44 protein-coding genes and 1 pseudogene (1 of these 45 running past the window's edge) are annotated in these 57671 nt (G+C 70.6%); 21 read left to right on the plus strand and 24 right to left on the minus strand.

What is annotated here, in order from left to right:
* Both VFQ84_RS06290 and VFQ84_RS06295 read right to left on the minus strand, forming a co-directional pair.
* The coding region (locus tag VFQ84_RS06290; RefSeq protein ID WP_325130347.1) for an NAD-glutamate dehydrogenase domain-containing protein at positions 1-2898 on the minus strand (2898 nt) is incomplete at its 3' end.
* 134 nt (positions 2899-3032) lie between these two features.
* On the minus strand, positions 3033-4193 hold the full coding sequence (locus tag VFQ84_RS06295; protein WP_325130348.1) for an acyl-CoA dehydrogenase family protein: 1161 nt from the start codon (positions 4191-4193) through the stop codon (positions 3033-3035).
* Positions 4194-4354: 161 nt separating this feature from the next.
* On the opposite strand from VFQ84_RS06295, the pseudogene VFQ84_RS06300 reads away from it, so the two are divergent.
* Both VFQ84_RS06300 and metH read left to right on the plus strand, forming a co-directional pair.
* Positions 4355-5281: pseudogene (locus VFQ84_RS06300) on the plus strand (ArsR/SmtB family transcription factor); the annotation flags it as partial.
* Positions 5281-9039, plus strand: coding sequence for a methionine synthase (metH, locus tag VFQ84_RS06305; RefSeq protein ID WP_325130350.1), 3759 nt, complete (start codon positions 5281-5283; stop codon positions 9037-9039). The pseudogene VFQ84_RS06300 and the gene metH, both read left to right, overlap by 1 nt.
* 124 nt (positions 9040-9163) lie before the next feature.
* Here the strand turns inward: metH and VFQ84_RS06310 are convergent, their stop codons facing one another.
* From VFQ84_RS06310 to VFQ84_RS06330, 5 genes are all read right to left on the minus strand, one after another.
* A complete protein-coding gene (locus VFQ84_RS06310) occupies positions 9164-9964 on the minus strand; it encodes a DUF2058 domain-containing protein (RefSeq protein ID WP_325130352.1) in 801 nt (266 codons plus the stop codon).
* Positions 9965-9977: 13 nt separating this feature from the next.
* A complete protein-coding gene (locus VFQ84_RS06315) occupies positions 9978-10211 on the minus strand; it encodes a SlyX family protein (RefSeq protein ID WP_325130354.1) in 234 nt (77 codons plus the stop codon).
* Between the two features lie 10 nt (positions 10212-10221).
* Entirely contained in the window at positions 10222-11562 is a 1341-nt protein-coding gene (locus VFQ84_RS06320; protein ID WP_325130356.1) for a UDP-glucose/GDP-mannose dehydrogenase family protein, read from the minus strand.
* An 83-nt stretch (positions 11563-11645) separates the two neighbouring features.
* Positions 11646-12413 (minus strand): FKBP-type peptidyl-prolyl cis-trans isomerase, encoded by a 768-nt coding sequence (locus tag VFQ84_RS06325; protein WP_325130358.1) that lies wholly within the window; start codon positions 12411-12413, stop codon positions 11646-11648.
* Positions 12414-12509: 96 nt separating this feature from the next.
* The gene (locus VFQ84_RS06330; RefSeq protein ID WP_325130361.1) at positions 12510-12935 is read right to left on the minus strand and encodes a DUF3429 domain-containing protein; all 426 of its coding nucleotides are present in this window, start codon (positions 12933-12935) and stop codon (positions 12510-12512) included.
* Positions 12936-13000: 65 nt separating this feature from the next.
* Between VFQ84_RS06330 and VFQ84_RS06335 the strand changes: the two genes are divergently transcribed.
* Positions 13001-13501 (plus strand): nuclear transport factor 2 family protein, encoded by a 501-nt coding sequence (locus VFQ84_RS06335; RefSeq protein ID WP_325130363.1) that lies wholly within the window; start codon positions 13001-13003, stop codon positions 13499-13501.
* A gap of 18 nt (positions 13502-13519) precedes the next feature.
* On the opposite strand, the gene VFQ84_RS06340 is transcribed toward VFQ84_RS06335, so the two are convergent.
* Positions 13520-14092 (minus strand): glutathione peroxidase, encoded by a 573-nt coding sequence (locus VFQ84_RS06340; RefSeq protein ID WP_414637006.1) that lies wholly within the window; start codon positions 14090-14092, stop codon positions 13520-13522.
* 140 nt (positions 14093-14232) lie between these two features.
* On the opposite strand from VFQ84_RS06340, the gene VFQ84_RS06345 reads away from it, so the two are divergent.
* From VFQ84_RS06345 to VFQ84_RS06365, 5 genes are all read left to right on the plus strand, one after another.
* Complete coding sequence (locus VFQ84_RS06345) at positions 14233-14469, plus strand: hypothetical protein (RefSeq protein WP_325130365.1); 237 nt, start codon at positions 14233-14235, stop codon at positions 14467-14469.
* A 1-nt stretch (position 14470) separates the two neighbouring features.
* Positions 14471-14836: a GntR family transcriptional regulator gene (locus VFQ84_RS06350; protein WP_325130367.1), complete on the plus strand. Its 366-nt coding sequence runs from the start codon at positions 14471-14473 to the stop codon at positions 14834-14836.
* Positions 14836-15693: an ABC transporter ATP-binding protein gene (locus VFQ84_RS06355; RefSeq protein ID WP_325130369.1), complete on the plus strand. Its 858-nt coding sequence runs from the start codon at positions 14836-14838 to the stop codon at positions 15691-15693. The genes VFQ84_RS06350 and VFQ84_RS06355 overlap by 1 nt, the downstream gene beginning before the upstream one ends.
* A complete protein-coding gene (locus tag VFQ84_RS06360) occupies positions 15690-16682 on the plus strand; it encodes a hypothetical protein (protein WP_325130371.1) in 993 nt (330 codons plus the stop codon). The genes VFQ84_RS06355 and VFQ84_RS06360 overlap by 4 nt, the downstream gene beginning before the upstream one ends.
* A 63-nt stretch (positions 16683-16745) precedes the next feature.
* The gene (locus tag VFQ84_RS06365) at positions 16746-17336 is read left to right on the plus strand and encodes a hypothetical protein (RefSeq protein WP_325130373.1); all 591 of its coding nucleotides are present in this window, start codon (positions 16746-16748) and stop codon (positions 17334-17336) included.
* A 16-nt stretch (positions 17337-17352) separates the two neighbouring features.
* On the opposite strand, the gene VFQ84_RS06370 is transcribed toward VFQ84_RS06365, so the two are convergent.
* Complete coding sequence (locus VFQ84_RS06370; RefSeq protein WP_325130375.1) at positions 17353-18759, minus strand: class II fumarate hydratase; 1407 nt, start codon at positions 18757-18759, stop codon at positions 17353-17355.
* Positions 18760-18912: 153 nt separating this feature from the next.
* On the opposite strand from VFQ84_RS06370, the gene purB reads away from it, so the two are divergent.
* From purB to VFQ84_RS06410, 8 genes are all read left to right on the plus strand, one after another.
* Positions 18913-20280, plus strand: a complete 1368-nt coding sequence (purB, locus tag VFQ84_RS06375) for an adenylosuccinate lyase (RefSeq protein ID WP_325130377.1) — start codon at positions 18913-18915, stop codon at positions 20278-20280.
* 113 nt (positions 20281-20393) lie between these two features.
* Positions 20394-21599, plus strand: coding sequence for a cupin domain-containing protein (locus VFQ84_RS06380; protein ID WP_325130379.1), 1206 nt, complete (start codon positions 20394-20396; stop codon positions 21597-21599).
* Positions 21600-21603: 4 nt separating this feature from the next.
* Positions 21604-22563 (plus strand): GNAT family N-acetyltransferase, encoded by a 960-nt coding sequence (locus VFQ84_RS06385; RefSeq protein ID WP_325130381.1) that lies wholly within the window; start codon positions 21604-21606, stop codon positions 22561-22563.
* 184 nt (positions 22564-22747) lie between these two features.
* Positions 22748-25576, plus strand: a complete 2829-nt coding sequence (locus VFQ84_RS06390; RefSeq protein ID WP_325130383.1) for a 2-oxoglutarate dehydrogenase E1 component — start codon at positions 22748-22750, stop codon at positions 25574-25576.
* Positions 25577-25603: 27 nt separating this feature from the next.
* The gene (gene odhB / locus VFQ84_RS06395) at positions 25604-26776 is read left to right on the plus strand and encodes a dihydrolipoyllysine-residue succinyltransferase (protein WP_325130385.1); all 1173 of its coding nucleotides are present in this window, start codon (positions 25604-25606) and stop codon (positions 26774-26776) included.
* 14 nt (positions 26777-26790) lie between these two features.
* Positions 26791-28215 carry a dihydrolipoyl dehydrogenase gene (lpdA, locus tag VFQ84_RS06400; RefSeq protein ID WP_325130387.1) on the plus strand — a complete coding sequence of 475 codons (1425 nt, stop codon included), beginning with the start codon at positions 26791-26793 and terminating at the stop codon, positions 28213-28215.
* 61 nt (positions 28216-28276) lie between these two features.
* Positions 28277-29269, plus strand: a complete 993-nt coding sequence (locus tag VFQ84_RS06405; RefSeq protein WP_325130389.1) for an oxidoreductase — start codon at positions 28277-28279, stop codon at positions 29267-29269.
* A gap of 61 nt (positions 29270-29330) precedes the next feature.
* Positions 29331-29699 carry a response regulator gene (locus VFQ84_RS06410; RefSeq protein WP_325130391.1) on the plus strand — a complete coding sequence of 123 codons (369 nt, stop codon included), beginning with the start codon at positions 29331-29333 and terminating at the stop codon, positions 29697-29699.
* A gap of 182 nt (positions 29700-29881) precedes the next feature.
* Here the strand turns inward: VFQ84_RS06410 and VFQ84_RS06415 are convergent, their stop codons facing one another.
* On the minus strand, positions 29882-30769 hold the full coding sequence (locus VFQ84_RS06415) for a DnaJ C-terminal domain-containing protein (RefSeq protein WP_325130393.1): 888 nt from the start codon (positions 30767-30769) through the stop codon (positions 29882-29884).
* 86 nt (positions 30770-30855) lie between these two features.
* Complete coding sequence (locus VFQ84_RS06420; RefSeq protein WP_325130395.1) at positions 30856-31296, minus strand: Hsp20/alpha crystallin family protein; 441 nt, start codon at positions 31294-31296, stop codon at positions 30856-30858.
* A 145-nt stretch (positions 31297-31441) separates the two neighbouring features.
* Here VFQ84_RS06420 and VFQ84_RS06425 point away from each other — a divergent pair, with 145 nt between their 5' ends.
* Positions 31442-31921, plus strand: a complete 480-nt coding sequence (locus tag VFQ84_RS06425; RefSeq protein ID WP_325130397.1) for a peroxiredoxin — start codon at positions 31442-31444, stop codon at positions 31919-31921.
* A gap of 63 nt (positions 31922-31984) precedes the next feature.
* Here VFQ84_RS06425 and pbpC read toward each other — a convergent pair whose 3' ends face one another.
* From pbpC to mtnA, 6 genes are all read right to left on the minus strand, one after another.
* Positions 31985-34390 carry a penicillin-binding protein 1C gene (gene pbpC, locus VFQ84_RS06430; RefSeq protein ID WP_325130399.1) on the minus strand — a complete coding sequence of 802 codons (2406 nt, stop codon included), beginning with the start codon at positions 34388-34390 and terminating at the stop codon, positions 31985-31987.
* Between the two features lies 1 nt (position 34391).
* Entirely contained in the window at positions 34392-39302 is a 4911-nt protein-coding gene (locus VFQ84_RS06435) for an alpha-2-macroglobulin (RefSeq protein ID WP_325130401.1), read from the minus strand.
* Between the two features lie 81 nt (positions 39303-39383).
* A complete protein-coding gene (locus VFQ84_RS06440; protein ID WP_325130403.1) occupies positions 39384-40172 on the minus strand; it encodes a hypothetical protein in 789 nt (262 codons plus the stop codon).
* Positions 40169-42244 carry a PDZ domain-containing protein gene (locus VFQ84_RS06445; RefSeq protein ID WP_325130404.1) on the minus strand — a complete coding sequence of 692 codons (2076 nt, stop codon included), beginning with the start codon at positions 42242-42244 and terminating at the stop codon, positions 40169-40171. Before VFQ84_RS06445 ends, VFQ84_RS06440 begins: the two co-directional genes overlap by 4 nt.
* Positions 42245-42314: 70 nt before the next feature.
* Positions 42315-44933, minus strand: a complete 2619-nt coding sequence (gyrA, locus tag VFQ84_RS06450) for a DNA gyrase subunit A (RefSeq protein WP_325130406.1) — start codon at positions 44931-44933, stop codon at positions 42315-42317.
* 136 nt (positions 44934-45069) lie between these two features.
* Positions 45070-46119 carry an S-methyl-5-thioribose-1-phosphate isomerase gene (gene mtnA, locus VFQ84_RS06455; protein ID WP_325130408.1) on the minus strand — a complete coding sequence of 350 codons (1050 nt, stop codon included), beginning with the start codon at positions 46117-46119 and terminating at the stop codon, positions 45070-45072.
* Positions 46120-46181: 62 nt separating this feature from the next.
* Between mtnA and VFQ84_RS06460 the strand changes: the two genes are divergently transcribed.
* Entirely contained in the window at positions 46182-46934 is a 753-nt protein-coding gene (locus VFQ84_RS06460) for a hypothetical protein (protein WP_325130411.1), read from the plus strand.
* A 9-nt stretch (positions 46935-46943) separates the two neighbouring features.
* Here VFQ84_RS06460 and VFQ84_RS06465 read toward each other — a convergent pair whose 3' ends face one another.
* From VFQ84_RS06465 to VFQ84_RS06495, 7 genes are all read right to left on the minus strand, one after another.
* The gene (locus tag VFQ84_RS06465; protein ID WP_325130413.1) at positions 46944-47489 is read right to left on the minus strand and encodes a DUF3011 domain-containing protein; all 546 of its coding nucleotides are present in this window, start codon (positions 47487-47489) and stop codon (positions 46944-46946) included.
* Between the two features lie 112 nt (positions 47490-47601).
* A complete protein-coding gene (epmA, locus tag VFQ84_RS06470; protein WP_325130415.1) occupies positions 47602-48570 on the minus strand; it encodes an EF-P lysine aminoacylase EpmA in 969 nt (322 codons plus the stop codon).
* Positions 48571-48616: 46 nt separating this feature from the next.
* Complete coding sequence (gene ligA, locus VFQ84_RS06475; RefSeq protein WP_325130417.1) at positions 48617-50743, minus strand: NAD-dependent DNA ligase LigA; 2127 nt, start codon at positions 50741-50743, stop codon at positions 48617-48619.
* A gap of 9 nt (positions 50744-50752) precedes the next feature.
* A complete protein-coding gene (gene zipA, locus VFQ84_RS06480) occupies positions 50753-51526 on the minus strand; it encodes a cell division protein ZipA (RefSeq protein ID WP_325130419.1) in 774 nt (257 codons plus the stop codon).
* A 74-nt stretch (positions 51527-51600) separates the two neighbouring features.
* Positions 51601-55098, minus strand: a complete 3498-nt coding sequence (gene smc / locus VFQ84_RS06485) for a chromosome segregation protein SMC (RefSeq protein WP_325130422.1) — start codon at positions 55096-55098, stop codon at positions 51601-51603.
* A 201-nt stretch (positions 55099-55299) separates the two neighbouring features.
* Entirely contained in the window at positions 55300-55575 is a 276-nt protein-coding gene (locus tag VFQ84_RS06490; protein ID WP_325130433.1) for a BolA family protein, read from the minus strand.
* A gap of 2 nt (positions 55576-55577) precedes the next feature.
* Positions 55578-55877: a YciI family protein gene (locus VFQ84_RS06495; RefSeq protein WP_325130425.1), complete on the minus strand. Its 300-nt coding sequence runs from the start codon at positions 55875-55877 to the stop codon at positions 55578-55580.
* A gap of 40 nt (positions 55878-55917) precedes the next feature.
* Here VFQ84_RS06495 and VFQ84_RS06500 point away from each other — a divergent pair, with 40 nt between their 5' ends.
* The 3 genes from VFQ84_RS06500 to scpB form a co-directional block, all read left to right on the plus strand.
* The gene (locus VFQ84_RS06500) at positions 55918-56544 is read left to right on the plus strand and encodes an L-threonylcarbamoyladenylate synthase (RefSeq protein WP_325130427.1); all 627 of its coding nucleotides are present in this window, start codon (positions 55918-55920) and stop codon (positions 56542-56544) included.
* A 111-nt stretch (positions 56545-56655) separates the two neighbouring features.
* Positions 56656-57594 carry a ScpA family protein gene (locus VFQ84_RS06505; RefSeq protein ID WP_325130429.1) on the plus strand — a complete coding sequence of 313 codons (939 nt, stop codon included), beginning with the start codon at positions 56656-56658 and terminating at the stop codon, positions 57592-57594.
* Positions 57581-57671: the start of an SMC-Scp complex subunit ScpB gene (scpB, locus tag VFQ84_RS13930; RefSeq protein ID WP_414637007.1), read on the plus strand. 758 nt of this gene lie beyond the right edge of the window; the window shows 91 of its 849 coding nt (coding positions 1-91); the start codon lies at positions 57581-57583; its stop codon lies off the right edge, out of view. Before VFQ84_RS06505 ends, scpB begins: the two co-directional genes overlap by 14 nt.

Here is a 57671-nt window from a genome sequence, read left to right on the forward strand (position 1 = left end):
TACAGAGCCGCCCGAGGCGAACGCGTCACCGAGCCAGAATCCGTGTTCGGCGGAAATCGCGTTGGCGATGTCGGAGAACGTCGCCGTGCCCTTGTCCGCCGCGACCACCAGGTACGGGTCGTCGCCATCGTGGCGGACCACGTTCGCCGGATGCACGACCTTGCCGTCGACCAGGTTGTCGGTGATGTCGAGCAGGCCGTTGATGAAGCGCTTGTAGCAGGCGATGCCCTCGGCCAGCTGGGCGTCGCGGTCGCCGCCCACCGGCGGGCGCTTGACCACGAAGCCGCCCTTCGAGCCCACGGGCACGATGACGGTGTTCTTCACCATCTGCGCCTTCACCAGGCCCAGCACCTCGGTGCGGAAGTCCTCGCGGCGGTCGGACCAGCGCAGGCCGCCGCGGGCCACCGGACCAAAGCGCAGGTGGACGCCCTCCACGAACGGCGAGTACACGAAGATCTCGCGATAAGGCCGCGGCTTCGGCAGGTCGGGGACCAAGGCCGGGTCGAACTTGAAGCTGATGTAGTCGCGGTGCGCGCCGTCCTTCTTCTGGTAGAAATTGGTGCGCAGCGTGGCGTTGATCAGGGTCATGTAGCCGCGCAGGATGCGGTCGTCGTCGATGCTCGAGACCGCGGTGTCGAGCAGGATCTCGAGCGCGTCGGTGCAGGCGTCGATCTGGGCGTTGCGGTCGAGCGCGCGCGCCGCGGCGATTTCCTGCGGGATGGTGTCGAGCGCCTGGCGGCGCTCCTTGGGCAGCAGCCAGGCGATCTGGTCGTGCAGCGCCTTCTGGCCGGCGGCGTCGAGCGGCTGCTCGCGGCCGGGCTCGAAGCGGGCGGCGAACAGTTCGTACAGCAGGCGCGCGATCACCGGGTAGCGCTGCAGCGTCTCTTCCATGTACGGCTGCGAGAACGGCACGCCGGTCTGCAGCGCGTACTTGGTGTAGCCGCGCAGCATGGCGATGTCGCGCCATTCCAACCGGGCGCTGGGCAGCAGGCGATTGAAGCCGTCGTTCTCGGCGGCGCCGCGCCAGACTTCGGCGAAGGCCTCCTCGAAGGGCTTGCGGGCGGCGTCGACGTCGATCTCGCCGTTCAGCGGCTGGACCTCGAAGTCCTGGATCGACAGGCGCTCGCCGTCCACGTCGATGACGTAGGGATGTTCGGTGAGGATGCGCAGGCCCAGGTTTTCCATCACCGGCAGCACGTCCGACAGCGCGATGTCGCTGCTGCGGCGGATGAGCTTGAAGCCGAGCTGGTCGCCCGCGCGGTAGAAGGACACGCGCTGGTCGTCCGGGCCGGTGAGCTCGGCGGCCTGCACGACGTCGGCGGCGGCGATCTGCGGGCTGACCTTCTCGACGTAGCCCGCCGGCAGGCTGCGGCCGTAGCGCTGGAACAGGCGCAGGCCCTGCTCTTCGCCGAGGTCGCGGACCAGGGTCTCGCGCAGCTCGTCGTGCCAGTCGCGGACGATGCGGGCCAGCTCGGCCTCGAGCTTTTCCTGGTCGAAGGCGACCTTGCAGCCCGCCTTCGGGCGGATCACCAGGTGCAGCTGGGCCAGCGGCGACTCGCCGATCTGGACGCTGTGGTCCAGGCGCTCGCCCTGCAGCTCGGCCATCAGCAGCGCTTCGATGCGGTGGCGGATGCCGGTGTTGAAGCGGTCGCGCGGGATGTACACCAGCGCCGAGAAGAAGCGGCCGTAGCGGTCGCGGCGCAGGAACAGGCGGGTGCGGGCACGTTCCTGGAGACCCAGGATGCCCATCGCGGTGCGCTGCAGCTCTTCGGCGCTGGACTGGAACAGCTCGTCGCGCGGCAGGGTCTCGAGGATGTGGCGCAGCGCCTTGCCGCTGTGGCTGTTGGGCGCCAGGTCGGACGAGGCCATCACGAACTCGTGGCGCTGGCGCACCAGCGGGATTTCCCACGGGCGGCGGTTGTACGCGCTGGAGGTGTACAGGCCGAGGAAGCGGTGCTCGCGCACGGCGCGGCCGGCCTCGTCGAACACCAGCACGCCGATGTAGTCCATGTAGCCCGGGCGATGCACGGTGGCGCGGGCATTGGTCTTGGTCAGGATCAGCGCATCCAGGCGCTGGCCCGGGGCGAGGTCGCCGGCGGCCAGGCCTTCGACCGGGCGCGGCTGCACCAGGTGGTCCTTGCCGCGCAGCATGCCCAGGCCGCTGCCCTGCACCGCGCCGAGCTTGCGGTCGGTGACCTGGTATTCGCGGTAGCCCAGGAAGGTGAAGTGGTTGTCGGCGGCCCAGCGCAGGAAGGCCTGCGCCTCGGCGCGGCCGGCGGCGTCGACCGGCAGCGGGCTGGTCTCGAGCTCGTCGGCGATGCGCACCATCTTGTCGCGCATGGCCTGCCAGTCGCCGACCGCTTCGCGCACGTCCGACAGCGCCGCCAGCAGGGCCTTCTCGATCGCCTGCATCACGTCGGCGTCGGCCTGGCGGTCGATCTCGAGGTACATCATCGACTCGGGCAGGCCCTGGCCGACGTCGAGCAGCTGGCCGGCCGCGTCGCGGTGGATGGCGAACACCGGGTGCGCGATCTGGTGCAGCGAGGTGCCGAACTGCGACAGCGCCATGCGCACCGAGTCGACCAGGAAGGGCATGTCGTCGTTGACGATGCGCACCACGGTGTGGGTGCTGTCGAAGCCGTCGCTGGCCAGCACCGGGTTGAACACCGACAGCTTGGGCGCGCCGGGGCGGCGGTCGCGGCAGAAGCCTAGGAACGACTGCGCCACCAGGGCCCAGTCGCGGGCCGGGCGGCTGGCCAGTTCATCCTCGGGCAGCCGGGCAAAGAAGCCGCGGGTGAAGCGCTCCAGCAGGGTCCGTTCGGCGGCCGGCAGGCCGGCCGGCAGGGCCGCGATGACGGCGTCGAGGGTGTCGGCGGAAGCCAGGGCGTGGGCGTTCATTGACCGCGTTCTCGCAGGGCGTGATTAAAGTGCGAAATTGTAGCCCTGCCCCACCGTTCCGGCCAGCCAAGAAACAGGCAAAAAGAAGCCCCGCTTCAGCGGGGCTTCGGGTACGCCGGCGTACGGATCGCGGCTCAGCGCAGGCCGGTCTCGTTGCGGGCGATGACCAGGCGCTGGATCTCGCTGGTGCCCTCGTAGATCTCGGTGATCTTGGCGTCGCGGAAATAGCGCTCCAGCGGCATTTCCTTCGAATAGCCCATGCCGCCGTGGATCTGCAGCGCCTGGTGGGTGATGTACATCGCGGCCTCGGACGCGGTGAGCTTGGCCACCGAGGCCTCGGTGCTGAAGCGGCCGCCGACCTTGTCGGCCTCGGCCTTGGCCCAGGCGGCGCGCAGGGTCAGGATCTCGGCCGCGTCCAGGCGGCACTTCATGTCGGCGATCTTGGCCTGGATCATCTGGAACGAGCCGATCGGCTGGCCGAAGCTCTTGCGCTCCTTCACGTAGGCCACCGACGCCTTGTAGGCGGCCTTGGCCAGTCCCACGGCCTGCGAGGCGATGCCGATGCGGCCGGCGTCGAGCACGCCCATGGCGATCTTGAAGCCCTCGCCGTCCTGGCCGACCACTTCATCGGCGCTGGCGACGTAGTCCTGGAACTCGATCTCGCAGGTGGCCGAGGCGCGGATGCCCAACTTGGGCTCGGTCTTGCCGCGGTGGAAGCCCGGCTTGGCGGTGTCGATCATGAAGGCGGTGATGCCCTTGGCGCCCTTGGACGGATCGGTGATCGCGAACAGGATGATGTACTTGGCCACCGGGCCCGAGGTGATCCAGCTCTTCTTGCCGTTGATGACGTAGCTGCCGTCGGCCTGCTTGACGGCCTTGCAGCGCATCGCGGTGGCGTCGGAGCCGGACTGCGGCTCGGTCAGGGCGAAGGCGCCGATCTCGCGGCCTTCGGCGATGGCGCGCACGTACAGCTGCTTCTGCGCCTCGGTGCCGAACTTCAGGATGCCGTTGCAGAACAGCGAATTGTTGACCGAGACGATGGTGGAGTGGGCGCAGTCGGCCTCGGCGATCTCGATCATGGCCAGCACGTAGCTGATCGGGTCCATGCCGGCGCCGCCGTATTCGGCCGGCACTTCGATGCCCATCAGGCCGTTCTCGCCCAGGGTCCGGATGTTCTCGAGCGGGAATTCGCCGGTGCGGTCGTGGTGCTCCGCGCTCGGGGCGATCTTCTCCTGCGAGATGCGCCGGGCCACGTCCTGGATCATCAGCTGCTCTTCGGTGAATCGGAAGTCCACGGCAGGTCCTCGGTATCAGTACGGGAAAGTACGCGATTGTAGCGGCTCGCCCGCCCCCGCACAGGTCCACGGCGCGTGAAGCGCGGCACGCGGCGCCTTGACGCCCTCCGGAAGCCGGCCTAACCTTCCATATCTTTGAATCCGGATGAAAGGATAAAGCCATGGATCTCGACGCCTGGTCGGCCTGTTTGAAGGTCCTGGCCGATCCGACCCGGGTCCGGCTGCTGGCCCTGCTCGAGCGCGAGGAGCTGACCGTGGCCGAGCTGTCCGGCATCACGCGGCTGGCCCAGCCGCGGGTCTCGACCCACCTGGCCCGCCTCAAGGAAGCCGACCTCGTGCGCGACCGCCGCGCCGGCGTGTCGGCCTACTACCGCTTCAACGCCGAATCGCTGGACCCCGCCGAGGGCCGGCTGTGGGAAGCGCTGCGCGACAGCACCGACGACCCGCTGCTGCGCCAGGACGCCGAGCGCCTGCCGGCGGTCCTGGCCACCCGCGCCAGCGACCAGAACTGGGCCGACTCGGTGGCCGGCGACATGGAGCGCCACTATTCCCCGGGCCGCACCTGGGAAGCCCTGGCCCGCTCCACCCTGCCCCTGCTCGAGCCGGGCGACGTGCTCGACGTGGCCTCGGGCGACGGCGTGCTGGCCGAACTGCTGGCCCCGCACGCCCGCCGCTACGTCTGCGTCGACTCCAGCGCCCGCGTGGTCGGCGCCGCCCGCGAGCGGCTGCGCAAGTACCGCCACGTGGAGGTGCTGGAAGGCGACATGCAGGCCCTGGATTTCCCCGCCGGCCAGTTCGACCTGGTGCTGCTGATGCATGCGCTCACCTACGCCACCAAGCCCGGCCAGGCCATCGCCGAGGCCGCGCGGGTGCTGCGCCGCGGCGGCCGCCTGGTGGCCACCTGCCTGGGCAAGCATGAGCACCAGGCCGCGGTGACGCCCTACGGGCACGTCAACCTCGGCTTCACCGTGAAGGACCTGCGCAAGCACGCCGAGAAGGCCGGCCTCGAGGTCACCGTCTGCGAGCCGGTGACGCGCGAGAAGCGCCCGCCCCACTTCGAAGTCCTGACCCTGCTGGCGCGCAAGCCGTGAAGACCCTCCCCTGGCACAACCCCGCGCGCACCGAGCGCCTGCTGGCCGCGCTGGCCGAACGCATCCTGGTGATCGACGGCGCGATGGGCACCATGATCCAGCGGCATTCGCTGGACGAGGCGGCCTATCGCGGCGAGCGCTTCGCGCAAGGATACGACGGACTTCGTTTTTCCGAAGGGCACCAGCACGGTCCCGACTGCGGGTGCGGTTCCGACCTCAAGGGCAACAACGACCTGCTGACGTTGACGCAGCCGGACATCATCGCCGGCGTGCACCGGGCCTACCTGGCCGCCGGCGCCGACCTGGTCGAGACCAATACCTTCAATTCCACCGTCGTTTCCCAGACCGACTACAAGCTCGAGCACCTGGCGGCCGAGCTCAACCGCGAAGGCGCGCGCCTGGCCCGCGCCTGCTGCGATGCGTTCGAAGCGGCCGACCCCTCGCGCCCGCGCTTCGTCGCCGGCGTGCTGGGCCCGACCAGCCGCACGGCCTCGATCAGCCCGCGGGTGGAGGACGCCGGCTACCGCAACATCCACTTCGACGAGCTGGTGGCCAACTACATCGAGGCCGGTCGCGCCCTGGTCGAGGGCGGCGCCGACATCCTGATGGTCGAAACGGTGTTCGACACGCTCAACGCCAAGGCGGCGCTTTACGCGCTCGAGACGCTGTTCGAAGAACTCGGCGCGCGCCTGCCGGTAATGGTGTCGGGCACCATCACCGACCGCAGCGGCCGCACGCTGTCGGGCCAGACCGCCGAGGCCTTCTGGTACTCGCTGCGCCACGCCCGCCCGCTGTCGATCGGCCTGAACTGCGCGCTGGGCGCGCGCGACCTGCGCGCGCACATCGACATGCTGTCCCAGGTCGCCGACACCCACGTCAGCTGCCACCCGAACGCCGGCCTGCCCAACGCCTTCGGCGGATACGACGAGGGCCCGGAGGAAACCGCCGGCGTCCTGCGCGAGTTCGCCGAGGCCGGGCTGCTGAACCTGGTGGGCGGCTGCTGCGGCACCACCCCCGAGCACATCGCGGCGATCGCCCGGGCCGTGGCCGGGCGGCCGCCGCGGGCCATTCCCACGGTCGCGCCCTGCACCCGCCTGGCCGGGCTCGAGCCCTTCGTCATCACGCCCGACACCAACTTCGTCAACGTCGGCGAGCGCACCAATGTCACCGGCTCGATCCAGTTCAAGAAGCTGATCCTGGAGGGCCGCTACGACGAAGCCCTGGCCGTGGCCCGCCAGCAGGTCGAGAACGGCGCCCAGGTCATCGACGTCAACATGGACGAGGGCATGCTGGACGCCGAGGCCGCCATGGCCCGGTTCCTGAACCTGATCGCCGCCGAGCCCGACATCGCCCGGGTGCCGGTGATGATCGACAGCTCGAAGTGGAGCGTGATCGAGGCCGGCCTGAAGTGCGTGCAGGGCAAGGCCATCGTCAACTCGATCTCGATGAAGGAAGGCGAGGCCGCCTTCCTCGAGCACGCCGCCAAGGTCCGCCGCCACGGCGCCGCGGTGGTGGTGATGGCCTTCGACGAACAGGGCCAGGCCGACACCTTCGAGCGCAAGGTCGAGATCTGCTCGCGGGCCTGGCACCTGCTGGTCGAAAAGGCGGGCATCCCGCCCGAGGACATCATCTTCGACCCCAACATCTTCGCCATCGCCACCGGCATCGAGGAGCACGACGGCTATGCCGTGGCGTTCATCGAGGCGGCGGCCGAGCTCAAGGCGCGCTTCCCGCTGAGCCACGTGTCCGGCGGCGTGTCGAACGTGTCGTTCTCGTTCCGCGGCAACAACGCGGTGCGCGAAGCCATCCATGCGGTGTTCCTGTACCACGCCATCCGCGCCGGCATGGACATGGGCATCGTCAACGCCGGCGCGCTGGCGCTGTACGACGACATCGACCCGGCGCTGCGCGAGGCGGTCGAGGACGTGGTGCTCAACCGCCGCGCCGACGGCACCGAGCGGCTGCTGGCCGAGTCCGAGAAGCACAAGTCGAAGAAGGGCGAGGTGCGGGCCGAGGACCTGGCCTGGCGCGAGGCGCCGGTGGCCGAGCGCATCAAGCACGCGCTGGTGCACGGCATCGACAAGTTCGTCGAGGCCGACACCGAGGAGGCCCGCCAGGCCGCCAAGCGCCCGCTGGACGTGATCGAAGGCCCGCTGATGGCCGGCATGAACGTGGTCGGCGACCTGTTCGGCGCCGGCAAGATGTTCCTGCCCCAGGTGGTGAAGTCGGCGCGGGTGATGAAGAAGGCCGTGGCCATCCTGATTCCCTACATCGAGGCCGAGAAGGCGCTCAACGGCGACGCCGGCAAGCCCAAGGGCAAGGTGCTGATGGCCACGGTGAAGGGCGACGTGCACGACATCGGCAAGAACATCGTCGGCGTGGTGCTGGCCTGCAACAACTTCGACGTCGTGGACCTCGGCGTGATGGTGCCGGCGCAGGTGATCCTGGACCGCGCCCGCGAGGAGAACGCCGACATCATCGGCCTGTCCGGCCTGATCACGCCTTCGCTGGAGGAGATGAGCCACGTCGCCCGCGAAATGAAGCGGCAGGGTTTCGACATCCCGCTGCTGATCGGCGGCGCCACCACCTCGCGCGCGCACACCGCGCTCAAGATCGACCCGCACTACGGATCGCCGGTGGTGTGGGTGAAGGACGCCTCGCGCGCGGTCGGCGTGATGCAGTCGCTGCTGAGCGAGGACCTGCGCGCGCCCTTCGTGGCCGCCAACGAGGCCGACTACGCCGAAGTACGCACCCGCCACGCCAACAAGGGCGACGCCAAGCCGCTGATGGCGCTCGAGCGCGCGCGGAGCAAGAAATTCGACGGCGGCTGGGCCGGCTACACGCCCCCTGCCCCGCGCCAGCCGGGCCTGACCGTCTTCGACGACTACCCGCTGGCCGACCTGGTCGAGGTGATCGACTGGACGCCGTTCTTCCAGACCTGGGAGCTGGCGGGCCGCTACCCGGCCATCCTCGACGATGCCGTGGTCGGCGCGCAGGCGCGCGAGCTACACCGCGACGCACTCGCCATGCTCGACCGCATCGTCGCCGAGCGCTGGCTGACCGCCAAGGGCGTGGTCGGCCTGTGGCCCGCGAATTCGGTGGGCGACGACATCCACCTGCACGCCGAGGGCGGCGATGCGGTGCTGCACTGCCTGCGCCAGCAGGCGGAGAAGCCCGACGACCGGGCCAACTTCTGCCTGGCCGACTTCGTGGCGCCGCGCGACAGCGGGCGCCAGGACTGGGTGGGGGCATTCGCCGTCACCGCCGGCCTGGGCATCGAGCCGCACGTGGCCCGCTTCGAGGCCGACCACGACGACTACAACGCCATCCTGCTCAAGGCCCTCGCCGACCGCCTGGCCGAGGCCTTCGCCGAGCGGCTGCACCAGAAGGTGCGCACCGACCTGTGGGCGTATGCGCCGGACGAGGCCCTGGACAACGAGGCGCTGATCCGCGAGCAGTACCGCGGCATCCGCCCGGCGCCGGGCTACCCGGCCTGCCCCGAGCACAGCGAGAAGGCGACGATCTTCCGGCTGCTCGACGCCGAGCGCCACACTGGCCTGTCGCTGACGGAAAGCTTTGCGATGTATCCGGCGGCGGCGGTCAGCGGCCTGTACTTCGCGCATCCCGGCAGCCAGTACTTCGTCGTCGGCCGCCTTTCGCGCGAACAGGTCGCCGACTACGCCCGCCGCAAGGGCGTGCCGCTGCACCAGGCCGAACGCTGGCTCGCCTCCAACCTGGACTACGACCCCGAATAACCGCTGTAGGAGGGCCTTCAGGCCCGAACCACTTCGCCAAAAAGTCCATAAAAAAAGGGGTCAGAGTACATATCAGTTTCAAACGGATATGTACTCTGACCCCTTTTTTTGCGGCGGGTTTGGGTTACCAGACGAGGTCGTCGGGCACCTGGTACTGGGGGTCGGCGTAGGGGTCTTCGCCCGCCGGCGCATTGGGATCGACGCGCAGGGCGACCGCCGGGGCGAATACCTTCTCGGCCTCGTCGAGCAGGGCCGCGGTGACCAGAAGGTAGCGACCGTCGAGCTGCAGCACGCCCAGCTCGCCGGCGTTGAGCTGCCGGAGCTGGTCGGCGTTGACGTGGATGCGCTTGATCTTGCCGCCGTAGGGGAAATGGCGGGCGATGTCGGCGTCCTTGTCGTTCAGGCCCTGGTCCTTCACGAGTTCGGCCAGCCTGGCCTTGGCCTCGCGACGCAGGCGGGCCTCCTCCTGCTTCACGCGCTCGGCCTCGATGCGCTCTTCCTTTTCCTTCTGGGCGCGGATGGCGTAGGCCTTGGCCAGGTCGATCTCTTCCTGGCTGCGCGGCTTGCCGCCGCGGCGTCCTTCGCCCGGCTTGCCCGGCGGACGCGGGCCGCGCGACTCGCCCGGCTTGGCGCCGGGACGCGGGCCGCGGGATTCGCCGGGCCTGGCGCCGGGACGCGGGCCGCGCGGTTCGCCGGGCTTGCCGTCCGGACGCGGGCCACGCGCTTCACCGGGCCGGCCGTCAGGACGCGGACCGCGCGACTCGCCGGGCCGGCCGCCGCGACGCTCGCCAGGCTTGCCGCCGGGCCGGCCGTTGCCGCCCTCGCCCGGGCGACCGGCACCCGCCGGTTTGCGCTCCTGCCGCGGCTCCGGCTCGGGCGCCTTGAAGCCCAGCCCCATCAGTTTCTCGCGCAGCGAATTGCTCATGCCTGGATCGTACTCAGTAGTGGGGCGGAGGCGGCTCGACGCCGGGATCGGCGTACAGCAGGCCGCGCAGTTGCTTGAGGTCGCCCAGGGCCCGGACCAGCTGCTCGCTGGTGCGCGCCGACTCCATGCGCGCCTCGGCCAGCGCGTCGCTGAGCTCGGACAGCGTCAGCTCCTGGAAGGCCACGCGCGACTCGAGTTCGGTGATGCGGTCCTCGAGGCTGGGACCGGCGGAAGACGCCTTGAACATGTCGTGGACCTCAGTCTCGCCGCAGGGTGCGGCCGCGGCCGATGCCATAGTAGGCCAGGCCGGCGTCTTCGACGGCATCGGGGGAATACAGGTTGCGGCCGTCGAAAACGACGCGCGCGCGCAGCTGCCCCGCCATCGCCGGGAAATCCGGGCTGTTGAAGGCCTTCCATTCGGTGACCAGCACCAGCGCATCGGCGCCGGCCAGCGCGGCCTCGGGCGTGTCGCAGAAGACCAGGTCGTCGCGCGCGCCGAAAACGCGGCCCGCTTCGTCCATCGCTTCCGGATCGTGCGCGCGCACGCGGGCGCCGGCGGCCCAGAGCTGGGCCAGCAGCGTGCGGCTGGGCGCTTCGCGCATGTCGTCTGTGTTGGGCTTGAAGGCCAGGCCCCAGACCGCGAAGGTCTTGCCGGCCAGGTCGCCGCCGAAGTGGCGCGCGATGAGCTCGAACAGCTTGCCCTTCTGGGCGTCGTTCACCGCCTCCACGGCCGACAGGATCCGGGCCGGGTAGTCGTGCTGGCGGGCGATGCGCTCGAGCGCCTGCACGTCCTTCGGGAAGCAGGAGCCGCCGTAGCCAGGGCCCGGGTAGATGAAGTGGTAACCGATGCGCGGATCGGAGCCGATGCCGTGCCGGACCATTTCGATGTCGGCGCCGACGCGCTCGGCGATGTTCGCCATTTCGTTCATGAAGCTGATCTTGGTCGCCAGCATGGCGTTGGCGGCGTACTTGGTCAGCTCGGCCGAGCGCTCGTCCATCACCACCACGCGATCGTGGTTGCGGTTGAACGGCGCGTACAGGCGACGCAGCTGCTCGACCGCGCGCGGGCTGCGCGAGCCGACGATGATGCGGTCGGGGCGCATGCAGTCGTTGACCGCCGCGCCCTCCTTCAGGAACTCCGGGTTGGAGACCACGTCGAAGGCGATGTCGGCCCCGCGCGCGGCCAGCTCGGCGGCGATGGTGGCGCGCACCTTGTCGGCGGTGCCGACCGGCACGGTGGACTTGTTGACGACCACGGACGGACGCGCCAGGTGCCGGCCGATGGTGCGGGCGACCGCCAGCACGTACTGCAGGTCGGCGCTGCCGTCCTCGTCGGGAGGAGTGCCGACCGCGATGAAGAGCGTGTCGCCGTGCGCGATGGCCTCGGCGGCATTCGTGGTGAAGGCCAGGCGGCCGGCGCCGTGGTTGGCGCGGACCATGGGCTCCAGGCCCGGCTCGTAGATGGGGATGACGCCGCGGTTGAGGCCGTCGACCTTGGCCTCGTCGATATCGACGCAGACCACGTGGTTGCCGACCTCGGCCAGGCAGGTGCCCGTGACCAGGCCGACGTAGCCGGTACCAAAAACAGTGACTCGCATGCCTTTCCCCTACGGTCCGCGGCGGGGCCGGGACCGGGTGTCGCGCGGCCGGTGGCCGGCCGCGCGAGTTTCCGCCAACTTCGTTACTTGACGATTTCCAGCAGCTCGACCTCGAAGGTCAGCATCGAGTTCGGCGGGATCGGGCCGCCGCCGCTCTCGCCGTAGGCCAGCTCGGCCGGGATCCAGAAGGTGTACTTGCTGCCGACCTTCATCAGCGCCACGCCCTCGGACCAGCCCGGGATGACCTGGTTGAGGCCGAACTCGGCCGGCTCGCCGCGATCGTAGGAGCTGTCGAACACGGTGCCGTCGAGCAGGGTGCCCTTGTAGTGCACCTTCACCACGTCGGTGGCGGCCGGCTGGTCGCCGTTGCCTGCGCGCACCACTTCGTACTGCAGGCCGGATTCGGTGGTCTGCACGCCCGGCTTGTCCTTGTTGGCGGCCAGGAACTCGGCGCCCTTGGCCAGGTTCTCGACCGCGGCGGCGGCGGCCTTGGCGGCGGCCTGCTCCTGCATCTTGGTGGTGAAGGCCTGCTGCACCTCGATCATCTGCTCGTCGGTGAGCTTGGGCTCGGCGCCGTTGAAGTGGGCGATCATCGCCTCGGTCATCACTTCGATGTCCAGGCTGTCCTTGATCGGCGACAGCGACTTCGCCATGTCCAGGCCGATCATGTAGCTGACCTGCTTCTTCTCGGTCTCCTGGCCTTCGATGCCCGCGACGACGGCCGGCGCCTCTTCGGCGGCGACGGCGGCCGGGGCGGTGGCTTCATCGGCTTCGGGCTTCTTGCAAGCGCTGAGGGAGAGCACCAGGCTGGCAAGCACCAGCGGCGCGGCGTAACGCAGGGCGGAATTCATTGCGTAAAGACTCCTGAGGGGGCGGGCCGGAACGGCGCGTCGCGCGCTATTGTCGCGGTGCGCGGCCCGAACGGCAATGCGGGGGCGCGAAACGGTTCAGGCAGCGCCGGACGCCAGCGCGGCCAGCGCCAGCGCATGGCAGGCCACCACCGCCAGACCCAGGCCCAGCCGCAGGCGCCGGAACGCCGTGGGCGCGGGCAAGGCGTCGCCGCGCGCGTCCCAGGCGCCGGCGAGCACGTAGCCCGCGGCCAGCGCCGCCAGCGCCGGGGCCGGCGGCAGCAGGCACCACGCGGCCCACGCCCAGAGGCTGGGCACCACCGCGCGGACGTATTGGCCCGCGCCCGCGCCCGCGGCCAGGGCCCGGCCCCAGCGAACGCCGCCGAGGAATGACAGGATGGCCAGTGAGTAGGCGAGGAAGGCCACCAGCGCCTGCGCGCGATACCCGGGCAGGAAGGCGGCGCCGGCCAGCGCCAGGAAAGGCAGGACGCCGGCCCAGCCCAGCCACGGGGCGGCCGGTGCCATCGGCGGCGTGTCTTGGGATGTCCCGGTCATGCGGTCCTCACGAAGTGCGGAGTGGAATGAAAGCCATGGAAACCATCGAAACCCTCGCCCGGCTGCGCGCCCGGCACCCGAGCCCGCCGCCGGCGGGCAGTCCCGCCGAAGCCGAGGCGCTGGCCCGCTTCGCGCGGTTCTTCTCGAGCTTCGCGCCTGACCGGGTGGCCACGCTGTTGCCGGACACCTACGCCGAGGACGTGTATTTCAACGACACGCTCAAGGCGATGGAAGGCCGCGCCGCCCTCGCCCACTACCTGCGCGACAGCGCCGAAGCGGTCGAATCGTGCCGGGTCGAGATCCTCGAAACCACGCGTACCGCCCACGACGAGCACCTGGTGCGCTGGACGATGATGATCCGGTTCAAGAAGTTCCGGCGCGGCGTCGACACCTGGACCGTCGGCATGAGCCACCTGCGTTTCGATGCCGACGGCCGCGTGGTCTACCACCAGGACTACTGGAACGCGGCCGAAGGCCTGTTCCAGCACATCCCGGTGATCGGCACGCTGATCAACGCGGTCAAGCGCCGGCTCTGAAGCCGGCGCCCGCCGTCCTCAGGCCTTGGGCGCCGGCTTCGCGGGCGCCGGCTGCGCCAGCAGCTTCTCGATCTCGGCCACCAGCTTCGGGTCATCGGGCTTGGTGCGGCTGCCGAAGCTCGCGACCACCTTGCCGTCGCGATCGATCAGGTACTTGTGGAAGTTCCAGCCCGGCGCCTCGCCGGTCGCTTCCGTGAGCTCGACGTACAGCGGATTTGCACCGGCGCCGCGCACCTGCACCTTCTCGAACATGGGGAACTTCACGCCATAGGTCAGCGTGCAGAACTCCTGGATTTCCTCCTCGCTGCCCGGCTCCTGTCCCATGAAATCATTCGACGGGAAGCCCAGCACCGCGAAGCCCTGGTCCTTGTACTTGGCGTACATGGCCTCGAGGCCTTCGTACTGCGGCGTGAAGCCGCACTTGCTGGCGGTGTTGACCACCAGCAGCACCTGGCCGCCGTAGGCCTGCTGCAGGTTCACCGTTTCCTTGCCCGCCAGCTGGCGGAAATCCCGGTCCAGCAGCGATTCGCCCGCCAGGACGGGGGTGGCGGCCAGCAGGCCGGCCATCGCGAGACTTGCCCAGATCTTCATTTGACGCCCTCCACCGGCCCATGCCGGGTCTATGCCATCAGTTTGGGCGCTTTCTTGTGCAGGAGGTGTTGACAGGTCTTTTTGTAGTGTTATAGTTACCTACAACACCTATCCAATACGTCACCAAGACGGGAGGCGCCATGTACGCCAAGTTCAAGACCAACCTGATCGGACTCACCGTGGCCCTGGGCTTCGTCCTGGTCGGCTACGGGTTCGGCGAGCCGCCCACGGCCAGCCAGTCCCTCGACGTGTCCCCGGACACCCTGGCCCAGGCCGACGAGGCCACCCCCGGCCCGGCCCGCCGCGGCGCCCTCAAGCACCAGCTGGCCATGCCCTACGTTTCGATCGCGGCCCTGCTGCCGCGCCAGGAGTCCTGAGATGACCATCGCCTGGAATGACAGCGCGCCGATCTACCGGCAGCTCAAGGACAAGGTGGTGGCGATGATGCTCGACGGCGACCTGAAGGCGGGCGAAGCCCTCCCCTCGGTCCGCCAGATCGCCGCCGAATACCAGCTCAATCCGATCACCGTCTCCCGCGCCTACCAGGAGCTGGCGGACGAAGAACTCGTGGAAAAACGAAGGGGACTTGGCATGTACGTGACTGATGGGGCGCGCGAGAAACTCCTGGCCTCCGAGCGCGACCGCTTCCTGAAGGAAGAGTGGCCGCTGGTGGTCGAGCGGATCCAGCGACTGGGCCTGGACTTCGGCAAGCTGATGGAACGGGCCGACAAGGAGGGCAAGTAATGAGCGCCGTCATCTCCGCACGCAACCTCAGCAAGCGCTACAAGGGCAAGGCCGCCGTCGACGGGATCAGCTTCGACATCCCCGCCGGCCGCATCGTCGGCCTGATCGGGCCCAACGGCTCGGGCAAGACCACCACCCTCAAGGCGGCCCTGGGCCTGGTGCCCTTCGAGGGCGAACTGAAGGTGCTGGGCAAGGACCCGCGCGGCCAGCGCGACGAACTGATGCAGGACGTGTGCTTCATCGCCGACGTCGCGGTGCTGCCGCGCTGGCTGAAGGTCAAGGACGCCGTCGACTTCGTGGCCGGCGTGCACCCGCGCTTCGACCGCAAGAAGGCCGAGGCCTACCTGGCGCACACCAAGCTGGGCCCGAACATGCGGGTCAAGGAAATGTCCAAGGGCATGATCGTGCAGCTGCACCTGGCGCTGGTGATGGCCATCGACGCCAAGCTGCTGGTGCTCGACGAACCCACGCTGGGCCTGGACATCCTCTACCGCAAGCAGTTCTACCAGAACCTGCTCGAGGACTATTTCGACGAACAGAAGACCATCGTGGTCACCACCCACCAGGTCGAGGAGATCGAACACATCCTCACCGACCTGATGTTCATCCGCGAGGGCCGGATCGTGCTCTCGGCGACGATGGACGAAGTGGGCGAGCGCTTCACCGAGGTCATGGTCAACGCCGACAAGGCCGAGGCCGCCCGGGCGCTCAAGCCGATCGATGAACGACAGGTGTTCGGCAAGGCCGTGATGCTCTTCGACGGCATCCCGCGCAGCCAGCTCGCCGAATTCGGCGAAACCCGCAACCCCGGCATCGCCGACCTGTTCGTCGCCACCATGAAGGGAACCTACGCATGAACACTTTCAAATGGCTGCTCAAGCGCGAGTACTGGGAGCACCGGGGCGGCTTCTTCTGGGCCCCGATCGTCTCCGGCGCCATCTTCCTGCTGCTGACCGTGATGGCGATCATCGCCGGCGAAAGCGTCCGCCGCGCCGCTGACGACGGCGGCGAGAAGCTGACCATGAACGGCGTCGAGCTGCGCCAGCTCACCGAGACGCTGTCGCCCAAGGAAATCGCCGAACTGGGCGGCGGCCTCGACCTGGGCACGCTGATGTCGGGCACCTGGCCCTTCATCGTCCTGGGCTTCGTGGTCTTCTTCTACTGCCTCGGCGCGCTGTTCGACGAGCGCAAGGACCGCAGCGTGCTGTTCTGGAAGTCGCTGCCGCTCTCCGACGGCCGTACCGTCCTGTCGAAGGTGGCCAGTGCCCTGGTGCTGGCGCCGGTGATCGCCACGGCGGCCGCGGTGGTGACGTCGCTGGGCTTCCTGGTGATCCTGAGCATCTATGTCCTGTTCCACGGCGGCAACCCGCTGTCGCTGATCTGGGGCCCGGCCAGCCCGCTGACCATCGCCCTGCACCTGGTCGCCGCCCTGCCCGTCTACGCCGCCTGGGCCCTGCCCACCGTCGGCTGGCTGCTGCTGGTCTCGGCCTGGGCGCGCAGCAAGCCCTTCCTCTGGGCGCTGCTGGTCCCGGTGTTCGCCGGCATCCTGGTGACCTGGTTCGACGTGATGGAGCTGTTCGGCCTCAAGGCCAGCTGGTTCTGGCAGCACGTGGTGGGCCGCCTGCTGCTGGGCACCTTCCCGGGCATGGACATGATCTACCTCGGCGCCAACGACCCGGCGATGCAGAACTTCAACCCGGACGGCCCGCAGGACATCGTGGCGCTGTTCTCGGCCCAGAACCTCTGGGGCAGCTTCGCCACCCCCGACCTCTGGATCGGTGCCGCCGCCGGCGTGGCGATGATCTTCGGCGCGATCTACTTCCGCCGCAGCCGCGACGAGGGTTGATGCCACCCCCCCCCCGGGCGGGAGGCCAGTGCCTCCCGCCCGTTCTACTTACCGGAGCCCGACATGTCCCGATCCCGTTCCCTCCTCCTCGCTTTCGCCCTGGCCCTGGCCTTCACCGGCTGCTCGGCAGGCGATGACCGCGACACCGAAAGCGCCGGCGGCTTTGCCGGCATGGCCCAGCAGGCCGCCGACGAGATCCGCGAGGAGATGGCCACCGAAGACATCGACCTGGGCCGCGGCGCCAACGACGAACCGGCCGCCAAGCTCACCCCGCAGGGCGACCTGGTCATCGGCGGCGAGAAAGTCGCCATGACCGACGAGCAGCGCGCCGTCGCCCTCGAATACCGGGCCGCCCTGGCCCAGGTCGCCGAGACCGGCGCCCGGGTCGGCCTCCAGGGTGCCGCCCTGGCCGGCGATGCGCTGAAGCTGACCGCGGCCGCCGCCCTGAGCGGCAATGCCGACACCGTGGAAAGCCAGCTCAAGGACCAGGTCAGCAAGCTCGAGACCGAGGCGCGGGCGCTTTGCGACACGCTGCCGGACCTGATGGCGAAGCAGCAGCGCTTCGCCGAAGCCGTGCCGGCCTTCGTGCCCTACGCCAACATGGACCAGGACGACCTCGAGAAGTGCATGGACGAGGCGCGGGACGCGCCCTGACCCCGGCGGGGCCGGTTCAGCCGGCCCCACCCCCCGGCTTGCCGTGGATGCCGCCGCGCGCCAACAGCGCGGGATCCAACATCCGGCGCAAGTCCTTCTCCGGCAGGCCGGTCGCCTCACGGGCCACGTCCAGCACCGGCCGGCCCTCGCGATAGGCCTGCTTGGCGATCGCCGCGGCCTTCTCGTAGCCGATCACCGGATTGAGCGCCGTCACCAGGATCGGATTGCGGTCCAGCGCCTCGCGCAGCGCCGCCTTGCGCACCGTGAACCCGGCGATGGCGGCGTCGGCCAGGTGCCGCGCACCGTTCGCCAGCAGCCCGATGGACTGCAGCAGGTTGTGCGCGACCACCGGCAGCATCACGTTGAGCTGGAAATTGCCGCTGGCCCCGGCGACGGTCACCGTGGCGTGGTTGCCCATCACCTGGGCGCAGGCCATGCACACCGCCTCCGGGATCACGGGGTTGACCTTGCCCGGCATGATGGAGCTGCCGGGCTGCAGCGTCGGCAGTTCGATCTCGCCCAGGCCCGCCAGCGGCCCGGAGTTCATCCAGCGCAGGTCGTTGCCGATCTTCATCAGCGACACCGCCAGCACGTTGAGCTGGCCGGACAGCTCGACCGCGCCGTCCTGGCCGGCGATGCCCTCGAACAGGTTGCCGGCCTGGACGAAGCGCGTGCCGCCCAGCGACGACAGCGCCGCCGCGACCGTCCGGCCGAAGCGCGGGTCGGCATTGATGCCGGTGCCCACCGCGGTGCCGCCGATCGGCAGCCGGCGCAGGCGCTTGAGGCTGTCCTCGATCCGCTCGAGGTTGCTGGCCAGCTGCGCCGACCAGGTGCCCAGCTCCTGGGCCAGGGTCAGCGGCATCGCGTCCATCAGGTGGGTGCGGCCGGTCTTGGTGACCTTGCCCAGGCCGCGCGCGCGGCGGTCGAGGGTGGTGCGCAGGTGCCTGAGCGCCGGCAGGAGCTGTTCGCGGCAGGCCAGCACGGCGGCGACCTGGATCGCGGTCGGCACCACGTCGTTCGAACTCTGCCCCATGTTGACCTGGTCATTGCCGTGCACCGGCTTGCCCAGCCGGCGCGAGGCGAGCGTCGCGATGACCTCGTTGGCATTCATGTTGCTGGAGGTGCCCGATCCGGTCTGGAACACGTCCACCGGGAACTGGCCGTCGAGGTCACCGGCGGCCACCTGCAGGGCGGCGTCGCGGATGGCCGCGGCCACGCCCTTCGGCAGGTGGCCCTGGCGGGCGTTGGCCTCGGCGGCGGCGGCCTTCACCAGGCCCAGGGCGCGGATGAAGTCGCGCGGCATGCGCAGCCCGGAGATCGCGAAATTCTGCACGGCGCGCTGGGTCTGGGCGCCGTAGAGCGCCTCGGCCGGGACCTGCAGTTCGCCCAGGCTGTCCTTCTCGGTGCGGGTCTTGCTGGCCATGGCCGACTCCTTGCGATCAGGCCCCGAGCATACCGCGCCCCTGTAGGAGGGCCTTCAGGCCCGATGCTTTTCGGCGGAAAGCTTCGGGCCTGAAGGCCCTCCTGCAGGGGAGCGGGTAGAATGGCGGCCTTCCCCGCCTCGCCGAGCCCGCCGATGTCCGACCCTGCCCTCACCGCCCTGTCGCCGCTGGACGGCCGCTACGCCGCCAAGGCCGAAGCGCTCCGGCCGATCTTCTCGGAGTACGGCCTGGTCAAGGCCCGGGTGCGGGTCGAGGTGGAATGGCTGCTGGCGCTGGCCACCGAGCCCGGCATCGTCGAGCTGCCGGCCTTTGGCGACGCCGCCGCCGGCCGCTTGCGCGCGCTGGCCGCCGGATTCTCGGTCGCCGACGCCGCGCGGGTGAAGGAGATCGAGCGCACCACCAACCACGACGTCAAGGCCGTGGAGTACTTCATCAAGGAGCGCCTGAAGGACGACGCCGAACTGGGCCCGGCGCTGGAGTTCGTGCATTTCGCCTGCACCAGCGAGGACATCAACAACCTCAGCTACGCGCTGATGCTGCACGAGGCCTACACCACCGTCGTCGCCCCGAAGACCTGGGACGTGGTGGAAAAGCTGCGCGCCATGGCCCACGAGCACGCCGCCCTGCCCATGCTCTCGCGCACCCACGGCCAGACCGCGTCGCCGACCACCGTCGGCAAGGAAATCGCCAACGTCGTCGCCCGCCTGCAGCGCCAGGTCGCGGTGATGCACGGTATCGAATTCCCCGGCAAGATCAACGGCGCGGTCGGCAACTACAACGCCCACGTGGTGGCCTACCCGGAAGTGGACTGGCCCGCGCTGGCGCAGCGCTTCGTCGAATCGCTGGGCCTGGACTTCAACCCCTACACCACCCAGATCGAGCCGCACGACGGCATCGCCGAGCTCTGCGACGCCCAGCGCCGCATCAACACGGTGCTGGTGGACCTGTGCCGCGACGTCTGGGGCTACATCTCGCTGGGCTACTTCAAGCAGGCGGTGAAGGCCGGCGAAGTGGGCAGCTCGACCATGCCGCACAAGGTCAACCCGATCGACTTCGAGAACGCCGAAGGCAACTTCGGCCTGGCCAACGCCCTGCTCGGCCACTTCAGCGAGAAGCTGCCGATCAGCCGCTGGCAGCGCGACCTGACCGATTCGACCGTACTGCGCGCGCTCGGCACCGCCTTCGGCCACTCGATCATCGCGCTCGACGCGCTGCAGCGCGGCCTGGGCAAGCTCAGCGCCAACCCCGAGCGCCTGGCCGCCGACCTCGACGCCGCATGGGAAGTGCTGGCCGAACCGGTGCAGACCGTGATGCGCCGCCACGGCCTGCCCAACCCCTACGAGCAGCTCAAGGCCCTCACCCGCGGCCAGGGCATCACCGCCGACTCCATGCGCGCCTTCATCGAATCCCTCGACCTCCCCGCCGACGCCAAGGCCCGACTGCTCGTGATGACCCCGGCCAGCTACACCGGCCACGCCGCGTCGCTTGCCCGGGACATTTGATTTTTTGCCACGGATGAACACAGATGAACACGGATTTTTTGACTGAGTCTGTGCTTGTCTGAAGCTCGACGCCTTCGCTCTCCTGACCGATCTGCTCTTATCAGTGTTCATCCGTGGCTAAAAAAATCCTCCCCAGTTACCCGATCGAAGTCACCGGTTCGCCGGAGTTGCCGCTGGGCATGGCGCCCGAGGTGTTCCTGCGGGACTACTGGCAGAAGCGTCCGCTGCTGGTGCGTGCGGCGTTCCCGGGCTTCGTGTCGCCGATCAGCCCCGAGGACCTGGCCGGGCTGGCCTGCGAGGAAGCCGCATTGGCGCGGGTGGTGCTGCACGACCGCAAGCGTGATCGCTGGGAGCTGCGCACCGGGCCCTTCAGCGAGGAATCCTTTCCCAAGCTGCCGAAGCAGGACTGGACCCTGCTGGTGCAGGACGTCGACAAGTGGGACATGGACATCCGCGCCCTGCTCGACGCCTTCCGGTTCCTGCCGGCCTGGCGCCTGGACGACGTGATGGTCAGTTTCGCCGCGCCGGGCGGCTCGGTCGGCGCCCACGTCGACCAGTACGACGTCTTCCTGCTGCAGGCCCAGGGCCATCGCCGCTGGCAGATCGACGCCCGCCCCGGGGCACCGCGCGATTTCCGGCCGGACGTCGAGCTCAAGCTGCTCAGCCGGTTCACGCCCGACCACGACTGGGTGCTGGCGCCGGGCGACATGCTTTACCTGCCGCCGGGCGTGCCCCACCACGGCGTCGCCGAGGACGCATGCCTCACCTTCTCGGTCGGCATGCGCGCGCCCTCGCAGGCCGAGCTGATGGTCGACCTGGCCGAAGAGCTGGCGGCGGCCCTGCCCGAGGAGGCCCGCTACGCCGACCCCGACCTGGCCCTGCCCGCCGACCCCTGGGAAATCGACGAAGCCGCCTTCGGGCGCGTGCGGGCGGCGCTACGGGACCTGCAGACGCTGGACGAAGCGGCGCTGCGGCGCTGGTTCGGGCGCTTCATCACCCAATACCGCGCCGCCGGTGAACTGGGCCGCCCGGCCCGCCCGCCCCGCCTGGACGCGATCGAAACCGAACTCGCGGCGGGCGCCCGCCTGCTGCGCCACCCGCATGCCCGCCACGCCTGGGCCCGGAACGGCAAGCGCGCCTGCCTGCACGCCAATGGCCTGTCGCTGCCGATGGGCGTGGCCGCCGCTCGCCGGCTGGCACGCGCCGACGCGCTCGAGGCCGCCGACCTGGCCGCACTCGATGCCTCCGGCCGTGAAGCGGTGGAAAGCCTGGTGGCGGCGGGCCACTATCAGCTGGTCAAACCCAAACGCCGCCGGTGACGCCATGATCCCGACCGAGTTCCGCATCGACCCCGCCGACTACCAGGCCGACTTCCAGGACCTGCGTTCGGTCCGCGAGACCGTGTTCGTGCTCGAACAGAACGTACCGGTCGAGGAGGAATGGGACGAGCTCGACCCGCGCTGCCACCACGTCATCGCCCGCGATGCCCACGGCCAGCCGATCGGCACCGGCCGGCTCACGCCCGAACACAAGATCGGCCGCATGGCCGTGCTCAAGCCCTGGCGCCACAAGGGCGTCGGCGACGCCCTCATGGTGGCGCTGATGAACCAGGCCCGCGGCCTGGGCTGGACCGAGGTCAGCCTCAACGCCCAGGTCAGCGCCGAGGCCTTCTATGCGCGGCACGGCTTCCAGCCCTACGGCGAACGCTTCATGGAGGCCGGCATCGAGCACCAGGCCATGCGCCGGGCGCTGGAGCCGCTGGCCACCCCGGACCGCTCGCCGGCCCGCCCGCGCGGGCCCTCGGTGCCCTCGGTGGAGTTCGACGCCCTGGGCGAGGCGACCGAGGCCACCCTCGCCATCGTCCAGGCCGGCCGGCGCGAGCTGCGCCTGTTCAGCCGCGACCTCGACCCGGTGCTGTACAGCCAGCCGGCCGTGCTCGAAGCCTTCAAGCAGTTCGCCATCGCCGGCCGCGGCGGCGTGGTGCAGGTGATCGTGCTGGACCCCGCCGCGGTGCAGGGCCAGGCGCACCCGCTGCTGGGCCTGGCCCAGCGCATGACCTCCGTGTTCCAGTTCCGCACGCCCACCGACGACGTCGACCTGCAGTACCCCTCGGCCTTCCTGGCCAATGACCGCGACGGCTACCTGTTCCGCGCGCTGGGCAGCCGCTGGGAAGGCGACTGGAGCCCGGCCAACCCGGCCCGCACGCGCCAGCTGCTCGAACACTTCGGCCGTGTCTGGGAGCGCTCGCGCCCCTGCAGCGAGTTCCGCGCACTGGGCATCTGAGCCGGCCCCGGGCCCGGTCCGCGGACCGGGCCAGACCCAACGCAGGCTGACCACGGCCCGGATCGGGTTCTAAACCCCCGTCACGCCAGCTATAATCGCGGACCTCGTCGGCGCCCGCGCCGGCTGCCCGACATCCCATTCCATCAATCACTTACCTGCCATTGCGGCGGGCCAGGCCAGGGTCGTGGACAGTCTGATCAAGCAGTTTAAGCAGACCTCTCAACTTGCCGGCGGCAACGCCGCCTATATCGAAGACCTGTACGAGCAGTACCTGGTCGATCCCGACGGCATCCCGTCCACCTGGAAAACCTACTTCGACGGCCTCAAGGGCCGGGAAGCCGGCGACGTCCCGCACTCGGCCGTGATGGCCAGCGTGCAGGCGGCCGCCAAGGCCGGCAAGCACGCCGGCGGCGGCATGGACGACGAGGCCGCCCGCAAGCAGGCGGCCGTGGGCAAGCTCATCACCGCCTACCGCTCCCGCGGCCACCTCGGCGCCAAGCTCGACCCGCTGGGCATGATGGCCAAGAAGGACGCGCCGGACCTCGAGCTCGCCTTCCACGGCCTCACCGACGCCGACCTGTCGAGCGAGTTCACCGCCGACACCTGGTTCACCGAGAAGAAGTTCAAGCTGGCCGACCTGCTGGCCAAGCTGCGCGCGTCCTACTCGGGCAGCATCGGCGCCGAGTTCATGCACATCGCCGACGCCAGCCAGCGCCGCTGGATGCAGCAGCGCCTCGAGGGCGCGGCCGGCAAGTACGGCTTCAAGGCCGAAGAGAAGAAGCGCCTGCTCGAGCGCGTCACCGCCGCCGAGGGCCTCGAGCGCTACCTGCACACCGCCTTCGTCGGCCAGAAGCGCTTCTCGCTGGAAGGCGGCGACGCGCTGATCCCGCTGATGGACACCCTGATCCAGCGCGGCGGCGGCGACGGCGTGCGCGACGTGGTGATCGGCATGGCCCACCGCGGCCGCCTGAACGTGCTCGTCAACACGATGGGCAAGCCGCCGCACAAGCTGTTCGACGAGTTCCGCGGCCAGTTCGAGCACAACGACGACCCGGCCCACTCGGGCGACGTGAAGTACCACATGGGCTACTCGTCCAACGTCGCCACCTCGGGCGGCCCGGTCCACCTGGCGCTGGCCTTCAACCCGTCCCACCTCGAGATCGTCGACCCGGTGGTCGCGGGCTCGGTGCGCGCGCGCCAGATGCGCCGCGAGGACGGCAAGCGCCAGCAGGTGCTGCCGGTGCTGGTGCACGGCGACGCCGCGTTCGCCGGCCAGGGCGTGATCATGGAACTGTTCCAGATGTCCCAGGCGCGCGGCTTCGCGGTCGGCGGCACGGTGCACGTGGTCATCAACAATCAGGTCGGCTTCACCATCAGCCGCCAGGACGACGCCCGCTCCACCTACTACTGCACCGACCCGGCCAAGATCATCGGCGCGCCGGTGCTGCACGTGAACGGCGACGACCCGGAGGCCGTGGCCTTCTGCGCGCAGATGGCCTTCGACTACCGCAAGGAATTCGGCCGCGACATCGTCATCGACCTGGTCTGCTACCGCCGCCACGGCCACAACGAGGCCGACGAGCCGGCGGCCACCCAGCCGCTGATGTACAAGAACATCCGCGCCCGCAAGACCACCCGCGAGCTCTACGCCGACCAGCTGGCCGCCGAGGGCGTCATCGACGCCGCCGGCGCGAAGGCGCTGGTCGACAGCTACCGCGACAAGCTCGACAACAACGTCGTCACCACCGAACTGGCCCAGGTCGGCCCCGACCCGTTCGCGGTCGACTGGTCGCCGTGGCTCGACGGCAAGCTGTCCGACAAGGTCGACACCGGCCTCAAGCGCGCGGCGCTCGACGGCCTGGCGCAGCGCATCAACGTGCTGCCGGAAAAGCTCAAGCTGCACGCCCGCGTCGCCAAGATCTACGAAGACCGCCTGAAGATGGCCGCCGGCGACCTGGCCATGGACTGGGGCTTCGCCGAGAACCTGGCCTACGCCACCCTGCTGGCCGAGGGCTACAAGCTGCGCCTGGTCGGCCAGGACGCCGGCCGCGGCACCTTCTTCCACCGCCACGCGGTGCTGCACGACCAGGCCACCGGCGAGGCGCACATGCCGCTGCGCGCGCTGGCGGCCAACCCCGAGCACGTGATGGTGATCGACTCGCTGCTCAGCGAGGAAGCGGTGATGGCCTTCGAATACGGCTATGCCACCGCCGAGCCGGGCACGCTCAACATCTGGGAAGGCCAGTTCGGCGACTTCGCCAACGGTGCCCAGGTGGTGATCGACCAGTTCATCACTTCGGGTGAGTCGAAGTGGGACCGCCTCTGCGGCCTGGTGCTGTTCCTGCCGCACGGCTACGAAGGCCAGGGCCCGGAGCACAGCTCGGCGCGCCTCGAGCGCTTCCTGCAGCTGTGCGCGCTCGACAACATCCAGGTCTGCACCCCGACCACGCCGGCGCAGATGTTCCACATGCTGCGCCGCCAGATGCTGCGCGGCACGCGCAAGCCGCTGGTGGTCATGACCCCGAAGTCGATGCTGCGCAACAAGCTGTCGGTGTCGACGCTGGACGAGCTGGCCAAGGGCGGCTTCCAGACCCTGATCCCGGACAGCACCGCCAAGGACGCCAAGAAGGCGCGCCGGGTCGTCGTCTGCGGCGGCAAGGTCTACTACGACCTGGTCGAGGCCGTCGAGGCGAAGAAGATCACCGACGTCGCCGTGGTCCGGGTCGAGCAGCTCTACCCGTTCCCGCGCCCCGAACTGGCGGCCGAGCTCAAGCGCTTCGCCGGCGCCAAGGAAGTGGTGTGGTGCCAGGAAGAGCCCATGAACCAGGGCGCGTGGTACCAGATCCGCCACCACCTCGACTTCTGCCTCGGCAAGGGCCAGTCGCTGAGCTACGCCGGCCGCAGCCGTTCGGCCTCGCCGGCGGCCGGCCACCTGAACACGCACAACGAAGAACAGGCGAAGCTGATCGAGGATGCCCTCGTCAACGCGCCCAACACCCACACCGCCGAATAACCCCATTCAAGCCACAGGGCCTCGTCCATGAGCATCGAAGTCAAAGTCCCGGTCCTTCCGGAATCCGTGTCCGACGCCGTCATCGCCACCTGGCACAAGAAGGCCGGCGACAGCGTCCGTCGCGACGAGAACCTGCTCGACCTCGAGACCGACAAGGTGGTGCTTGAAGTGCCCTCGCCGGTCGACGGCGTGCTCAAGGAGATCAAGTTCAAGGAAGGCGACACGGTGACCAGCCAGCAGGTCGTTGCCATCCTCGAGGAAGGCGCCGTGGCCGAGGCCCCGAAGGCCGAGAAGAAGGCCGATGCGCCCAAGGCCGAGGCCGCGCCCGCCAAGGCCGCCGCTCCCGCCGCCGCCAAGTCCGGTTCCGCCGAGCTGCCGCCGGGCGCCGCCGCGCACGCCGCGCGCAACGACGTGAACCCGGCCGACGTCGCCGGCACCGGCCGCGGCGGCCGCGTGACCAAGGAAGACGTGGTCAACCACATCAAGGTCGGCGGCGGCGCCCGCCCCGAGCAGCGCGTGCCGATGACCCGCATCCGCCAGCGCATCGCCGAGCGCATGATGCAGTCCAAGAACTCCATCGCCATGCTCACCTCGTTCAACGAGGTGAACCTGTCCAAGGTCATGGCGATGCGCAAGGAGCTGGGCGAAGGCTTCGAGAAGTCGCACGGCATCAAGCTCGGCTTCATGAGCTTCTTCGCCAAGGCCGCCGCCAACGCGCTGCAGAAGTACCCGGTGGTCAACGCCTCGGTCGACGGCAGCGACGTGATCTACCACGGCTACGCCGACATCTCGATCGCGGTCGCCACCGACAAGGGCCTGGTCACGCCGGTGCTGCGCAACGTCGAGAACATGTCCTTCGCCGACGTCGAGGGCTCGATCGCCGGCTACGCCAAGGCGGCCCGCGAGGGCGGCCTGAAGCTCGAGGACCTGCAGGGCGGCACCTTCACCATCACCAACGGCGGCACCTTCGGCTCGCTGATGTCCACGCCCATCGTGAACCCGCCGCAGTCGGCGATCCTGGGCATGCACGCCATCAAGGAGCGCCCGATCGCCGAGAACGGCCAGGTCGTGATCGCACCGATGATGTACATCGCGCTGTCCTATGACCACCGCATCATCGACGGCAAGGACGCGGTGCTGTTCCTGGTGGACATCAAGAACCAGCTCGAGAACCCGCACCGCATGCTGCTTGGCCTGTAAGGAAGGAATGCACAATGTCTGAGCAATACGACGTCGTCGTCATCGGTGCCGGCCCCGCCGGCTACCACGCGGCCATCCGCGCCGCCCAGCTGGGCATGAAGGTCGCCTGCATCGACGCGGCCCTGGGCAAGGACGGCAAGCCGGCGCTGGGCGGCACCTGCCTGCGCGTGGGCTGCATCCCGTCCAAGGCGCTGCTCGACAGCTCGCGCCAGTTCCACAACCTGCAGCACCTGTTCGCCGACCACGGCATCAGCGCGAAGGACCCGAAGATCGACGTCGCGACGATGGTTGGCCGCAAGGACAAGATCGTCAAGCAGTTCACCGGCGGCATCGCCCAGCTGTTCAAGGCCAACAAGATCACGGCCTACTACGGCTTCGGCCAGCTCCAGCCCGGCAAGATCGTCAAGGTGAAGCAGCACGACGGCAGCGAGGTCGAGCTGCAGGGCAAGCACGTGGTCATCGCCGCGGGCTCGGATTCGATCGAGCTGCCGTTCGCGAAGTTCGACGGCAAGCACATCGTCGACAACGTCGGCGCGCTCGACTTCACCGAGGTGCCCAAGCGCCTGGGCGTGATCGGCGCCGGCGTGATCGGCCTCGAGCTGGGCAGCGTCTGGAAGCGCCTGGGCGCCGAGGTCACCATCCTCGAGGCGATGCCCGACTTCCTGGCCCTGGCCGATGCCGAGGCCGCGAAGGTCGCGCTGAAGGAATTCAAGAAGCAGGGCCTGGACATCAAGCTCGGCGCCAAGGTCAGCAAGGCCGAGGTCAAGAAGAACGAAGTCCACCTGACCTACAACGACGGCCAGGCCGACCAGTCCCTGGTGGTCGACAAGCTGCTGGTGGCCGTGGGCCGCAAGTCGGCGTCCAAGGGCCTGCTGGCCGAGGGCACCGGCGTGAAGCTCAACGAGCGCGGCCAGGTGGAAGTGGACGAACACTGCTTCACCGGCGTCGAGGGCATCTGGGCGGTGGGCGACTGCGTGCGCGGCCCGATGCTGGCGCACAAGGGCTTCGAGGAAGGCATCGCGGTCGCCGAACTCATCGCCGGCCTGCCCGGCCACGTCAACCTCGACACCGTGCCCTGGGTCATCTACACCGAGCCGGAAATCGCCTGGGTCGGCAAGACCGAGAAGCAGCTCAAGGACGAAGGCATCCCGTTCAAGACCGGCAGCTTCCCGTTCGCGGCCGTCGGTCGCGCCGTCGCCATGGGCGAGCCCGCCGGCTTCGTCAAGGTGATCGCGCACGAGGAAACCGACCGCATCCTGGGCATGCACCTGGTCGGCGTGAACGTGTCCGAGCTGGTGCACGAAGGCGTGCTGGCGATGGAGTTCCACGGCTCGGCCGAGGACCTGGCGCGCATCTGCCACGCCCACCCGACGCTGTCGGAAGCCATCCACGACGCCGCCATGGCCGTCGACAAGCGCGCCATCCACAAGGCCAACTGATCCCGGTTGGCCACCCGACGAGAGGCGCCCCCGGGCGCCTCTCTGCGTTCAAGGAGCCCGCATGACCGTTCCCGCCTCGTTCCGCGCCTTCCGCATCCATTCCGAGGGCGGCCACCGCGCCGGCATCGAGTCGATCTCGCTCGACGACCTGTCGCCGGGCGAGGTGGTCGTCCGCGCCGCGTATTCGAGCGTGAACTACAAGGACGCGCTGGCCGGCACCGGGACGGGCAAGATCCTGCGCCGCTTCCCGCTGGTGGGCGGCATCGACGTCGCCGGCCACGTGGTGGCCTCGACCGACCCACGTTTCCGGGAAGGCGACGCCGTGCTGTGCACCGGCAGCGGCCTGTCGGAAACCCGCGACGGCGGCTATTCCGAATTCGTGCGGCTCGAAGCCGACTGGACCATCCCCCTGCCCGCCGGCCTGTCGCTGCGCGAGGCGATGGTGCTCGGCACCGCCGGCTTCACCGCCGGCCTGTCCCTGCTGCGCATGGAAATGAATGGCCAGGTGCCGTCCATGGGCCCGGTGGTGGTCACCGGCGCCACCGGCGGCGTCGGCAGCCTGGCCCTCGACATCCTCACCCGCGCCGGCTACGAGGCCCACGCGATCTCCGGCAAGGCCGAGCACGAAGGCTTCCTGCGCCGCCTGGGCGCCACCGAGGTGTTCCCGCGCGACACCCTGGCCTCGGCCACGCGGCCGCTGGAGAACGCGCGCTGGGCCGGCGCCATCGACAACGTCGGCGACCCGGCGCTGGCGGCCCTGACCCGGGTCATCCAGCCCTACGGCAACATCGCCAGCTGCGGCCTGGCCGGCGGCCACGGGCTGGCCACGACCGTCATGCCCTTCATCATCCGGGGCGTGTCCCTGCTCGGGATCGCCTCGGCGGGCACCGCCCGGGGCCAGCGCGAGCAGGTCTGGGTGCGCCTGGCCGGGCCCTGGAAGCCAGCCCACCTGGACGCCATCTGCACCCGGGAAGCCGCGCTGGACCAGCTTCCCGACGTTTTCCCGACGATGCTGGCCGGCGGCTCCTTCGGACGAACGGTCGTCCGGATTTGACCGAGGTTGCACCCTGACCGCCCCCCCGGCATACAATCACCTACCCGTTGGAGGTCCATTCATGGCACGCATCCTGATTGTTGATGATTCCCCGTCCCAGCTCATGGGCATGAAGCGCATCGTTGAGAAGCTCGGCCACGAAGCCCTGACCGCCGAAGACGGCGCCGCCGGCGTCGAAGCCGCCAAGGCCGAGAAGCCCGACCTGATCCTGATGGACGTGGTCATGCCCAACCTCAACGGCTTCCAGGCCACGCGCGCGATCTCGAAGGAAGCGACCACCGCGCACATCCCTATCGTGCTGGTCACCACCAAGGACCAGGAGACCGACAAGGTCTGGGGCATGCGCCAGGGCGCCAAGGCCTACATCACCAAGCCCTTCAACGAAAACCAGCTGATCGAAGTCATCAACGGCCTGCTCGCCGGCGGTTGATGGGGGTTGGCGTGTTTGAACGCGGATCAAGGCGGATGAACGCCGATCAAAGCGGATCAAGCAAATCAATGAAAAAGGCCTCGCACCAGCGAGGCCTTTTTTGTTTTCCCGGATCAAATACCAAGCCTTATCCGCTCTTATCCGCCTTTTGCCGCTCTGATCCGCGTTAAATCACGGATGCCTCAGGCCTTGCGCGGATCGAAGTCGAAGGCGTCGGCCATCTGCTGGTACAGGGCCTTCTGGGCGTCGGTGCTGGCCTTCGGTGCGCGGACCTCGAGTTCGACGATCTGGTCGCCGGCGGCGGGCTTGCCCGGAAGGCCGCGGCCGCGCAGGCGCAGCTTGCGGCCGGTGTCGGAATCGGGCGGGATGCGCAGTTCGACCGCGCCGCCGAGGGTGGGCACGCTGAGCGTGGCGCCCAGCGCCGCCTGCCAGGGCGCCAGCGGCAGCGTGTAGAGCACGTTGCGGCCGTCGACCTCGAACTGGGCGTGCGGGCGGTAGTCGATCTCCAGCAGCAGGTCGGACGGACGCGGACCGCCGCGACGGCCCTGCCCCGCCAGCCGGATCACCTGGCCCGGCGCGATGCCGGCCGGCACGTTCACCTCCAGGGTGCGGCCGTCGACGCTGATGCGCTGCTTGCCGCCGGTGTAGGCCTGCTCCAGCGAAATCGCCAGCTGGGCGCGCACGTCGCCCTGCGGCGCCTGCTGCCGCGGCCCGCGGCCGCCGCCGAACAGCGACTCGAAGAAGTCGCTGAAACCGCCGCCCCCGCCGAAGTCCTGCTCGTAGCGGAACCCGCCGCCGCCGAAGCCGCCGCCGCCAAAGCCCGGCGGCGGACGGAACTCTTCGCCCGGCCGGTAGCCCTGCGCGCGCAGCTGGTCGTACTCGGCGCGCTTGTCCTTGTCGCGCAGCACTTCGTAGGCCTCGTTGACGGCCTTGAAGCGCTCCTCGGCGCCGGCTTCCTTGCTCACGTCGGGGTGGTACTTGCGCGCCAGCCGGCGGTAGGCGGTCTTGATCTCCGCTTCGCCGGCCGTGGCCTCCACGCCGAGGGTGTCGTAGTAATCCTTGAACTGCATCGTCTGCCTCTGGCAACGGAAGGGCCCGCGGCGCGGGACCGCGGGCCCAGTTTACGCGCCATGCGCCGGCCCACGCCGGCGCCGGGTCACATCACCTGGATGCGGCGCGGGGTGGTCTCGGGACGCTTGGGGATGCTGATCGCCAGCACGCCGTGCTTGCCGCTGGCGGTGATGCCCTCGGGGTTGGCGCTGTCGGGCAGCGCGAAGCGGCGGTAGAACACGCCGTGCGCGCGCTCGACCCGGGAATAGCGGTCGCCCTCGGTGACCGACTCGGTCTGTCGCTCGCCCTTGATCGAGAGGATGCCCTTGTCCATCTGCACCTCGATCGCGTTCGGGTCCACGCCCGGCAGGTCGGCCAGGATGAGGAAACGCTCGGCTTCCTCCTTGATGTCCACGCGCGGCACCCACTGGCTGGTCACGACGCTGGAGGCATCGGTGTCGTCGCCATTGAAGAACTTGTCGAACACCTGCTTGATCTCGTCCTGCAGGTGGCGCGGGGCGGTGGTCGGGTAGCGGGTCAGGCTCATGGTCGTCTCTCCGTGTCAGCGGCGGCCAGCCCGGCCGCCATGCCCGGAACATAGGGTCCCGCCCCCGTGCTTCAAGCCCCCACCCCGGCGTCACGCCGGATGGTTAAACTCGCGTTCCGTTTCCCACACCCTCCCCGGAGCTGCCATGACCATCCAGATCGGCGACAAGATTCCCCAGGCCACCCTCAACATGCTCAAGGACGGCGTCCAGGCGGTCGATACCGCCGAGCTGTTCGGCGGCAAGAAGGTGGTGCTGTTCGCGGTGCCGGGCGCGTTCACCCCGACCTGCTCGGCCAAGCACCTGCCGGGCTACGTCGAGCACTTCGACGCCTTCGCCCAGCGCGGCATCGAGGTCGCCTGCCTGTCGGTCAACGATGCCTTCGTGATGGACGCCTGGGCCAAGAGCCAGGACGTCCCCGCCGGCGTGCACATGCTGGCCGACGGCAACGGCGCCTTCACCCGGGCCATGGGCCTGGAGCTCGACGCCACCGCCTTCGGCATGGGCCTGCGCGCCAAGCGCTTCGCCCTGTATGCCGAGGACGGCATCGTCAAGCAGCTACACGTCGAGGCCCCGGGCGAGTTCAAGGTCTCGTCGGCCGAATACGTGCTCGAACACCTGGCCTGACCGCACGGCCCCCGCGCGATCCCGGAAAGGCGGCTTCGGCCGCCTTTTTTCCTTGCCGCCGCGTCAGCGCAAGACATGGACGGTGAGTTCGGCGAAGGCGCCGGTATCGGCCAGCGCGGTGATGCGCTGCGTGCCGGGCGTGTCGAACGCGTGGGTCCAGGGGCGCGGGCCCAGGGTTTCGCCGGCCAGTCGGCCGTTGACCAGCCAGCGCACGCGCGACTGCGTCCCGAAGGCGCGCAGTCGAAGCACGGCCGGCTTCGCGCTGCCGGGCGCCCGCGCCAGCCGCGCCCCCTCCCCCGGCCCCTCGATGCGCAGCGACTCCATCGCCTCGAGGGCGTCCGGCGCGCAATCCGGCGCCAGCGGCGGGATCGCGCTGGCGCGCCGGATCGACGCGGGCAGCCACGGATAGGCCAGCGCGGGCCAGCGCGCCACTTCGATGCGCCGGCGGGCGTGGGGCGCGCGGCAGCTCGCCGAAAGGCGACGGCCGGTGCGGGCGTCCACCTCCAGGGGCACGCGCCCCGCGCCCCAGAGGCGGGCCTCGCGCTCGGGCAAGGTCGGCGGCAGCGTGCCGGCCAGGGAGTAGGCCTCGCGGGTTTCGTGGCACAGCGAGGTCGCGGCGGGATCCGGCGGCAAGCCCAGCGGCCAGCAGACGTCGAGCTTGCGAACCCCCTCGGGCATCCCCCGTCGGAGGCCGTCGGCGCCATCGCGCGGCAGGCTGTCCACCACTTCGAACAGCAGCGGCAGCGCCGTGATCGCGCCGTACTGGCCAGGCAGCGGCGTGCCGTCCGGGCGACCCACCCAGACGCCCACGGTGTAGCGGGCGGTGCCGCCCAAGGCCCACGCGTCGCGGAAGCCGTAGCTGGTGCCGGTCTTCCAGGCCACCCGGGCACGGCCCGTCGTGTCGAAGGCGTCCTGGCGTTGGCCGGGGCGACCGTGTTGCTCCAGGATTTCGCGGATGATCCAGGCGGCCCCGGGCGACAGCAGGCGTCGCTCCTGCCGGGGTGAACCGGCCGCATAGCGCACGCGGCCCGCGAGGCCGTCGGCGTTGAGGGCGCGATAGGCGCCGACCAGTTCCTCCAGCCGCGTACCGGTGCCGCCCAGGATGATCGACAGGTTCGGCTTGGCGCCGCGCGGCAGCCGCAGCACCACGCCGGCGTGCGCCAGGCGCGCGGTGAAGCGCTCGGGGCCCAGGCGGTCGAGCAGGTCCACGGCCGGTACGTTCAGCGAGAGCCGCAGCGCTTCCGCCACCGACACGGGACCGTTGAAGGCCGGGTCGAAGTTGGCGGGCCGGTAGCTTCCGAAACTCTGCGGCGCGTCCACCAGCAGGCTTTCCGAGTGCACCAGGCCGTCGTCCAGCGCCAGGCCGTAGAGGAAGGGCTTGAGCGTGGAGCCCGGCGATCGCGTGGCGCGCACCATGTCGACGTGGCCCAGGCGCGTGGCGTCGGCGAACTGCACCGAACCGACGTAGGCGCGCGCCTCGAGCGTGGCGTTGTCCACCACCAGCAGCGCCGCGGAGGTCCGCTCGGGCAGCTGCGAGAAATACGCGGCCACTCGCTGCTCCAGGAGGCGCTGCAGCGAGGCGTCGATCGTGCTCCGGATGCGCAGGCGGCCCGGGTTGGCCGCGCGCAGCCGCTGTGCGAGCAGCGGCGCCGACATCGGCGGCTGCAGCCGGCGCGCCACCACCGGCTCCAGGCGGGCGTCAGCCACCTGCGCCGGCGTCCACGCGCCGAGCGTGGCCAGGCGTGCCAGCACCTTGTCGCGTGCCGCCCGCGCGGCTTCGGGGTGGCGATCGGGGCGCAGGCGGCTGGGGGCCTGTGGCAGCACCGCCAACAGCGCCGCCTCGGCCTGCGACAGGTTCGACGCCGGCTTGCCCAGGTAGGCCCAGCTCGCCGCTTCCACGCCCACGATGGTGCCGCCAAACGGCGCGTGGTTGAGGTAGAGCAGCAGGATCTCGTCCTTCGAATAGCGCCACTCCAGCTGCAGCGCGCGCAGCGCCTGGCGCAGCTTGCCCAGCGGTGTGCGCGGGTGCGGCTCGAGGATGCGCGCCACCTGCATCGTCAGCGTGGATCCCCCCGACACCACCCGGCCATTGGCCAGCCATTGCCAGGCGGCGCGCGCCATGGCCAGTGGATTGATGCCGGGATGGCGGCGGAACCACCGGTCCTCGTAGGTCACCAGGGCCTGCACGTAGTGCGGCGACACCTGGTCGAGCGTGACCGGGTAGCGCCAGACGCCTTCGCGGTTGGCGAAAGCACGCAGCGGCGTCCCGTCGGCAGCCAGCACCACCGCGCCCCCGTCGCCGCCCCGTGGCACCGGCGGCGGGAACAGGCGATCGAGCGCGAACAGCAGCAGCAGACCCAGCAGGCCGGCCACGCCCAGGCGGCGCAGCCACGGGCCCCACCGGCGCTTGTGCGCGGCAGGCCTGGACAGGCCCGCCGCGGCGGCGGCCGTGACGCGCGCGCGGCGCACGCTACGGCTGGACGACGGTCACCGTCGCCGGACTGGCACGCCCGACCCCGCGCAGCTCGGGACGGTACATGTCTTCCACCTGCGGCGTCGGCACGACGTAGGTACCGGGCGTGACCGCACGCACCAGGTAGAACAACTGCGCCCGCTGCCCGGCATAGAGCTTGAGCGCCGCCACGTAGCGGTCGTCGCGGTACTCCTCGTGCAGGATCTCGGAGGCATTGCCGCGATCGGTGAGGGTGACGCCCTCGATGCTCACGTCAGCCCACTGCTCGGGCGGCGTGAGGTTGAGGTTCTCGATCTCGAGCCCGGCCGGCAGCAGGTCGACCAGGAGCGCATCGGGCATGGCTTCGCGCACTTCCACGCTCAAGGCAGCGACCAGTACCTGGCCCTCCTTCAGCGGCCCCGGCTTCCAGGCGGTGCCGTCCGGGTTGTACCAGCGGCGCTTGACCATGATGTCCGCGTCGTCCACCTCCGGGGCACTGCGCGGCACGCCAGCCACGTCGATGCTGGCGTAGAGCGGCCGGTCCGCCTCGGGTTCGAAGCGCACGCCGGCGGCAAGGTCGCCGAAGGCGAAGTCGCGGCTGAGCATCCGGTCGGCGTCGAGCGCGAGCGCCTCGCCGCCGACCCGGAGCTGGCCGGAGAAGGTGGCGTCGGCGTCCAGGGACAGGGCCTTGCCCAGCCGCGCCAGGGCGATCTGTTCCTGCGTGCTGAGCCAGTAATGGCTGGCGGACGCACGGGCCTGCAGGTCGCGCGAAAGGCGCAGCAGGCGCTGGTCCTGGTTGCCGCCGCTGCGCTTGTTCTCGCGCAGCAGGGCCAGCATCAGGCCCTGGTCGCGCAGGTCGGAACCGTAGTCGCCCAGCCAGCGCGGGCGCCTGTCCTGCTTGGCCAGGCCTTCGGCGATCGCCTTGTTGGCGCGCGCCTCGTCGCCCTGCAGGGACAGCGCCAGGCCCAGGTGCACCAGGGGCAGGCCGGTGAGCGACTTGCCGCGCTCGTTGTCGTAGAGCGCGCGCAGCGTGCCCAGCGGCGCGCGATTCACCTTCGCCAGCACGTAGCCTGCCTGGGCCTGGTAGGCGAAGCGCAGGTGGTCCGAATCGTCATAGGCGTAGAACGGCACGCCACCGGTCAGCAGGTCCTCGCTCAGGCGCTCGAGCGACTTCTGCAGCATCGCCTCGGGCACCGCGAACCCGGCGTCGCGTGCATTGAGCAGGAACTCGGCGATGTACGGCGTCAGGATGGCCGCCGAATCGCTGCCGCCCCACATCGAGAAGTGGCCGTTGCCCGCCTGCAGTGCCGCCAGCCGGCTGAAGGCACCCTCCATCCGCTTGCGCCGCGTTTCCTCGTCCAGGCCGGGGAAGCCCATGCGCCGGGCGCTGTCGGCGTCCAGCAGCAGCGCCGCGTAACCGCGGGTGGTGGTCTGCTCGACGCAGCCATAGGGATAGTCGAGCAGGTCCTGCAGCGCCCGCGCGAACGGGATGGGCGGCTGCGTGGTCACGGTCAGGCGTGCCGACACGGTGCCGGGCATCAGGCCCGCCGCCAGGTCCCCGCCAAGCGACAGCGTCGCGCCGGGCGCCAGCGTCTGGGCACGAGAGCGCGCCACGCCACCCCAGGCCGCGCGAACGGGCACGTCGAACTCGCGATTCACGGCGAAGCCGCCGCCCTCCACGCGCAGCTTCAAGGTGCCCACGCCAAAGCCCTCGGTGCCGGTCAGCACGTAGGTGAGCGTGGTCTTGGCATCGGCCTCGAGGGACACCTTGCGGCGCTCGCCCGCCACCGCGATCGGACCCGTGGTCTCGAGGCCCACGCTGAACTCGCCGGCCTTGCCGGTGAAGTTCTGCAGGTCGAGCGTGACGGTACTGCGGTCGCCCGGCGCCAGCGCACGGGGCGCGCTGACCTCGGCCAGGATCGGCGCACGCAGCACGCTTTCGCTGTGCCCCTGGCCGTAGACCTCGTCGCTGTAGACCAGGGCCGACACGCGCAGGGTGCCGTTGAAGTCCGGCACCATCAGCTCCAGCGAGGCCTGTCCGTTGGCATCCAGCTTCACGGGCCCGGAGAACAGGTCCACGGTCTGCACGCGCGCGGTCGGCCGGCGCGCCTGGGGCAGCGCCAGCAGCGCCATGTCGCCGCCGAAGCGCAGGGTGGCCGCCTCGCCGTCGAAGCTTTCGATCACGCGGCCGTAGATGTCGTAGGCATCGACGCCCAGGCGCCGCTGGGCGAAGAAGTGCGCCGCGGCATCCGGCACCGGGAAGCGGGTGATGTTGAGGATGCCCACGTCCACGGCCGACACCGTGGCCCAGGCCACCTCGCCCGCCAGCGCGGGCGCCCGCAGGGTCACCGGCAGCGGCTGCTCCGGACGCGTTTGTGCCGGCACGTCCACCGTCACCGCCACCGTGCGCGACGTGCGGTCCATCGGCACGTGCACCACGCCGACGGCGCGCGCGGGCGTCACCTTCTCCAGCGCCGAACCGCCGCGCAGCACCAGTGCGGTGATGTAGACATCGTGCCGCTCCCAGTCCTCGGTGACCTCGAGCTCGTAGGTCTCGCCGGGCTTGGCCAGCAGAGGCTGCACGTGCAGGAGTTTGTCCGACTCGACCACCAGGATGCCCTGGCCGGGCTGGGGCGGCGTGACCGTGATGCGCAGCGTGTCGCCGGCACGGTAGCCGGTCTTGTCCAGCGCCAGCTTCACCTTGTCCGGGCGCGCATCCAGGCCGCGGTTCTCGTTGTTCCAGCTCCAGCCCGCCACGAAGGGCAGGCGCGTCAGCAGCCCGGTGTCCGGGTCCAGCACCTCGAGGCGGTATTCGCCCCACTCCACCGGGAAGTCCACCCGGGTGTCGCCGTCGGCGCGCGTCGCGACCTCGCGCGTCTCCACGGTTTCATGGCGCGCACTGTAGTCGTAGCCCCAGCCGCCGCCCTCGTCCTGACGCCAGTGGTAGTCACGCCACTCCCGCACCAGGCTCACCTTGAGCGCCGCCGCCGACAGGCGCTTGCCGGCCTCGTCGGCCCGCATCAGTTCGAAGCCAGCGACGCCGTTGGCGGGGGCGCCTTCCTTCATGTCGAACAGCGGCCGCACGCCAACCAGCGCCGGCGCGGGCCAGAGCGTGCGCTTGAGGCTTCGGGTGACGGTGCGGCCGCCGCTTTCATAGACGCTGCCGCTGACCACGACGGCCACCGGCGCGGCGGGCGAAGCGGCCTCCTCGGGCAGGGGCAAGGCCACGCTGAGCTTGCCCTGGGCGTCGAGCGCCTGGTCGAGCGCATCCTTCGCGTCCCCGGGCAGGGTGAGGGTGGGGTCGCCGAAATAGTGGTCGGGGAAGGCCTCCAGCGGATGCGGGTCCGGGCTCACCGACAGGCGCGCCGTGAAGCGGTTGCCCGCGGCGGGGGCCCCGTAGAGGTAGGCGGCCTCGACGACCAGCGGGAACGGCTCGCCGGGCGCCAGGGTGGGCTTCTCGCTTTCCAGCGCGAGCTTCATGCGCTCGGGCAGGAACTCCTCGATGCGCAGCGACATGCCCTGCACCACTTCGGCGGCACCCGGCGCGGTCCGGAACTCCACCTGCCAGCGGCCGGTCGGCACGTCCGCGGGCAGCGTGTGCGTCCAGCGATAGAGGCCGCCCTCGCCCACCGCCAGCTGCGTTTCAAGCAATACCTTGCCGTCGGGCTGCCTCAGGCTCAGGAACAAGGGCTGCGCCTTCACCGCACGGCCGTCGTGGTCGCGCATCAGCGCCGACAGCCTCAGCGTCTCGCCCGGACGGTAGAGGTCGCGGCCAGACCAGGCGAACACGTCGAACCAGGCCTGCTTGCGTCCCGCCACGGAGAACTCGGACAGATCCAGCGCCGGCTGGTTGAACGGCATCAGGGAAACGTCGGTGCCGCTGCGCGCCACCAGGACGTGGCTGGCGTCGAGCTTGTAGGCCATCAGCGCGTTGCCGCTGCCGTCGGTCCCGGCCTTGGCCACCACTTCGCCCTTCCGGTCGAGCACGCTCAGGGCGATGCTGCCGGCCGGCTCGCCGGACTTGAGCGAGGCGGCGTGCACCAGCACCGAATCGCCGTAGGCGCGCAGGTGCAGGCCGATGTCGGACACGAAGAAGGTCGCGGTCTCGTAGTCCTCGTCGTAGGCGCCGACCTTGCGCATCAACGCGAAGTACAGGCCCGGCTCCTGCAGTTCGGGGATGTTCTGCACCGGCAGGTAGGTCAGGCGCCGTTCGTTGGCCTCGCCGCCCAGCACGAAGCGATTGAGGTAGACGGAATCCGCCACGCGCGTGATCGCCACGCGGTCCTGCCACTCGCTGTCGCCCAGCTCCCAGCCGCCGCGGCGGCCGCCGCGCTGGTAGCCGACGAAGAAATTGGCCACTTCGCTGTCGCGCACGCGCAGGAACTCGACGTCGACCTCGGGCACGTTCACCGACACCACCGGCAAGCCGCGGGTATCGCGCGCCGGCAGGACGCTGCCCTGCGAGGCGAAGCCGACCGCGGGCGCCACCGGCCCGGCGTTGACCTGGCGCCGCTCCTCGCGACCCAGCGCGGTGCCGTCGGCGGCCAGCAGGCCGGCGCGCAGCAGCACGGCGTACTCCTTGCTGGCCTCGACGTAGGGGAAGCGCAGGCGGGTCGCCTCGCGATCGAGCACCCAGCTGCCCTTGACGACCGCGCCATCGGGATCGGTGACCACCAGCAGCGCATCGAAATCCTGGGCCGCGGCCAGCGGCTGCGAGAACGCCAGCTCGATCGCCAGCTGGCCCTGGTGCTCGCCGCGCCCGGCGCCCAGCAGGCCGAAGCCTTCGACGACCGGCCGCGCATCCACCGCCTCGCCCCCCTGCAATTCGGGCACTTTGTTGTCGTCGCCGCCGCAGCCGGCGATCGCGAGCAGGATGGCGACGAGGATCGGCAGCGCGATCGCGCGGCGGAAGGCAGACAGCAAGGTCATGGGCCAGCTCCCGGGAGTGGCCGCCAGTATAGGTCGGGGACCGCGGCGCGACCGCGCCACGGATTCACCCGCCCGAAGCGGTCATCGTCCGGCGACCGGGAGCTTGGCGGCCTGGGCGGTGGCGGCTGCGACCTTGTCGATCGGCGTCATGCGCAGCGCCAGGTCGGCGAAGTCCAGGCCCAGGCCGGTGCCGCGCTGGCGCGTCACCGCGCCCAGGTCGATGTCGACGTAGCCCATCGGCCGGCCGTCGTGCGAGAACGCCAGGCCCGGCACGCCGTCGACCAGCAGGCGGAAGGTCGGGTTGCGGGTTTCGCCCAGCACCAGGCCGGGACGGAAGACCGGCACCGCGCCCCACTCGTCCGAGGTGCGCAGCAGCGAGAAGAACACCATCCCCGGCTCCGGCCCGACACCCTGGCCCAGGTCGACGAAACCCAGCCGGCGCGGGGGATCGCGCAGCCGCAGCCAGGCCAGGCCCAGTTCGCCGTCGCGGGTGACCAGGTCGGCGGGCAGCCAGTCCTCGCTGTCGGCCAGGCGCACGCGGAAGTCGCTGGAGGTGGCCACCGGTGCGGCCTGCCCCGGCGTCGCGTTGCCGAGCTGTCCCAGGTCGACGCTGACCGCGCGTTCGGGCACCAGCAGCAGGCCGTCGGCGCTGACCACGATCGCCTGGGTACGGTCCTCAACGCGCTGCTCGTTGCCCGAGGTGGTGAGCGACATCACGAACTTCACCGTCACCACCGCGTCGGCGTGGCGCGCGACCAGGTCGCGGTAGATGGCGCGGTAGTCGTCGAACGCCGCCTCGGGCACGGCTGCCGGCGCGGTGCCGGCGAAGGCCAGCAAGCAGGCGGCGAGGATCGGGCGGAACAGGGTCATGGCGTCTCCGTGAGCCAGTAGCGTTCGAGATAGAGGATGCGGGTTTCACCGCCGCGGATCACCTGCAGCGGGATCACGCTGCCGTTACCTTTCGCCAGCGCCGCGTCGAGCGCCGCGGCCAGCGCCGGCGGATCGCGCACCGCCTGGCCGGCCAGGCTGATGATGATGTCGCCGCCCTGCAGGTGGGCCAGGCCGGCCGGTCCGCCGGGCTCGACGCCGTCGACCACCACGCCCTGCTGCGAGGCCGGCATGCGGCGCGCGGCGCGATCGTAGAAACCCAGCTCGCGCAGCTGCGCGCGCAGCTGGCCCAGGGCCAGCGTGCGCAGGCCGGAGGTGTTGACCGGCGATTCGCCCAGGGTGACGTCGAAGCTGCGCGGCGCGCCGTCGCGCTGGGCCTGGAAGCGCGCCGCGCTGCCGATCGGCAGGTCGCGCACGCGCTGGTGGTAGCCGTCGGCGGATTCCTCGTTGGCGGCGCGCAGCGGCGTGTCGTTGATGGCGGTGAGCAGGTCGCCGACGCGCGCGCCGGCGGCCGCCAGCGGACTGCCCGGGTAGACACGGATGATGCGGTAGCCCGAGGCGCCCAGGCCCAGGTCGCGGGCCAGCGATGCGGTGATCGGCTGCACCTCGACGCCGGACCAGGCCTTGGCCAGCTGCGGCAGCGGCGTGCGCAGGCGGTCGCCGTGGATCGGCACCAGCACGGCCAGCCGCTGTTCGGCCTCGCGCTGGAAGGCCACCACGCGCGGCCGCTCCGGCGACTGCGGAGCGCCGGCGACCGCCTCGAGTTCGGCCACGCTCTGCACCGGCCGGCCGTCGACGCTGCGGATCACGTCGCCTGCGGCCAGCCCGGGCCGGGCGATCGCCGCGGGGCCGCCGGGGCGCACGCCGGTGACCAGCAGGCCCCGGGTGTCGTCGAGGTTGCGCAGCCGGCCCATCGCCGGCGTCAGCGGCCTCACCGAGACGCCAAACGGCGCGAACGCGGCTTCGTCGCCGGCGTCGGCGGGCTGGGCCTCGGCCACCAGGCGCAGCGCGCTGCGGCGCCCGTCGCGCTCGATGCCCAGGCGCACCGGGCTGCCGACCGGCAGCTCGGCGATGCGGCGCTGCAGGGCCGGCACGTCGACCGGCTGCGGGGCATCCACCGGCTCGCCCTGCAGGGTCAGGATGCGATCACCGGCGCGCAGGCCGGCCTTCTCGGCCACCGAGCCGCGCTCGACGGCGTTCACCAGCACGCCCGAGGCCAGCCCGGTGCCCTTGAGCGAGCGCAGGCGGAAGCCCAGCTGGGTGCGGGCGATGCGGCCATCGGCCACCAGCGCCCGCACCACGTCGCGGGCGTCGGGACCGGGGATGGCGAAGGCCAGGTCGCCGCCGAAGATCATGCCGCGGGTGTTCACGCCGACGATGCGGCCGGACAGGTCCACCAGCGGACCGCCGGAGTTGCCGGGCGCGATCGCGGCGTCGTGCTGGATCCAGGCGTAGTAGCGGCCGGTGGGCTCGCCCTCGCCCAGCCGGTCCTCGTAGTCGGCCTCGTCGTCGAACAGCGACACCAGCAGGCGCCGCGGGTTGTTGACGACGCCGGCGCTCATCGAGTTAGACAGGCCCCAGGGTGCGCCCATCGCCAGCACCGTGTCGCCGGGCTGCAGGTCCAGGGTGTCGGCGAATTCGGCGTAGGCGAAGGTCTCGGGCTGCTTGGGCTGGGCCTGCAGCACGGCCAGGTCGGACAGCGTGTCGGTGCCGACCAGGCGCGCCGGCAGCTCGCGGCCGTCGGCGAACACCACCCGGAAACTCTTGCCGTTCTGGGTGACGTGGGCGTTGGTGGCGATGTGGCCTTCCGGCGTCACCACGGTACCGCTGCCGCTCGAGACGCTGAGCACGGGCTCGCCCTGCTGGTGGTCCTCGCGTACGGTCAGGATGCTCACCACCACCGGCAGCACCCGGTCGCGGGCGGCGCCGATGCGGTCGGCGTCGCTGGCGCGGATGCGCGCGGCGTCCGGCGCCGGTCCCTGGGCGGCCAAGGGCGGCGTGGCGGCCAGCCAGAGCGCGGCCAGCCAGGCCGCGGCGCATGGATACGAACGCATTCGACTCTCCCGTGGAATCCCGTCCCTTAGGTTACAGGCCGCGCGGCAAGTTCCGCGCGGCCTGCCGGGATCAAGCCTCGGGCTGCGGCTGCGACGGCTCCGTGACGGGGGCGGCGGCGCCGTCGGCCTCCGCTTCGTCGTCGACCTCGAGCACGTCCACGCGCTCGACCGCGATCAGCTTCTCGTCCTCGGCCACCCGCATCAGGGTGACGCCCTGGGTGTTGCGGCCGACCTGGCTGACCTCGGCGGCGCGGGTGCGCACCAGGGTGCCCTGGTCGGAGATCAGCAGGATCTCGTGCTGTTCGGTCAGCTGGATGGCGCCGACCAGCTCGCCGTTGCGGTCGCTGGTCTGCATGGCGATGACGCCCTGGGTGCCGCGGCCCTTGCGAGGGAACTCGGACACGGCGGTGCGCTTGCCAAAGCCATTTTCGCTGGCGGTCAGGATGTCGCCGTCGCCGTCCACCACGATCATGGAGACGACCTTGGCACCCTGCCCTTCCTCGTCCTCCTTCAGGCGCATGCCGCGCACGCCGGTGGCGGTGCGGCCCATCGGGCGCACCTCGGACTCGTCGAAGCGCACGGCCTTGCCGTTGCTGGCGAACAGCATCACGTTGCGCTCGCCGTTGGTCAGCTGCACGTCGACCAGGCCGTCGCCCTCGTCGAGGTTGATGGCCCAGATACCGGTCGAGCGCGGACGCGAGTAGTCGCTCAGCGGGGTCTTCTTGACCGTGCCGTCGCGGGTGGCGAAGAAGACGTAGTGCTCGGCATCGAACTCACGCACCGGCAGCACCGCCTGCACCTTCTCGCCTTCCTGCAGCGGGATCCAGTTGATGATCGGGCGGCCGCGCGAGTTCGGGCCGGCGTCGGGCAGCTGGTAGACCTTGAGCCAGAACACGCGGCCGGTGCTGGTGAAGGTGAGCAGCGTGTCGTGCGTGTTCACCACCCACAGGCGGTCGATGAAGTCTTCTTCCTTCACCGCGGTGGCCGAGCGGCCCTTGCCGCCGCGCTTCTGGGCGCGGTAGGTGGTCAGCGGCTGGCGCTTGGCATAGCCGGAGTGCGACAGCGTCACCACCACGTCCTCGGACTCGATCAGGTCCAGGATGTCGAGGTCTTCCTCGCCCGGGCGGATCTCGGTGCGGCGGGCGTCGGCGTATTCCTCGCGCAGGTTGCGCAGCTCGGTGCGGATGACCTCGAGCAGCACGTCCGGGTTTTCCAGGATCTCGATCAGGCCGCGGATGACCTCGAGCAGCTGCTTGTACTCGTCGGTGAGCTTTTCCTGCTCCAGGCCGGTGAGGCGGTGCAGGCGCATCTCAAGGATCTGCTGGGCCTGCGTCTCGGTCAGCTGGTAGCCACCGGTGACCAGGCCGACGCCGGCCGGCAGGTCCTCCGGGCGCGAGGCCTCGGCGCCGGCCGCGGCCAGCAGCGCGCCGACCAGGCCGGGCTGCCAGGTGCGGGCCAGCATGCGTTCCTTGGCCACCACCGGGTTCTCGGAGGTCTTGATCAGCTCGATCATCTCGTCGATGTTGGCGAGCGCGACCGTCAGGCCCTCGAGGATGTGGGCGCGGGCGCGGGCCTTGCGCAGGTCGAAGATGGTGCGGCGGGTCACCACCTCGCGGCGGTGGCGGATGAAGGCCTCGAGCATCTGCTTGAGGTTGAGGATCTGCGGGCGGCCGTCGACCAGGGCCACCATGTTGATGCCGAACACCGACTCCATCGGCGTCTGCAGATAGAGGTTGTTGAGCACGACCTCGGCCGAGTCGCCGCGCTTGACCTCGATGAAGATGCGCATGCCGTCCTTGTCGGACTCGTCGCGCAGCTCGCTGATGCCCTCTAGCTTCTTTTCCTTCACCAGCTCGGCAATCTTCTCGATCAGCCGGGCCTTGTTCACCTGGTAGGGCAGCTCGGTGACGATGATGGCTTCGCGGCCGGTGTCCTCGTTGACCTCGACCTCGGCCTTGGCGCGCATGCGCACCCGGCCGCGGCCGGTGTGGTAGGCGGCGTGGATGCCGGCCGAGCCGTTGATGATGCCGGCGGTCGGGAAGTCGGGGCCCGGCACGTACTGCATCAGGTCGCCGATGCTGGTTTCCGGGTCGTCGATCAGGGCGATGGTGGCGTCGATGACCTCGCCCAGGTTGTGCGGCGGGATGTTGGTGGCCATGCCGACCGCGATGCCGGCCGAGCCGTTCACCAGCAGGTTCGGGAAGCGCGACGGCATCACCGTCGGCTCCTGTTCCTTCTCGTCGTAGTTGGGCTGGAAGTCGACGGTGTCCTTGTCGATGTCGGCCATCAGCTCGTGCGCCAGGCGCGACATGCGCGCCTCGGTGTATCGCATGGCGGCGGCGGAGTCGCCGTCGACCGAGCCGAAGTTGCCCTGGCCGTCGACCAGCAGGTAGCGCAGCGAGAACGGCTGCGCCATGCGCACCAGGGTGTCGTACACCGACTGGTCGCCGTGCGGATGGTACTTACCGATCACGTCACCGACGATTCGCGCCGACTTGTAGTAGGGCTTGTTGCTGTGCGCGCCCAGCTCGTTCATGGCGAACAGGACGCGGCGGTGCACGGGCTTGAGGCCGTCGCGGACATCCGGGAGGGCGCGGCCGACGATGACGCTCATGGCGTAATCGAGGTAGCTCTTGCGCATCTCGTCTTCGAGGTTGACCGGGATGATTTCCTTCGCGAGATCTGCCATTCGTGCTTCCGTATTCGACGTTCGGGCGGGTGCCGCGGCCAGGGCCGCGTGCAGGGGCTTTCAGGGACGTGAAATCATAACAGAAACGGCCCCGCGAAGGGGCCGTTTTGAAGCCGGAAAACAAGCACTTAGGCGATCATTCCGACCCGAAAAGCGCCGCCATCCCGGCCCGGTCCGGGGCCATCACCACGCCGCGCTCGGTGACGATGGCATCGATGAGCCCGGCGGGGGTGACATCGAACACCGGATTCCACGCCGCCACGCCCTCGGCGACCGTGCGCGTGCCGGCCACGGACAGCAGTTCGGCGGGGTCGCGCATCTCGATCTCGATGTCGTCGCCCTGCGCCGTGGCCATGTCCACGGTCGAGGACGGGGCCACCACCATCACCTTCGCGCCGTGGTGGCGGGCGGCGATGGCGTGCGAATAGGTGCCGATCTTGTTGGCGGTGTCGCCGTTGGCGCAGATGCGGTCGGCGCCGACGATCACCCACTGCACCGCGCCGGTCTTCATCAGGTGCGCGGCGGCCCCGTCGGCGATCAGCGTGGCCGGGATGCCGTCCTGCAGCAGCTCCCAGACGGTCAGGCGGGCGCCCTGCAGCCAGGGCCGGGTCTCGCTGGCGTAGACCTTGCCGATGCGGCCCTCGGCGACGCCGGCGCGGATCACGCCCAGCGCGGTGCCGAAGCCGGCGGTGGCCAGCGACCCGGTGTTGCAGTGGGTCAGCACGCCGCTGCCCGGCGCTATCAGCGCCGCGCCCAGGGCGCCCATGCGGCGGTTGGCGGCCAGGTCCTCGGTTTCGATGGCGCGGGCCTCGGCGGCCAGCACGTCGCGCCAGTCGGCGCCGGCACCGGCCAGCACGCGGCGCAGCCGGGCCAGGGCCCACATCAGGTTGACCGCGGTCGGGCGCGCGGCCTGCAGGCGGTCCAGGGCGGGCGCGAGCGCCACGAGCGCGCCGGCGCCGTCGGCGGCCTGCACCTCGCGGGCCGCCAGCACGGCGCCCCAGGCGGCGGCGATGCCGATCGCGGGCGCGCCGCGGACCACCAGGTCGTGGATCGCGCGGCCGACGGCGTCGCTGTCCAGGCAAGCGACGTGTTCGACCACGAAGGGCAGCCGGCGCTGGTCGAGCAGCGACAGGTGGTCGCCTTCCCAGCGAATGGGCCGGATGCGGTCGTAGCGTTCGAAGTCCATGCGCGGGTCCTTGCCGTGGGGCCGTGAGTTTACCAACACGGCCGCCGCGCTATGCTCGGCCCATGAGCACCCGCCCTGCCCGACCCCGCACCCGCAAGCCGCCGCCGCTGGACGCCGGCATCGAGCCGATGCTGCACGCCGCCTGCGTACGCGCCGGCGCCGGCGCCGCACTGCAGGTGGGCCTCGATCGCCTGCCCTTGCTCAAGCCCTTCCTGCCCGCCGGGATCCGCCGCGCCGGCAGCACCGAATCGGCCGAGGACATCCAGCGCAAGCTGGTCGAATCGATCTACCGGCGCTACAAGCTCAAGCCCGCCGGCTGGGAGGTCGAAGGCGTGCTGGCCGTGGCCCAGACCCAGGCCGTGCTGAGTCCGCTCGCCACCCGCGAGGGCCTGCGCTCGCTGCTGCGCGGCTGGCTGCCGGCCGCCGTCAGCGCCCCGCTGATGCGCTACACGCCGCTGGAGCCGCTGGTCACCGCGACCGTCCGCGCCGTGGCCTCGACCTGGGCCGCCGGCCGCTACGCCGACAGCGTCTGCCGGCTGCGCAAGGCCGGCGCCGACTGGCTGCCGGCCCCGCTGGCGGGCGCGCTGAACCTGGCACCGTCGACGCTCAAGGCCTGGAGCGCGGAGGCACTGGCGCTGGCGATGCCGCCGCTGAAATTGGCCAGCGCCCTTGGCCGCCAGCTCAGCAGCGCGGTGTCGCCGGCTGCCCGCAAGCCCGCGCCGCGCGCCGCCGCGGCGCGCAAGCCGGCCACGAAAAAGCCGGCGCCCGCCAAGCAGGCACCGGCCGGAAGTCGCGTCCGCAAGCGGACGCCCTGAGCCGCTGGCTCAGTAGACGATGAAGTCGGCGCGGCAGCCGCGGTCGACCCAGATGCCGCGGCGGTTGAAGCCCCAGCCCTCGCGGTAGGTGCAGTCGGCCTTGCTCAGGCGACGGTGGATGTCGACCGACTCGATGCGGCCACCCGGCACCGCGCAGTAGGTCTCGCGGTTGCGCACCGATTCGCAGCGGACGATGCGCGGGCCCGGATCGGGGCGACCGTAGCCGGGACGGCCGGGGCCCGCGGCATAGCCGGTGCCCACTTCGAACTGCGCGCGGCAGCCGTTGGTCACCCAGATGCCGCGGCGGTCATAGCCCCAGCTGCGGCCTTCGATGCAGGGCCCGCGCGAGTCGGAGACCTGGCGCACCAGGCGCACGCCGCCGCGGGTGTCGACCGGGCAGAAGCGTTCGCGGTAGCGGTCGGAATTGCAGCTCACGATCACCGGCGCACGGCCCCGGTCGTAACCGTTGCGGGCGTCATGGCGGTCCGAGGCCTGCGCAAGCAGCGGCAGGGCCGCGGTGGCGAAGGCAACCAGGGCGAATACGATGCGGTTCATGGCGAAGCTCCGTGTCCACGGCCGACCTGGCCGCTCGCCCCGCAATCTAGGGGTCGGCGCATGAATCGATCGCCAACCCGCGGCCCGGCGGCGGTCGACGCTCACCCGCGATTCATGCCCGCTCGAACGGGAACGCCACCACGTCGGCGATCTTGTCGGTGCCCATCAGCGCCATCATCAGGCGGTCGACGCCCAGCGCCACGCCGGCGCAGGCCGGCAGCTTGGGAAGGCCGGCGAGCAGACGCTCGTCGATCGCCGGGCTGCCGGCGTTGCGGGCGCGGCGGCGCGCCACGTCCGCCTCGAAGCGTCCGCGCTGCTCGTCGGCATCGTTGAGCTCGTGGTAGCCGTTGGCGACCTCCAGCGGACCCAGGAAGGCCTCGAAGCGCTCCGCCACCGGCGGATCGCCCGGCCGCAGCCGGGCCAGCGCGCACTGGCTGGCGGGATAGTCGTAGACCAGCAGGATGCGGCTGGCGGGGATGCTGGGCTGGATCAGGTGGGTCATCAGCAGGTCCAGCCAGTCGTCGCGGGTCAGGCCCGCGGGGTCGATGCCGAACACCAGCAGCGGCGAGCGCAGCGCCTCCTCCGGCGCGGTCATCGGATCGAAGCCGAACTTGTCGAGGTAGAGCTGGCGGAAGCTGGTGTCGCGCACGGTGGCGCGGCGTCCGGCGAGCGCCATCGCCGACTTGAGCAGCTCGGCGGTCTCGTCCATCAGCCGGTGGTGGTCCCAGCCGACGCGGTACCACTCGAGCATCGTGAATTCGGGGTTGTGGCGCTTGCCCGCCTCGCCGTTGCGGAACACGCGACCCAGCTCGTAGCAGTCACCGACGCCGGCGGCGAGCAGGCGCTTGAGCGGGAACTCGGGCGAGGTCCGCAGCCAGCGCGTCCCGGCGCCGGCCGCCTTCGGGCCGTCGAAGTCCAGGGCGAAGCTTTCGATGTTCGGGTCGGTGTTGCCGGCCGAGGACATCACCGGCGTCTCGACCTCGAGCACGCCGCGCGTGGCGAAGAACTCGCGGATGTGCGCGTAGAGCTCGGCGCGCAGGCGCAGGGCCTTGAGGTTGGCGGTGGGCTTCCAGTCCTTCATGCCACTACTTTACGCCCGGGCGGCGACGCCCGGACGCACCCGGGGCTCACGCGACCGGGTTGGCGTTCAGGAATTCCAGCAGCCGGGCCTCGTCCCAGACCTCGATGCCCAGCTCGCGGGCCTTGTCGAGCTTGGAACCCGCGGCTTCGCCGGCGACCACGAAACTGGTCTTCTTCGACACGCTGCCGGCGACCTTGGCGCCCAGGGCCTGCAGGCGGTCGCCGGCGGCGTCGCGGCCCATGGCCGACAGCGCGCCGGTCAGCACCACGGTCTGGCCGGCCAGCGGGCCTTCGGCCGAGCGCTGCGGCGGGCCTTCGGGCCAGCGCACGCCGGCGGCGCGCAGGGCCTGCACCACCTCGCGGTTGTGCGCTTCGGCGAAGAACCCGGCGATGCGGGCGGCGACCACCGGGCCCACGTCGGGAATTTCGACCAGGGTCGCTTCGTCGGCCGCGAGGATCGGATCGAGCGCGCCGAAGTAGCGCGCCAGGGTGCGGGCGGTCGACTCGCCGACATCGCGGATGCCGAGCGCGAACAGCAGGCGTTCGAGCGTGGTGTCCTTGCTGGCGGTGATCGCGGCGACCAGGTTCCCGGCCCACTTGCTGGCGACCTTGCCGGCCTTGACCGTCTCGGGCACGGTGCCGTCGCGCTCGTCGGCGCGCTGCTTCATTTCCAGGAAGCGCTCGACCGTCATCGCGTAGAGGTCGGCGACCGTGGCGACGTAGCCGAAATCCACCAGCGCCTCGATGAAGCGCTCGCCCAGCCCCTCGATGTCCATCGCCCGGCGCGAGGCGAAATGCACCAGCGCCTGCTTGCGCTGCGCCGGGCAGAACAGCCCGCCGGTGCAGACGATGGCCGCGCCCTCGGCGTATTCGATGCCGCCGGCCTTGGTCTGCTTGAGCACCTTGCGCACGGCTTCGGTGTGCGAACCGCAGGCGGGACAAACGGTCGGGAACACGTAGGGCGGATGCAGGGGCTGGCCCTGCCCGTCCAGCGGGCGCTTCTCGGGCAGCACGCGCACCACTTCCGGGATCACGTCGCCGGCGCGGCGCACGATCACGGTGTCGCCGGCGCGGACGTCCAGGCGCGCGATCTGGTCGGCGTTGTGCAGGGTGGCGTTGGTGACCACCACGCCCGCGACCTGCACCGGCGCCAGCCGCGCCACCGGCGTCAGCGCACCGGTGCGGCCGACCTGCACCTCGATCGCCTCGACCGTGGTCAGCTGCTCCTGGGCCGGGAACTTGTGCGCGATGGCCCAGCGCGGCGCGCGCGAGACGAAGCCCATCGCCGCCTGCTGGCCATGGTCGTCGAGCTTGTAGACGACGCCGTCGATGTCGTAGGGCAGCGCGTCGCGGCGTGCGCCAATCGCGGCGTAGTAGGCGAGCAGCCCCGGCGTGCCGTGCGCCACCGCCACCTCGGGCGACACCGGGAAACCGAAGCGGCGCAGCGCCTGCAGCACCTGCGAATGCTTCTGGGGCATGGCCCAGCCTTCGGTGACGCCGAGGCCGTAGGCGTAGAAGGCCAGCGGCCGCGACGCCGCGATCCGCGGGTCGAGCTGGCGCAGCGAGCCCGCGGCGCCGTTGCGCGGATTGGCCAGCACCTTGCCGCCGGTCTCGCGCATGCGGGCGTTGTAGGCCTCGAAGCCGGCGCGCGGCATGTAGACCTCGCCGCGGACCTCGAGCACCGCCGGCGCGTCGCCGCGCAGCTTCAGCGGGATGGCCCTGACCGTGCGCAGGTTGGCGGTGACGTCCTCGCCGGTGGCGCCGTCGCCGCGGGTGGCGCCGCGCACGAACACGCCGTGCTCGTAGCGCAGGCTGATCGCCAGGCCGTCGAGCTTGGGTTCGACCGAGAACGCCGGCGCGGGATCGCCCAGCTCGCGGACGATGCGCTGCACGAACTCCTCGACCTCGGCGTCGGTGAAGGCGTTGTTGAGCGACAGCATCGGCTGCGCGTGCGTGACCTGTTCGAAGCCGTCCAGCGGCAGGCCGCCGACCCGCTGGGTGGGGGAATCCGGCGTGCGCAGGTCGGGATGTTCGCGTTCGAGGGCCTCGAGCTCGCGCACCAGCGCGTCGTAATCGGCGTCCGGGATCGCCGGGTCGTCGAGCACGTGGTAGCGGTGGTTGGCGTCTTCGATCTGCGCGCGCAGGTGGGCGGCGCGGTCAGCGGGCGTGGTCATCGCCGGGCCTCAGCGGGTGGTCCGAAGATCCCACTTCTGCTGCTTGCGATCGTAGTTGCGCAGGTCCTCGCGGATGTGCGCGATGCGCTGGCGGCCGAGTGCATTGCGCTCTTCGTCCAGCAGCACGCCGTCGAGCAGTTCGGCCATGCGCTGGGCGGTGGGCAGCATCGCGTCCCAGGCGTCGAGCGCCGACAGCGGGCCCGGCAGCGCCATGAAGAAGCTGATGCCCGGCGTGCGCAGTTCCTGGATGTTGGCCATGTCGAACGAGCCCGGCTTGACCAGGTTGGCGACCGAGAAGATCGGGCCCTGCTCCGGGTGGTTGTCGACCAGCCGGTGGAAGATGTTCATGTGGCCATAGACCAGGCCGGCCTTCTCGGCGGCGACGACCAGGTCGGGGCCATGCAGCGCCTGGCCGGCGCGGGCGGCCAGGAAGACGCTGACGACCTTGTCGAAGTTCTCGTCCGGACGGGCGCCGGGCAGCGGCGCGGGGGCCGGGCGGCGGTCGGGCACGTCTTCGCCGGCGAGGGTCTTTTCCAGCAGGTCGAGCTCGGACTGCTCGATCGCGGCGGCCTCGTCGCCGGTGCCGGCGTCGGCCTCGAGCAGCTCACGCAGCGTGGGCTCCTGGCGCGACCCGCCGGCCGCCTCGGGGCGGCTGGCGGCGTGGCGCTTGCCCTGCTGGCCGGGCGCCTTGCGGCTGGTGAACAGGATGACCGCGAACAGCACCAGCGCGGCGACACCGATGGCGATGCGCAGCAGCGTGGTATCGCTGAGTCCGTCGAGCATGGTGCCTCTCCCTGTCTGGCGTCGGGCCGGATCCGCGGCCCGCGGTGGAATGATGCCCTAAACCGGGTGCGCGGTCAGGCCGCGCCGACCAGGCGGGTGGCCTCGGCCAGGTCCACCGAGACCAGGCGGCTGCAGCCCGGTTCGCGCATGGTGACGCCCGAAAGCTGCTTGGCCGCCTCCATCGTCGCCTTGTTGTGGGTGACGAACAGGAACTGCACCTTCTCGCTCATCTCGGTGACCATGGACGAGAAGCGGCCGACGTTGGCCTCGTCCAGCGGCGCGTCCACCTCGTCGAGCAGGCAGAACGGGGCCGGGTTGAGGCGGAAGATCGCGAACACCAGGGCCACCGCGGTCAGCGCCTTCTCGCCGCCCGAGAGCAGCGAGATGTTGGACACGCGCTTGCCCGGCGGGCGCGCCATGATCGAGACGCCGGTGTCGAGCAGGTCTTCGCCGGTGAGCTCGAGGTAGGCGTGGCCACCGCCGAACAGGCGCGGATAGAGCTCCTGCACGCCGGCGTTGACGCGGTCGAAGGTTTCCTTGAAGCGGCCGCGGGTTTCCTTGTCGATCTTGCGGATCGCGCCTTCCAGGGTCTCGAGCGCCGACGACAGGTCGTTGTTCTGGGCGTCGAGGTAGGTCTTGCGCTCGCTCTGCTCGCCGTATTCCTGGATCGCCGCCAGGTTGACCGGCTCGAGCCGGCGCATCTTGGCGTCGATATCGGCCAGCGACTTCTGCCAGCCGTCGAAGTCGGCCTGCACCGGCAGCGCCTGCAGCACCTCGTCCAGCACCAGGCCGGCGCCGACGATGGCCTCGGACAGCTGGCCGGCGCGCAGCGCCAGGGCCTGTTCCTGCATGCGCTTGGAAGCGATCGACTCGCGCTGGGCCAGCGACTGCTGGTCGCGCTGCTGGCGGGTCTGTTCGTAGCCGCGCATCTCGGCCTCGATGCCGTCGAGGGTGGAGCGGGCGGCGGCCAGGTCCTTCTCGACGATCACGCGCTGGTCGAGCGCGGCCTGGCGCTCGGCCTGCAGCGCCACCACCGGCGCGTCGCCGTCGGCGAGCTGGGCGACGAGTTCGTTCAGGCGCACTTCGAGCTGGGCCTTCTGGCTGCCCATGCGCGCCAGCGACTGGCTGAGCGCGATCACGCGGGCGCGCTGCGACTCCAGCGACAGCGCCAGCTGGTGGGCGGCGTCGCGGGCCTCGCGGGCGCTGTTGCGGGCGGCGTCGCGCTGTTCGCCGAAGCTGCGGCGCTCGGCGTCCAGGCGCTGGCGCTCGGCCTCGAGGTCGCCCATCTTCGCCACCGCCTGCTCCAGGCGGGCGCGCGCCTCGCGGGCGTTGGCCTGCGACTCGTCGAGCGTGGTGGCCAGGGTCGCCAGTTCGGCGTCGATGCGGGTGACGCGGGCCTGGGCGGACTCCAGGCGGCTCTTCTGGCCCTGCAGCTGGCCGGCGAGCTCGGACACGCTGCGGTGCGCGAGGTACAGCGCGCGCTGGGCGTCCTCGCGGTGCTGCTCGGCCTCGAGCAGGCGATCGCGCATCGCCGTCAGGCCTTCGTTGAGCTGCTGTTCCTTCTTGCCCAGCGCTTCGATCTCGGCGCGCAGCGACTGGATCTCGCGCTCGCGGGCCAGCGCGCCCTGCTGGGCCTCGCCGCTTCGCAGCACGCGCAGCCAGCCGGCACCGAGCCATTCGCCGCCGCGGGTGATCACGGCCTCGCCCTGCCCCGGGCTGAGCGCGCGCGCCTCGGCGGCGGTTTCCACCGCGTGGATGGACGCCAGCAGGCGGCGCACCGCGGCCGGGCCCTGCACCTTGGCGGCCAGCGAACCGGCGGGCACCGGCACGGCCTCGGTGGCGCCGCTGACCAGGGCGACGCGGCCCTGGCCGAGGCTGGCCAGCGCGTCGAGCCAGTCGTTCGGCGCGTCGACGGTGACGGCCTCGAGCAGGCTGCCGAGCACGGTCTCGACCGCGGTTTCCCAGCCGGCCTCGACCGACAGCGTCTCGCCCAGGCGGACGTTGCCGTCGATGCCCTGGGCCTTGAGCCAGTCCAGCGCGACGTTCTTCTCCTGGCCCAACGCGGCGTGCTGCAGCGCCTCGAGCGAGGACAGGCGGCCGCGGGCGGCCTGGCCCTGCTTGCGCACGTCGGCCAGCTCGGACTGCTGCTGGCGCTGCTGCTCCTGCAGCGCGGCCAGCGCCGACTTGCGCTGCTCCAGCGTCTCGCCGAGGCCGTCCAGGCCGGCCTTCTGCTGGTCGTGGTCGCTGACCAGGCGCGACAGCGCCTCGGTCACGGCGCTGGTGTCCAGGCCGCTGCGCTCGCCGGCCAGGGCCTCGCGCCGGCGGCCGGCGTCCATCGCCTGCTTCTCGAGGTATTCGATCTTGGTGCGCTCGACCTCGGCCCAGCGCGCGGCCTCGGCCTGGGCCTTGGCGTAGGTGTCCCAGCGCTGCTGCCAGTCCTGCAGCGCGGCCTCGGCGGCGCGCAGCGCCTCCTGGCGGCCGGTGTCCTCGGCGCGCAGGGCTTCCAGGCGCGGCTCGGAGGCGGCGATGGCGTTGTGTAGTTCGCCGAGCTGGCGTTCGTCGCCGCTGATGTGTTCACCGACCTGGGCGAAGGCCGCGTCGGCCTCGGCGCGGGCGGTCTCCAGGCGCTGGCGCAGTTCGCGCTGGTGCTGGATCTGCTGTTCGATGCGGGCCAGTTCGCCGCCGACGCGGTAGACCTCGGCCTGGGCCTTGCCCAGGGCCTCGCTGGCTTCGCCGTGCTGGCTGCGGCAGGCCTCGATCTGGGCCTCGGCCTGGCGCTGGTCGGCCATCAGCGACTGCAGCTTGATCTCGTCCTGGGTCAGGGTTTCGTGCAGCGCCTTGAGCTCGGCGTCGTAGCGGCGGAACTCGAGCGCCTTGAGCTGCGCGTCCTTGTTCAGGCGCTCGGCCTGCAGGGCCTGGTACTGCTCGGCGGCGCGGGCCTGGCGCTTGAGGTGCTCGAGCTGCTTGTCCACTTCCTCGCGCAGGTCGTTGAGGCGGTCGAGGTTCTCGCGCGTGCTCTTGATGCGCGACTCGGTTTCCTTGCGGCGCTCCTTGTACTTGGAGATGCCGGCGGCTTCCTCCAGGTACACGCGCAGGTCCTCGGGCTTGGCCTCGATGATCTGGCTGATCATGCCCTGCTCGATGATCGAGTAGCTGCGCGCGCCCAGGCCGGTGCCCAGGAACAGGTCGGTGATGTCGCGGCGGCGGCAGCGGGCGCCGTTGAGGTAGTAGTTGCTCTGGCCGTCGCGGCTGACCGAGCGCTTGACCGAGATTTCCGCGTAGCGCGCGTACTCGCCGCCGATGCTGCCCTCGGAATTGTCGAAGATCAGTTCGACCTGGGCCTGGCTGACCGGCTTGCGGGTGGACGAGCCGGAGAAGATGACGTCGGTGAGCGAATCACCGCGCAGTCGGCTGGCCGAACTTTCGCCCATCACCCAGCGCACCGCGTCGATGATGTTGGACTTGCCGCAACCGTTGGGACCGACCACGCCGGTCATGTTGGTCGGCAGGTGCAGCACCGTGGGGTCGACGAAGGATTTGAAGCCGGAGAGCTTGATCGTGGAAAGGCGCATTCGTGGGGGTTCTCAAGCAGCCGGCCGATGTTGACCGGCCACGGGACGCGCGAAGCGCCCCGCCGCAGGGTCGATGGGAGGCTCGCGGGCGGGTCCGCGGCTCGGCCAAGTCGTTGATTCCACTGGCAGAGCGCAGTCCCCGGCACGCGGCCGAGGGGCAGTATAACAGCGGCTTCACCCCCGCCTGCAGCCCGGCCGGGCTCAGGCTTCGGACGGGGTCCGGGCCTGGATCGACAGGGCGTGGATGTCGGTTTCCATCAGGCCGCCCAGGGCCGCGTAGACCCGGCGGTGCCGGGCCAGCGGCGCCAGCCCGGCGAAGGCCTCGCTGACCACGGTGACCGCGAAATGGCCGCGGCCGTCCCGGGCACCGGCGTGGCCGGCGTGCTTGTGGCTCTCGTCCACGACCTCCAGCGCCACCGGGGCCAGCGCGGCCTCGAGCGCGGCGCGGATGGCGGCCGGGCGCTGTTCGCGCGGCAGGCTCACGGCAGCACCGGGCGGAACGGGCTGACGTCGACCCGCGCGTACACGCCGCCGGCCAGGTAGGGATCGTCGGCGGCCCAGGCCTTCGCCTCGGCCAGCGAGCCGAATTCGGCCACGATCACGCTGCCGGTGAAGCCCGCCGGACCCGGGTCCTCGGCGTCGATGGCGGGCAGCGGGCCGGCCAGTTTCAGGCGGCCCTCGTCACGCAGCGCCTCGAGCCGCGCGAGGTGGGCGGGACGGTGGGCCTTGCGGCCTTCCAGCGAGTTCGGCAGGTCGATGCCGTGGATGAGGTACCACATGGGGCTGTGCCAATCCGTCAGGGGACTGCATGATAGCGGCATGGCAGAGCGTCTCCACGTCCACCCCGTCAATCCCCAGTCCCGCCTGATCGACAAGGCGGCGGCCGTGCTCAAGGCCGGTGGCCTGGCCCTGGTTCCCACCGATGCCGGCTATTCCATGGTCTGGGGCCTGGACGCCAAGGACGCCGAGGAACGGGTCCAGCGCCTGCGTGAACTGGACAGCAAGCACCCTTTCACCTTACTCTGTCGCCAATTGAGTGAGGCCGGCCGCCTGGCCCGGCTCGACGATCCGGCCTTCCGGCTGATGCGATCGCTGACCCCCGGACCCTGCACCTTCATCCTTCCGGCCTCCGCGGACCTGCCCAAGCGCATCAAGAACAGCGGCCGAAGCAAGCGCCGCGACATCGGCATACGCCTCCCCGACCACGTGGTCACCCGGGCGCTGCTGGAAGCCATGGGCGAACCGCTGCTGTCGACCAGCCTGTTGCTGCCGGACGAAACCGACCCGGCCAGCCACGAGGCGGAAGTAGTGGCCGAGCGCTGGCTGCGCTGGGCCGACGTGATGCTGGACGCCGAGGACTGCGAGCCCGGTCCCACCAGCGTGGTGGACTGCACCGGGGACGCCCCCGAGGTGGTCCGCCAGGGGTTCCATCCCGTGTCACTGTGAAGCGACCTGGCGTGGCCATGACGTCGCGAACCTGCAGTACCGAAGCATCGATCCACCCCGGCCCGCGCGGGCCAGCTCCAGGCGAGCCCACCCCCATTGCATGAGCACTTGATGAGCGATCCCACCGCGATCCCAGCGGAGCAACCGGCATTCCCGGTCCCCCCGCAGCAGCAGGAAATGCCGCTGGCGGTGTTCAAGGGCCAGCCCGTGCTGCAGATGCCGCAGGACCTGTACATCCCGCCGGACGCCCTGGAAGTGATCCTGGAGGCGTTCGAGGGGCCGCTGGACCTGCTGCTCTACCTGATCCGCCGCCAGAACCTGGACATCCTGGACATCCCCGTCGCCGAGATCACCCGGCAGTACGTGGACTACATCGGCGTGATGGAGGACATGCGCTTCGAGCTGGCCGCCGAGTACCTGGTCATGGCCGCCATCCTGGCCGAGATCAAGTCGCGCATGCTGCTGCCCCGACCGCCGTCCGAGGAGGGCCTGGAGGCCGATCCGCGCGCCGAGCTGGTGCGCCGCCTGCAGGAATACGAGCGCTTCAAGAAGGCCGCCGAGGACATCGACACCCTGCCCCGCCAGGACCGCGACACCGTGGTCGTGCACGCCCACGTGCCCGAGCGCGCCGTGGCCAAGGTGCCGCCGCCGGTGGACCTGCGCGAGATGCTGCTGGCGCTGCGCGACGTGCTCAAGCGCGCCGACCTGTTCACCCACCACGCGATCCGGCGCGAGGCGCTCAGCGTCCGCCAGCGCATGGGCGAGGTCCTGGGCCGGCTGGCGGACGGCCAGTTCCACGCCTTCGAAAGCCTGTTCAACGCCGAGGAAGGCCGGCTGGGCGTGGTGGTGACCTTCCTGTCCATCCTCGAGCTGGCCAAGGAACAGCTGCTCGAGATCGTCCAGGAAGCCCCGCCCGCGCACGCCGACCTGCAGTCGCCGCGCCCGCTGCTGGCGCCGATCTACATCAAGTCGCTGGCCGCCGGCGACGGCGGCGAAGCCACCGAACTCCCCACCCCGACCTCGGACGGCGTCGACGATGACTACGCCTGAAGACCGCGACCACGAGACCATGGACCCGACCCTGATCCGACGCATCGTCGAAGCCGCCCTGCTGGCCGCCCCGCAAC

The organism is Arenimonas sp. (assembly GCF_035721105.1).
Lineage (GTDB): Bacteria > Pseudomonadota > Gammaproteobacteria > Xanthomonadales > Xanthomonadaceae > Arenimonas.

Excerpts from the sequence above, each read along its gene's own strand:
- VFQ84_RS06410 (WP_325130391.1), top strand. The coding sequence starts at position 29,331 with ATGGCACGCATCCTGATTGTTGATGATTCCCCGTCCCAGCTCATGGGC.
- VFQ84_RS06445 (WP_325130404.1), bottom strand. The coding sequence starts at position 42,244 with ATGCGTTCGTATCCATGCGCCGCGGCCTGGCTGGCCGCGCTCTGGCTG.
- VFQ84_RS06340 (WP_414637006.1), bottom strand. The coding sequence starts at position 14,092 with ATGAAGATCTGGGCAAGTCTCGCGATGGCCGGCCTGCTGGCCGCCACC.
- VFQ84_RS06415 (WP_325130393.1), bottom strand. The coding sequence starts at position 30,769 with ATGCAGTTCAAGGATTACTACGACACCCTCGGCGTGGAGGCCACGGCC.
- VFQ84_RS06370 (WP_325130375.1), bottom strand. The coding sequence starts at position 18,759 with ATGGCCAGCAAGACCCGCACCGAGAAGGACAGCCTGGGCGAACTGCAG.
- VFQ84_RS06335 (WP_325130363.1), top strand. The coding sequence starts at position 13,001 with ATGGAAACCATCGAAACCCTCGCCCGGCTGCGCGCCCGGCACCCGAGC.
- VFQ84_RS06505 (WP_325130429.1), top strand. The coding sequence starts at position 56,656 with ATGAGCGATCCCACCGCGATCCCAGCGGAGCAACCGGCATTCCCGGTC.
- VFQ84_RS06320 (WP_325130356.1), bottom strand. The coding sequence starts at position 11,562 with ATGCGAGTCACTGTTTTTGGTACCGGCTACGTCGGCCTGGTCACGGGC.
- epmA (WP_325130415.1), bottom strand. The coding sequence starts at position 48,570 with ATGAAGGACTGGAAGCCCACCGCCAACCTCAAGGCCCTGCGCCTGCGC.
- VFQ84_RS06420 (WP_325130395.1), bottom strand. The coding sequence starts at position 31,296 with ATGAGCCTGACCCGCTACCCGACCACCGCCCCGCGCCACCTGCAGGAC.
- gyrA (WP_325130406.1), bottom strand. The coding sequence starts at position 44,933 with ATGGCAGATCTCGCGAAGGAAATCATCCCGGTCAACCTCGAAGACGAG.
- VFQ84_RS06325 (WP_325130358.1), bottom strand. The coding sequence starts at position 12,413 with ATGAATTCCGCCCTGCGTTACGCCGCGCCGCTGGTGCTTGCCAGCCTG.
- VFQ84_RS06355 (WP_325130369.1), top strand. The coding sequence starts at position 14,836 with ATGAGCGCCGTCATCTCCGCACGCAACCTCAGCAAGCGCTACAAGGGC.
- VFQ84_RS06425 (WP_325130397.1), top strand. The coding sequence starts at position 31,442 with ATGACCATCCAGATCGGCGACAAGATTCCCCAGGCCACCCTCAACATG.
- VFQ84_RS06495 (WP_325130425.1), bottom strand. The coding sequence starts at position 55,877 with ATGTGGTACCTCATCCACGGCATCGACCTGCCGAACTCGCTGGAAGGC.
- VFQ84_RS06350 (WP_325130367.1), top strand. The coding sequence starts at position 14,471 with ATGACCATCGCCTGGAATGACAGCGCGCCGATCTACCGGCAGCTCAAG.
- VFQ84_RS06365 (WP_325130373.1), top strand. The coding sequence starts at position 16,746 with ATGTCCCGATCCCGTTCCCTCCTCCTCGCTTTCGCCCTGGCCCTGGCC.
- zipA (WP_325130419.1), bottom strand. The coding sequence starts at position 51,526 with ATGCTCGACGGACTCAGCGATACCACGCTGCTGCGCATCGCCATCGGT.
- ligA (WP_325130417.1), bottom strand. The coding sequence starts at position 50,743 with ATGACCACGCCCGCTGACCGCGCCGCCCACCTGCGCGCGCAGATCGAA.
- VFQ84_RS06385 (WP_325130381.1), top strand. The coding sequence starts at position 21,604 with ATGATCCCGACCGAGTTCCGCATCGACCCCGCCGACTACCAGGCCGAC.
- VFQ84_RS06440 (WP_325130403.1), bottom strand. The coding sequence starts at position 40,172 with ATGACCCTGTTCCGCCCGATCCTCGCCGCCTGCTTGCTGGCCTTCGCC.
- VFQ84_RS06310 (WP_325130352.1), bottom strand. The coding sequence starts at position 9,964 with ATGAGCAATTCGCTGCGCGAGAAACTGATGGGGCTGGGCTTCAAGGCG.
- mtnA (WP_325130408.1), bottom strand. The coding sequence starts at position 46,119 with ATGGACTTCGAACGCTACGACCGCATCCGGCCCATTCGCTGGGAAGGC.
- lpdA (WP_325130387.1), top strand. The coding sequence starts at position 26,791 with ATGTCTGAGCAATACGACGTCGTCGTCATCGGTGCCGGCCCCGCCGGC.
- smc (WP_325130422.1), bottom strand. The coding sequence starts at position 55,098 with ATGCGCCTTTCCACGATCAAGCTCTCCGGCTTCAAATCCTTCGTCGAC.
- VFQ84_RS06500 (WP_325130427.1), top strand. The coding sequence starts at position 55,918 with ATGGCAGAGCGTCTCCACGTCCACCCCGTCAATCCCCAGTCCCGCCTG.
- VFQ84_RS06405 (WP_325130389.1), top strand. The coding sequence starts at position 28,277 with ATGACCGTTCCCGCCTCGTTCCGCGCCTTCCGCATCCATTCCGAGGGC.
- VFQ84_RS06435 (WP_325130401.1), bottom strand. The coding sequence starts at position 39,302 with ATGACCTTGCTGTCTGCCTTCCGCCGCGCGATCGCGCTGCCGATCCTC.
- VFQ84_RS06465 (WP_325130413.1), bottom strand. The coding sequence starts at position 47,489 with ATGAACCGCATCGTATTCGCCCTGGTTGCCTTCGCCACCGCGGCCCTG.
- VFQ84_RS06460 (WP_325130411.1), top strand. The coding sequence starts at position 46,182 with ATGAGCACCCGCCCTGCCCGACCCCGCACCCGCAAGCCGCCGCCGCTG.
- VFQ84_RS06315 (WP_325130354.1), bottom strand. The coding sequence starts at position 10,211 with ATGTTCAAGGCGTCTTCCGCCGGTCCCAGCCTCGAGGACCGCATCACC.
- VFQ84_RS06360 (WP_325130371.1), top strand. The coding sequence starts at position 15,690 with ATGAACACTTTCAAATGGCTGCTCAAGCGCGAGTACTGGGAGCACCGG.
- purB (WP_325130377.1), top strand. The coding sequence starts at position 18,913 with ATGTCCGACCCTGCCCTCACCGCCCTGTCGCCGCTGGACGGCCGCTAC.
- odhB (WP_325130385.1), top strand. The coding sequence starts at position 25,604 with ATGAGCATCGAAGTCAAAGTCCCGGTCCTTCCGGAATCCGTGTCCGAC.
- VFQ84_RS06330 (WP_325130361.1), bottom strand. The coding sequence starts at position 12,935 with ATGGCACCGGCCGCCCCGTGGCTGGGCTGGGCCGGCGTCCTGCCTTTC.
- VFQ84_RS06345 (WP_325130365.1), top strand. The coding sequence starts at position 14,233 with ATGTACGCCAAGTTCAAGACCAACCTGATCGGACTCACCGTGGCCCTG.